The organism is Streptomyces sp. NPDC087310 (assembly GCF_044744405.1).
GTDB lineage: Bacteria > Actinomycetota > Actinomycetes > Streptomycetales > Streptomycetaceae > Streptomyces.
In genome coordinates this window covers 1-57,146 of sequence record NZ_JBIUYF010000009.1, presented here as the reverse complement: position 1 = coordinate 57,146, position 57,146 = coordinate 1, and the positions used below count along the sequence as shown (strand labels likewise).

Here is a 57,146-nt window from a genome sequence, read left to right as displayed (position 1 = left end):
GAACCACCGTCACGGCGCAGGAGGACTGGAACCTTCTGGACCCCGTCGTCCTGGCCGCCACCTTCCGGCACGACGACCAACTCGTGGTTCTCGACCAGCTCGTCGGCGTGAGATCGGCGCTGGAGTCCCAGATGGCCGCCCAGGCGGCGGTCCTGGCGACGGGGGACGATCTGCGGGCCATGGAGGAGCTGCTCGTACGGCTGGACGCGGAGGCCGTGGCCCCGTACCGCTTCATCGAGACCGATCTCCTCTTCCACGGCCGGATCATGGAGGCGTCACGGAACCGGCTCGCGAGCTCCATCGTCCGCAGCGTCCACACCCAGGCCAGGACCACGTCGCTGTACAGCGGCGCACCCGATGTCCGGGCCTGTGAACTGGCCAACGTGGAGCACCGGCACCTGATGGAGCGTCTGCTCGCCCGGGATTCCAAGGGGGCCGCGCAGGCCATGACGTCGCACATCGAGGACGCCTGGCAGCGGCGCCGTTCCCCGGCCGGCCGCCGGTCGACGGGGTAGCCGTCGCCCCGGACGAAGTTACCGCGCGGTATCTCTTGCCGCTATTCATATGACGACTAATGTAACCGCCCGCCGGTTCCATCTCCGTCACCGGAAGGTGCCACGTGCGGTTCATACGTTCATTCCCCTCGTTCCAGGACCGGTTGAGCCGAGCCTGCCTGACGGCGGCCGTGGCCCTCGCGACGGTGACCGCGACCGCGCTGGGCCAGGCGACACCCGCCTTCGCGGCGCGGGCGGCGACCGTCCATGTCGCCCCCGACGGCCGCGGCACCGCCTGCTCGGCGGCCCGCCCCTGCGCGATCGGGCAGGCCAAGGCGAAGGTGCGGACCCTCAACTCGCGTATGAGGGCTGACATCGTCGTCCAGCTCGCCGGCGGTACCTACCGGCTCTCCGCGCCGCTGACCTTCACCGCGGCCGACTCCGGCACCAACGGACACACCATCACCTGGCAGGCCGCGCCGGGCGCCCGGCCGGTCCTGTCGGGGGCGCGGAAGGCCACCGGCTGGAGCAGGCAGGACCCCGCGAAGAACATCTGGCAGGCCGAGGTCGGCACCGGCTTCGACTTCAGGCAGCTCTACGTCGACGGAGTCCAGGCCACCCGCGCCCGTACCGAACTGAGCCGCTCCGACCTGACCGCCGACGCCGACGGGTACACCTTCACCAGTGGCGGACTGGCGTACCTCAACAGCCTCGCCGATCCCGGCCGTACCGAGATCGACGCCCTCGGCTCCTTCACCAACCGCTACTCCCCGGTGGCGGGCATCCACGACGGCGTCATCACCATGGAGCAGCCGGCCTGGAACAACAACACCTTCGGGTACGACACCATCACCGAACCCTTCAGAAAGGGGCCGCTGTACATCGAGAACGCGTACGAGTTCCTCGACACGCCGGGCGAGTGGTACCTGAACACCCGCACCGGGACCCTGTACTACAAGCCCCTCCCCGGCCAGGACATGTCCACCGCCGACGTGGAGATGCCCCGGCTGGAGTCACTCCTCTCCGTCGGCGGCACCTACCGTGCCCCGGCGACCCGTATCGCCTTCTCCGGACTGCGGTTCTCGCACACCAGTTGGCTCCGGCCGTCCACCGGCCAGGGGTACGCCGACCAGCAGACCGGCGCGTTCCTCGACGGCACCTGGGACCGCCCCTCCGACGCGCTGAGCTCCTGCCAGTTCGGCTGCCGGCTCTTCGAGGCGACCCGCCCCCACTGGCGCCAGATGCCCGCCGCCGTCCAGGTGTCGGCCGCCTCCCACATCACCTTCACCGGGAACCGGTTCTCCCAGCTCGGCCAGGTCGCCCTCGGGATCGGCAACGACGCCAACGCCCACACCACGGGGGTCGGGCTCGGTGCCGACACCATCAGTGTGACCCGCAACGTCTTCACCCAGGGGGCGGGCGGCGGTGTCGTCGTCGGCGGTGTCCGGTCCGACGCCCACCACCCCGCGGACCGCCGTATGACCAACCGGTCCATCACCATCGGCGACAACGTGATGCGCGACCTCGCGCTGGACTACCGTGACATGACGGCCGTGCTGGTCACCTACGCCACCGACACCACCGTCGAGCACAACGAGATCCACGACCTCCCCTACACCGGCATCGCGATCGGCTACGGCTGGGGCGCCAACGACCCCGGGGGCAGCGAGGACTACCTCAACCGCGGGCTGTACGACTTCCAGCCCCGCTACACCACCCCCACCACACTGAGGAACGTCCGGGTCACCGGCAACCACCTGCACGACGTGATGCGACGGATGGACGACGGCGCCTGCATCTACACCCTCTCCGACGCGCCGTCCACCCGCATCGACCGGAACTACTGCGCCGACAACAACGGCCACTACGGCCTCTACCACGACGAGGGATCACGCGGCTACGCCGACAGCGGCAACGTCTTCCGCGACACCGGAGACTGGGCCCACGAGAACCACAACCCCACCAACAACACGGGCGCGCTCACCCTGACGGACAACTGGACGAGCGACGGCTCCCTCAGCCTCCGCGACGGGGAGCGCGGCAACACGGTGACCGGAACCGTCGTCGTCGGCGACGGCGACTGGCCCGCCGCCGCCCAGCGGGTCATGGAGAATGCCGGAGTGCGCCCCGAGCGACCCGCCCGGCCCGCCCGACCCGCCGACGAGGGAGCGCGGAGCCCTGACCAGTGACCCTGTAGCGCCGGGGCGCCCCTCGCGGGGCGCCACCCTGGCCGACCTCGCCGAGGTGATCACCGCCCGGCGACTCGCCCTGGCGCAGGCCGCGTTGGCGGCCATGCGGGCGGAGATCCCCGGCTACGCGGCGATCTCCGACGAGACACTGCTGGACGACGTGGTCACCCATGTGCGCAAGGGGAACGACGCGCTCGGCCTCAGCCTGGCGGATGCCCGGCCGGCCGGCGACGAGGACGTGGCGTTCGTCCGCCCGCACGCCGCCCGCCGGGCCCGACTGGGCGTGTCACTGGCCGACTTCATGCACGCGGTGCGCATCACCCACCGCACGATGTGGGAGGCGACCGCCAACTGGGCCGCGGGCAGCCCCGGGAGAGGCGATGTCGCCCTCGAAGCGGCCGGGCTGGTCATGGAGTTCTTCAACCGGGCCAGCACGGTCGCGGCACAGGCATATCTGGACGCGGAACAACTCCTGGCCGTGGAGGGCGACCGTGTACGCCGGGACCTGCTCGAAGACCTGCTGGCGGGCCGCGAACCCGCGCCCGGCCCCCGTCTCAGCGCGGCGACGCGGGCCGGTCTCAGCCCCGACACACCGTGCGCCGTGGTCACCGCGGTCCCGGTGGCCCCGCTGTCCGACGAGTACGGCCTCCGCTCCGCCGCCGCACTCCTGGGACGAGCCGTCGGCGAACCGGCCCGGGTGCTGACCGTTCTGCGGCAGGACGAGATCGTGATCGTACGGGCCCTCCGTGACGTCGCCGGAGAGCTGCCGACGGAGCCGGTGAGATCCGCCCGGCAGACCCTGGCCGACCGGGGGGTACCGCTGGCGATCGGGATCAGCACCCGCCACGCCACCGTCGCCGACCTCGGGACGGCCTACCACGAGGCGGTCACCCTGATGGGCACCCTGCCCGGGAGCGGTGGTGTCGTCTCCCTGTCCGAGCTGCGCGTCCTCGACTATCTGACACTGCGCGCTGACGAGACCGTCGCCCGTATCATCCCCGCCCGGATACGGGACTTCGTGACCGGCGACCTGCGCGCCGGAGGCTCGCTGATCAGGACCGTGGAGTGCTTCGCGGACAACGACCTGAACGTGCGGGCCGCGGCGCAGGAGCTCGGGATCCACATCAACACCGCGCACCACCGGCTGGCCCGCGTCGAGGCGCGCACGGGATGCGCCCTGCGCCGGCTCGCCGACCTCCAGGAGCTGCTGATCGCGATCAGGCTCCTCTCCGGTGGTGGCCCCGCGATGTGATCCGATCACAACGGAACGCGCCCACCGTTGGGTTCCCCACCCGATGACCCGTGGCGCACGGGCTACCTAGTCTTTCCGTCATCGAACCCGCGCACCGAAACGGCGGCGCTGTCGAGGACGAGACGGACGGGGACCGAACGAGATGGCCGATTCCACCGCACCGCCCGCGTCCGTGTGCCAGGCGTTCCAGCGCACGGCGGCCGTCGGTCCGGACGCGATCGCCCTCCGTACCGTAGGCGGCGCCAGCACTGTCACCTGGCGTGAACTCGCCCACGAGGTACGGGTGTTGGCCGCGAGCCTCGCCGGTCTGGGCATCCGGCGGGGGGACACCGTCGCGCTGATGATGTCCAACCGGACGGAGTTCTACCCCGTCGACCTCGCCGTCCAGCACCTGGGGGCCACCCCCTTCTCCGTGTACAACACCCTCGCGCCGGACCAACTCGCCCATGTCCTGCGGAACTCGGGAAGCGGAACGGTGGTGTGCGAGGCGCGGTACCTGGACACCGTACGGAGCTGCGGCGCGCTCGTCGAGCACATCGTCGTGGTGGACGACAACACATCCGGTACGGACGGCACCGGTGCGGACGGCACCGTGCTCACCCTGGAGGCACTGCGCCGACGCGGCCCGGCCGACGACCGGTTCGACTTCGAGGCGACCTGGCGGTCCGTACGGCCCGACGACGTACTGACCCTGATCTACACCTCGGGGACGACCGGCGTCCCGAAGGGCGTCGAGATCACCCACGCCAATCTGCTCGCCCAGGCCGCGGGCGTGACCCAGGTGCTGGACTTCCGGTTCGGCGACCGGATCACCTCCTACCTGCCGTCGGCGCACATCGCCGACCGCTTCACCGGCCTGTACGCGCTGGCGCTCTTCGGTGTGCAGATCACCGTGGTCCCCGACATCGGCCGGATCGCCCAGGCGCTCCTGGACTGCCGGCCGACCATCTGGGTGTCCGTGCCGAGGATCTGGAACAAGCTCAGGCGAGCCGTCGAGGACGGCGTCGAGCGGGACGGCGACGAGACGCGTCGGAGGACCGTCGTGCGGGCGATCGCCACGGGGACCCGCCGTACCCGTCTGATCCAGGCGGGCGAACCGGTCGGGGCGGAGCTCGCCGCCGCGTACGCCGCAGCCGACACCGCGGTACTGTCCGGCCTGCGGGACGGCCTGGGGCTCGAACAGGTGCGGTGGGCCGTCTCCGGGGCGGCGCCCACCCCGCCCGCGACCCTGGAGTTCTTCGCCTCCCTCGGCATCGCCATCTGTGAGGGCTGGGGGATGTCCGAACTGAGCTGTTTCGTCGCCGTCAGCGCGCCCGCGCGGGCCCGGTTCGGCACGGTCGGCGAGTTGTTGCCGGGCCTGGAGGGGCGCCGTGCGGACGACGGCGAGTACCTCGTGCGCGGGCCGTCACTGATGCGGGGATACCGCGACGACCCGGACCGGACCCGCGAGGCGGTGGACCGGGACGGCTGGTTCCACACCGGCGATGTCGTCGTGGCCGACGAGGACGGGTACCTGACGATCGTCGACCGCAAGAAGGACCTCATCATCAACGAGGCTGGGAAGAACATCTCACCCGTGGGCGTGGAGACCGCCATCGCCTCCGCCTCCTCCCTCATCGGTACGGCGGTGGCGATCGGCGACGACCGCCCGTACATCACCGCACTGCTCGTCCTCGACGCCGGGGCCGCCGCCGCCTTCGCCACCACGCACGCCCTCGATCCGGACCCGCGGACGCTCGTCCGCTCGGCCCCGCTGATCGACGCCCTGGCGACGGCGGTGGCCGCGGGCAACCGCCGGTTGTCCCGCGTGGAGCAGGTCAAGCGGTTCACGGTCGTACCCGCGTACTGGGAGGGCGACAGCGACGAGCTCACCGCCACCATGAAACTCAGACGGCGGAGGGTCGCCGAGAAGTACGCCACCGGCATCGCCGCCCTGTACGCCGACCCGCCCGCCGCCGACGTCCACCGGCCGGCCGGCCACTGACCGCACGACGTACCCGTACTCCGCCCCGGAGTCGGGCACAGCACATGCCGTAACGGGGGAGGAGAAACAGGAGGTAAGAGTGACCCGGTGGAAACCCCTGACCGACCCGGACCGGACAGGCCGCGCGCGGTACCGGCGCGGAGCCCGCGGACGGTGGCTCGGTGTTCTGGTGGTGCTGACCCTGGCGTTGGGGCTCGGCACGGCGCCACGCCATGACTCCGTGGCGGCCACGGCCACGGCATCCGACCGGCCGGTCCGTACCTGCGAAAGCCTCACGCGGCTGGCCTTCCCGGACGGCACCAAGGTCACCAGCGCCTCGCGGACCACCACCGCTCCCGTGCTCTGCAACGTCACCCTGGTGATCCCCGAGAGCAACGGCGTGCTGATGGCGTTGCCCGTGGACCACTGGAACGGCCGCTTCCAGGGCAGCGGAGCCGGCGGCTACGGAGGCTGGCTGGCACCGGAGCAGGTGCTGGGCGCCGCGCGGGCCGGCTACGCGAGCGCGGGCACCGACGGCGGCCACTCCGGCTCCCCCCTGGACGGCTCCTGGGCGTGGTCCCCGACCGGGATGAACACGTCGCTGATCGAGGACTTCGCCTACCGGGCGGCCCGCGAGATGACGGTCAAGGGCAAGGCGATCACCGCCGCCTACTACGGACGCGCCCCCGAGTACTCCTACTGGAACAGTTGCTCCGGCGGAGGACGGATGGGGCTCGCGCAGGTCCAGCGCTACCCCGAGGAGTACGACGGGATCCTGGCCGCCGCCCCCGCACTCCACCCCGACCGCTTCGTACCCGCGGCGATGTGGCCGCAGGTCGTGATGCGGGAATCCGGCGACTTCGTGCCGCAGTGCACGTTCGAGGCGTTCACCCGCGCGGCCGTCGAGGCGTGCGACGGCCGGGACGGTGTGAGGGACGGCGTCATGAATCCGCAGACCTGTCGCTTCGACCCGGCCGAACTCGTGGGCCGGCAGACTCCCTGCGGCCCGATCACGGCCGAGGACGTCACCGTGATGAAGCGGATCTGGGACGGGCCACGCCGCCCGGACGGCTCGCGGCTGTGGTACGGAATCCCGCAGGGGGCGCCCCTCAGGTACGCCAACACCTCGGAAACCGACGGGCTGCCGGACCCGCTGCCGGGCGACTGGTTCACGTACTGGCTCGCCAAGGACCCCAACTGGGACTGGCACACCCTGACCACCGCCAACTTCGCCACCTCCTTCGAGCAGTCCCGTCGTGAGTACGGAGACCTCCTCGCCACCGACGACCCCGACCTCGGCGAATTCCGCGACAGCGGCGGGAAGATGATCCTCTGGCACGGCTGGGCGGACGAGGTGGTCATGCCGCAGGGAACCGTCGACTACTACACACGGCTGCTCGGCACCATGGGCGGCAAGGCGAGGACCGAGCGCTTCGCCCAGCTCTTCATGGCACCCGGCGTACAGCACTGCATCGGCGGTCCGGGCGCCTCCCCGGCCGACCCGATGGCGGCCCTCGTGAAATGGGTCGAGCGGGGTCAGGCCCCCGACACCCTCCTCGCGCGGAACGGCGACACGACCCGTCCGCTGTGCCGCTGGCCGGCCGTGGCGCGCCACACCGGACACGGCAGCACCGACGACGCCGCCAACTTCCGCTGCTCCACCGCGTGACACCGTGTCGGGCGGCCCGCCAGGGGTGGGCCGCCCGACAGCCCCTCATTCGGCGCCGACCACGACCTCGCTCATGCCGCCGTCCTCGCGCCAGCGCTTGAGCAGCGCGTGGAAGGCGATGGGCCCTTCGCCGTACGACTCGCGTCGCGGGCTGGGCCTGCCCTCGTTGTTGTAGTAGCCGGGGGTGCACTCGGCCTGGAACGCGTACAGGTCGGGTGCGTTCTCGCGGATCGTGGCCACCCAGTCGGCCTCGGCCCGCTCGGTCGGCTCGACGTAGCGGGCGTCACGCCTGCGGGCCTCCGCGACGACCTCGGCCACGTGGACCGCCTGCTCGTCGAGGATGTGCACATAGTTGACGGCGCTGGCGTTCTGGAGCGGGCCGAGCTGGTAGAAGTTCGGGAAGCCGTGGCTGTAGAAGCCGTGGAGCGTCTTGGGACCGGTCCGCCAGGACTCGGTCAGGGCGACGCCGTTCCGCCCGTACACCGGGAGCTTCCCGGACAGGGCCCCCGAGACGCCGACCTCGAAACCGGTCGCGAAGATGACGCAGTCGACCTCGTACTCGACTCCGCCGACGACGACGGAGTTCTCCGTGATCCGCTCGACGCCGTGGCTGTCGGCCGTGTCGACGAGGGTCACGTTGGGCCGGTTGAACGTCTGGAGGTACGTGTCGCTGAACGTGGGCCGCTTGCACATGTAGCGGTACCAGGGCTTGAGCTTCTCGGCCGTCGCCGGGTCCTCCACCACGGAGTCCACCCGGTCCCGGATCTCGTTCATCTTCTGGAAGTCGGCGATCTCGTAGAGGCGTTCACGCTCCTGCGCCGGCACATCGTCGTAGGCACTGCTGGGGATGAGCTTCTGCTGGAGCCGGGCGCTGCTGGTCCAGCCGTCGGACACCAGGTCCTCGTCCGCCCGGCCCCCGGTGACGAGCGTGAGGAAGTTGTCCCTGCGGCGCCGCTGCCATCCGGGGGTCAGCGACTCGGCCAGCCCCGGCTCCGTCGGGTGGTTGTTCCGTACGTCGACGGAGGACGGCGTGCGCTGGAACACGTAGAGGTGCTGGGCGTCGGCCCCGAGGTGCGACACACACTGGATCGCGGTGGCGCCGGTGCCGATGACCGCCACCCGCTTGTCGGCGAGCTTGTGCAGGTTCCCGTCCGCGTCGCCGCCGGTGTAGGCGTAGTCCCAGCGGCTCGTGTGGAAGGTGTGCCCCTTGAAGTTCTCGATCCCGGGGATGCCGGGGAGCTTCGCCTGACTGAGTGTTCCGCTGGATATCACCACATGGCGGGCGCGTATGCGGTCCCCGCGGTCCGTGCTGACGATCCACTCCGACGCGGCCTCGTCCCAGCGCAGTTCGGTCACCTGGGTCTGGAAACACGCGTCGCGGTAGAGATCGAAGTGGCGCCCGATCGCCCGCGCGTGCTGCCGGATCTCCTCTCCCGGGGCGTACTTCCACTTCGGGAGGTAACCGACCTCCTCCAGCAGCGGCAGATAGATGTACGACTCGATGTCGCAGTGGATGCCCGGATACCGGTTCCAGTACCACGTACCGCCGAAGTCCCCGGCCTTCTCGACGACCCGGATCGACTCCACTCCGGCCTCGCGCAGGCGCGCCGCGGCGAGCAGACCGCCGAAGCCTCCCCCGATGACCAGCGCCTCGACCCGGTCTTCGAGCGGTTCGCGGTCGACCGCCTGATCCGTGTAGGGGTCGTCCGCGTAGTAGCCGAACTCACCGTCGACGGACTGGTACTGGCCGCTGCCCTCGGGACGGATCCTGCGGTCGCGCTCGGCGCGGTAGCGGGCGCGCAGGGCATCCGGGTCGAAGCCCGCGTCCCGCTGGTCCGGGGAGACGGGGCCGGACGAGGAGCCGGACGTGGGGTGGGGGGTGGTCATACGCTGTGCTTCCTCTCGGATCGGAAGAACTTCGGGGATGATCCGCCGCACCGGACCGGTACGGCGGAGCCGTTCACGCTTCGACGGCGGCCTTCCTCGGCCCGGGGGCCGAAGGGGTCTTGTCCGCGCCGCCGGCGATGTCGCGTACGGCCGGGATGACGGCCGCGATCGCGGCGGAGACCAGGGCGACGCCGCAGCCGATCAGCAGGGCCGTGCGGAAGCCGCCCTCGGAGGTGAGGGTGTGGCCGCCCATGCCGGTCGTCATCTGCGAGAGGACCAGGCCGATCACGGCGGCGCCGATCGAGGTGCCGAGCGAGCGCATCAGGGTGTTGAAGCTGTTGGCGGCAGCGGTCTCCGAGAGCGGTACGGAGCTCATGATGAGCGCCGGCATCGAGCCGTACGCGAGGCCCACACCGCTGTTGATCACCATGATGGCCGCCATGATCCCCCACGCCGACCCCATGAGCAGGAGGGAGAGTCCGTAGCCCGCCGCGATGACCAGGACCCCGCTGAGCAGGGTGACCTTCGGGCCGCAGGCGTTGGTCAGCTTGCCGCCGAGCGGGGAGACAACCATCATCACCAGGCCGCCGGGCGCCATCCAGAGGCCGGACGCGAGGATCGACTGCCCCAGACCGTAACCGGTGGCCTCGGGGAACTGCAGCAGTTGCGGCATCACCAGCATGCTGGCGTACATCGCGCAGCCGACGAAGACCGAGGCGATGTTGGTGAGCAGCACCCGCGGACGGGCCGTGGTGCGCAGGTCGACCAGCGGGTCGGTCGTCCGTACCTCCCACCAGCCCCAGGTGAGAAGGAGGACCACGGCGGCGGTGAACAGGCCGAGCGTGGTCCCCGAACCCCAGCCCCAGTCGGCGCCCTTGGAGATCGCGAGCAGCAGACAGACGAGACCGGCGCCGAGGCCGAGCGCGCCGGGCGCGTCGAAACGCTGCCCCTTGGCGGCGGCCGGCACGCTCGGGATCAGGAACCAGATCAGTACGCCGATCACCGTGGCCAGAACGGCGGCGCCCCAGAAGAGCACCCGCCAGTTCGCGTACTGGGCGACCGCCGCTGCGATCGGCAGGCCGAGGCCGCCGCCGATCCCCATGGAGGCGCTCACCAGGGCGATCGACGAGCTGAGCTTCTCCGTCGGAACGACGTCGCGCAGCAGGGCGATCCCCAGCGGCACCATGCCCATGCCCATGCCCTGCAGACCACGCCCGATGATCATCGGGACGACGGAGGAGGCGAGGGCGCACACCACCGAGCCCGCGATCAGCGGCACCGTGCACGCGAGGAGCATGCGGCGCTTGCCGAGCAGGTCGCCCAGGCGGCCGACGACCGGAACGCAGACGGCGGCCACGAGGAGGGTGGTGGTGATCACCCAGGTGGCGTTCGACGGTGTGGTGTGCAGGATCCGCGGCAGCTCCGCGATGAGCGGGGTGACCAGCGTCTGCATGATCGCCGCCGTGGTGCCGGCGAGCGCCAGCGTGGCGACCACGCCGCCCGAGCGGGAGGCGGGCTGTGGGGCGTCCATCAGGGGACTCCTATGACTGTGCAACTGACTGCGCAACTGACTGTGCGACCGGAACAAGCATCTGCATCATACATATGATGTGCATCGAGCACATCATATGTATGATGCATTTTCTGTGGGGCGGTGGAGCACGGTCGTCCGCGGGCGGTGCGACAATGACCCGGCGAGAAAGGCAGGAGGCGACATACGCATGGTCGGGGCCACGCAGGAGATCGAGTACGAGCAGATGCTGCTCAGCCGCCACACGTTCCTGAACCAGAGAGGCGGTCGACGCCAAGGCGCCGTACTGGACCGCAGTGCCTACATCCTGCTCAGCCGTATCCGCATGCAGGGACCGATGTCGATCGGTGAACTCAGCGACGCCTTCGGGCTCGACGCCTCCACCCTGAACCGGCAGACGGCCGCGACCGTCCGGGCCGGGTTCGTGGAGCGCATCCCGGACCCCGACGGCGGCATGGCCCGCAAGTTCCGCATCACACCGGACGGCGCGCGCGTGCTCGACGAGGAGAGGGAAGGCATCGTCAGCTCCCTGACCCAGGTCATGGCCGACTGGCCGGAAGAGGACATCGCCGCGTTCGCCGCCTACCTGAAGCGCTTCAACACCGACATCGAACGCCTCGCCGGCAGGCCCTGGCCCCGCCCGTAGAGCCGGCCGCGCGACCGGCGGTGCGACCGGCCGTGCGACCTGCCGCGGGACAGGGGGACCACGGCCGGGGCACTAGAATCGCCGGATGCCGAAGGACCTCTCTCCCGACCTCGTCGTGGCCGACGCGGACCCCGTCTGGACCAGCCGGGGCGCGGCGCTCACCGACGGACTGCACGAACTGCTCGCACCGCTCGCGCTGCACGTCGAACACATCGGCAGTACCGCGGTGCCCGGCATGGCGGCCAAGCCCGTGTTCGACATCCAGATCAGCGTCCGTGACCTCCAGGAGGCGCAGGACGCGTTCGCCGGACCGCTGGCCGACCACGGCTTCGACCTCGCGCCGTACCGTCAGGACCATGTCCCGGCCGGCAGCGACGACGACCCGGCGCACTGGACGAAGCGGCTGTGGATCCGGCGCGGCCACCCGGAACCCGACGTCAACCTCCATGTCCGGGCGGCCGGTTCGCCCAACGAACGGCTGGCCCTCCTCTTCCGCGACTGGCTGCGGGCCCACCCCGAGGCCGTTCCGGCCTACGCGCGCTTCAAGCGGGTGCTCGCCGGCGCCGTCCCGGACCTCGCCACCTACGCCGATGTCAAGGATCCCGTCGTCGATCTCGTCGTCGCCGTCGCCGAACCCTGGGCACGCGCCACGGGCTGGCGGCCGTCCGCCACGATGACGGTCAGGCCCGCCTCCCGCCGGGCCTGAGCTCCGGGACTCAGCGCTCCGACCCGGCCCAGGCCACCCACTGCGCCACCGCGTTGGTGGCGTAGCAGCCGGAGGGCAGGAAGAGGGTGAGCTCGCAGGCGTGCCGGCCCGGTGTGTCGGTGTCCTCGCCCGTACGGTCCACCCGTACCCGGGTCTGCACGACCGTCGGACGCAGGCCCTGGGTGCGGCGCATCTCCCCGCCGTCCCAGCGATGGCGCTCGTAGGGCAGCGCCGTGGCCTCCTGGAGCAGGGCCAGCACATCGTCCCGATGGGTGGCGAAGGTGTAGGGGATGCCCTCGCGGACGGTCTCGTCGAGCGGATGGCGGCCGACCTTCCGCAGGAGCGCCGCCAGTTGGGCGTTCCAGACGTACGAGGCGTGCGCGCACAGGTAGAAGGCCCGCACCCGGGGGTCGATCCGGTCGAAGAACGCGGCGGCGGAACCGGTGAAGAGCCGGGCGCGCTCCGCCTCCGGGGACTTCGACTCCCGGACGAGACCGAGCGCGGTCCCGTGGTCCTCCTCCAGAAGGGCACGGCCGATCTGATGGGTCGTCCGGGGACCGCCCGCCACCCCGAAGCGCTGGGTGTCGTAGTAGTTGACGAAGAACAGGTCGCCGGCGCGCTCGCCGAGCGCCTCGACGGTCCGCACGAACCCGGCGCTCAGCCCGCGCACGACGATCCGGAAGCCGTTGCCCTCCAGACGCCCGGCGCGCAGCCCCTGGTGACCGTAACCGTGGAGACTGAGACGCATGGTGCGCTCGCCCGAGCCATGGCGGGTGTTGAACTCGGCTATGCCGTCCGGGGAGAGCCCGCCCCGGCACGCGAGATGCTGCTCGGTGACGGCGTCCTCGTCCTTCAGCCCCGCCGTCGACAGGTCGGAGGCGGGGACGCCGCAGACCGCGGCGATCCGCTCGACCGCCTCGAATGTGGTGTACCCGCGCTTGCGCAGCCGCAGGTACTGGAACGGGGCGTCCTGATCGTCCTGGACGGGCAGAACCATGCTTTCCTGGACCACGAAGTCGGTGTCGTGAGCCTTGAGGATGGGGTACTCCACGGTCACTCCGTTCCTTTCGTCCTGCCGGAACTTCCCAGGGCGGTGCGGGGAGGTGCGGGGAGGTGCGGGGCGGATGGTGCGGTGGTGCGGTCCGGTGGCGGTACGGGCCGCTGCGCGCCGCCGCGCAGCAGCGAGGACGCGGTGGCCGCCAGACACAGGCAGAGCAGAACCAGCAGCGCCGTACGGTGCTGCCCGACGAGCGCGTCCGGGCCGCCCGGCGCCGCGAGAACCGACGACCGGACGTCGCCGCCCGCCGGCCCGCCGGACGGGACGTGACCGGCCACCAGGGCCAGGGCCAGGACCGAACTGATCAGATAACCGGCGTTCTGGAGCATGGACCGTACGCCGTTCGCGATGCCACGCCGGTGCGCCGGTACCAGCGACATCAGTTCGCCGGTGTTCGGCACTCCGAACAGGCCGGCGCCGACCCCGGTCAGGAAGAGCCCCAGCCCGACGAGGCCGGTCGGCGCCGGCGGGCCGAGCGACAGCGCCAGCACCAGCAGCGCGATCCCCAGCGCGGACGTCGCCGTGCCCGCGCTGGACAGCAGCCGCGCCGGACGGCGGGTGGCCAGACGTCCCGCCACCGGGGAGGCGAGCATGGCTCCGACGGCCATGAGCATGACCTGGAAACCGGCGGTCAGGGCGTCCAGACGCTCGACCGTCTGGAGATACAGGGACATCACCAGGACGACGGAGAAGTACGACATCGCCGTCAGGAAGGCGGCCAGCAGCGCCATCGCGCGGCGCCGGTCACGGAAGAGCCACGGGTCCACCAGAGGATGCCGCTGCCGCCGCTGGACCAGCGGGAAGACGAGGAGCGCGGAGACCGACACGGCCGCGCTCAGCAGGACGGGTCCGCTCGTCCACCCCCGTGAGCCGCTCTCGGTCAGCGCCAGCGCCCCGCCTCCCAGGAACAGGACCGACAGCAGGGCGCCCGCCACGTCGAACTTCTCGGAGGAGCCCGAACCGCGGTCCGGGCGCAGGACATGGACCGCCCAGCCGCAGGCGACCAGCCCGGCCGCTCCGCTGGTCCAGAAGATCCCGGACCAGCCCTGGAGTTTCGTCAGCACCCCGCCCAGCAGGGGGCCGGCGGCCTGGGTGGCGGAGATGAGCGTGGCGTTGACGCCGAGGGCACGCGGCAGCCGCTCGGGAGGGAAGGCGTCGGCGAGCAGCGCGGTGGTGTTGGCGATGACGGCCGACGCCCCCACACCCTGGAGGATCCGGCCGAGGACCAGCCACCAGGCGTCCGGGGCGAGGGCGCAGCCGACGCTGGCCAGGGTGAACACGGCGACACCCGCCACATAGAGCCGGCAGCGCCCGAACAGGTCCGCGAGACGGCCCCAGACCAGCAGCAGGACGGTACCCGCCAGCAGATAGCCGAGAATCATCCAACTGGCCTGCGCGGCCGAGGCGTCGAAGTGCCGGACGATCCCGGGCAGGGCCACGTCGAGGCCGCTGGTGTTGAGTCCGGTGAGCAGTGCGGTCAGCGAGGTCACGGAGAGCACCCGGCGGCCGTGGCGGACCGACGCCGCGCCATCGGCCTGGGCCTTGGGGGCGGTGTTGTGGAGGGTCAACGAAGGGGGCCCCGATCGGTCGCGGGGCCGCCCGTTCGCCCGTGAGCCGGAACATGTCGGTGTGTCGGATGCGTGATGACCCGGAACCTCCCTGGTCGGGCGGCCCGGATTGCTGTCCGTCCGTGTCGGGTCGTCCCACGTCCGCGCCGGGCCACTGTACGTCCGCGCCGTACGGTCATACGTCCCCGACCCGCGCCCCGGGCGGGGGATCGCCGGCGGCGGTGCCGGCCGTGGGATCGACGAAGTGCACCAGGAGGGTGCGCCGGTCCTGGGCGGCGGCCGGGGAGACGGGGGTGACGGAGTGCCAGGAATCGGCCGACCTGACCAGCAGCACCGAGGAGCCCTGCCGGGGCGCGATCTCGGCCCGTACGTCGTCCGCCGCGGGCGAGCCGAGGATGCGCAGGGTGCCCTGCCACCGCGCCGGCCACTCGGAGTTGAAGTACCAGAGCTGGGTGACCACCTTGTCGGCCCGGTCGGTGTGCGGCGCGATCCAGTAGCCGGGCCCGTAGCGGACCGCGCGCGCCTCGATCAGGCAGCGGTCGAGCGGACGGCCGGTCGCCTCGGCCACCGCGGCGCGGTAGTCGGGCGAGGCCAGTTCGCCGACGAGCCGCCGCCACAGGGGGGACAGCGAGGGGAGGCTGTCGGCGACGGGACGCCCCTGCTCGATCAGTGGCAGGTTGCGGGTCCGGTAGGTCTTCTCCGAGTCCGCGCCGGTCCGTTCGGTCAGCCGGAAGCCCTGGGTCGGGAACTCCTCCTCCAGCTTGCGCGCGGTCTCGCCCGGTGCGCCGCGCAGCGTGCCGGGCAGTTCCGCCCAGCGGTAGGGGCGCTCGGTCAGTTCCGCCCGCCGCAGCGCGGGCAGGTCGAGCACCGCGCGGGAGCTGTCGGGGCCGTCAGACATCGTGGAACGCCTCCTTGTCCTGGGTGCCCGCCACGTCCGTGGCGCCGGGGACGTCCGGGGCCCTGGTCGTACCGGGGGTGATCCGCCCGCCGAGGGCGCGGAGCTTGGCGGGGAGCCGCGCGTACCCCCGGGCCAGGTGCTCCACGCCGTACAGCCGGTGCGGGGTGCCGACGGCCAGCGCCGCGAGCAGCAGCGCGGCGGCGGCGCGCAGATCGGTCCCGCGCAGCGGTCCGGGCGCCGGGCGCAACGGGCCGGGGTGGATCCGCAGTTCCTGCCCGTCCACGGCCAGCCGGGCGCCCATCGAGCGCAGGCCGTCGACATAGCCGAACCTCCCCGACCAGACGGTCTCCACCAGCGTCGAGGGCGCCGAGGCGGCCAGCAGGAGCAGGGCGAACAGGGGCTGGGCGTCGCTGTAGACGAGATGGGACGCGGCGACGACCCGATCCGCCGTCAGGGGACCCACGGCCGGCCGGATGTGCAGCATGTCGCCGTCCCAGCGGAGCGGGACCCCGATCCGCCGCAGATGGCGCAACTCCGGGGCGAGTCCCTCCCGTACCACGTCCGGGCGGGTCAGCCGCAGGGTCAGCTCCTGGTCGAGCAGCACGCTCGCCGTGACGAAGGTGACGACCTCCAGGAGATCGGACGGCAGGGTGACGGAGGCGGCGCCGATGGGCCCGTCCGCGCCCTGGATCTCGATGGCGTCCGGTGTCACGTCCACCGCCACCCCGGCCAGCGCCAGGACCCGGGCGAGTTCCTGGGCGTCGGGTTTGGGATAGGGGTGCCGCAGCACCGTGGTGCCCCGGGCGGACGCCGCGGCCAGCAGCGCGGTCTTCGTGGCGCCCGAGTAGTGCGGGCCGGTGGGCAGCCCGCTGTGCGGGTCGGGGGTGGAGAACTCGGCCAGGTCGATCACCGCGCCGCGCAGGCCCCGCGGGGCCGTCGCGGTCAGCCCGCCGTCGTCCGTGGCACAGGTGGCCCCGAAGCGCTCCAGGACGCGGGCGATGTGTTCCACCGGCCGCCCGCCCCGGTGCCCGCCGCCGATCCGGCAGCCGCCGTGCGCCCCGGACTCCACCTGGCCGTGCCGGGCCAGCAGGACGGGCAGCAGATACGCGCCGCCGTGCACCTGGGCCGACCAGTCGGCGGGTACGCGGTGGCCGGTCAGCGGGGCCGCGTCGATCCGTACCCGCTCCGCGGCGGCGTCGACGCCGACGTGCGCGCCGAGCGCCCCCAGCATGCCCGCCAGCGCCTGACGATCCGTCAGTTCCGGTGCGTTGTGCAGGTCCCAGGGTTCCTCCGACAGGCAGGCCGCGGCCATGCAGCCCACCATGAGGTGCTTGAAGCCGGACATCCGCACCTCGTCGGTGAGGGGTGACCCGGACTCGATGTCCCAGTACGGCTCGTGGCCTGCCGGGTACGACGGGGGAGGGGCGGCGCCCGGGGTGGGGTCGCCGGTGAGCAGCGCGGGGGTCAGCCGAGGTTCCACATCTCCACCTGGCAGGTCAGCCGGAACTGCGGGGCATGGGCGGCCACCGGGGCGACCGCGTGCCAGGAGTGGTCCGAGCGGGCGAAGAGCACCGAGCGTCCGCCGCCCGGCACCACGGTGGCGTACGGGCTGACGGACAGATCGGGGCCGGTCCTGACCTCGAACTGCCCGCCGTGGTCGTCCGCCCAGTCGTCGTTGAGATAGATGACATGGGTGGCGCGCTTGCCCGGCTTGTCGGTGTGCGCGGAGATGCGGTCCCCGCCCTGGAAGACGAAGAGGCCGATGTCCAGTGCGGTGTCGCTGACGTCGATCCCGATGGTCCTGGCCACCCAGGCGCGGTAGGCGTCCGCCTGGAGGTGTTCGACGAGCCCGTGCCAGGTCTCGCCCATCTGCGCCATGCCGGGCTCGGGTTCGCCGTGGCGGATCAGCGGGAGGACCGCCATCCGGTACGTCTTGTCGCCGTTGCCGGTGCGCTCGGCCGGATGCAGCGCCTGCGGCGCGGGCATCTGCTCCCGCAGGCTCCGGGCGGCCGGCGCCGGGATCACGGACTGGGCCACGGCCCATCGGTACGGTTCGTCGTGCCGTTCCACCGGCGCGTTCAGGTCCAGCAAGAGCTCGTCCTTTCCGTCAGTGGTGCTGGATGGGCAGGGGAGCCGCCGTACCCCCGGCCGCGGCGGGCTCCTCGGGGGTCTGCGGCACGCGCGCCCCGTAGGACACCTCGGGGGTGCCCTCGGAACCGGGCTCGCGGCTGCGCAGGATCTGCACCTCGGTGAACGCCCGCCGCTGGGTCGCCGCGATGTTCCAGACGATCTCGGCCACCTCGCCGGGGTCCATCATGGCGCCGAAGTCCAGGGCGAGACCGGTGTGGAAGTCGGGTACGGCCAGCCCGCCGGGGTTGACCAGGGTGATCCGGTTCTCCGGGTGCGCGGCGAGCAGTTCGGGCACCAGGTTGCGTACGAAGGTGGCCTGCGCCGCCTTCAGCCCGCAGTACAGCGACTCCCGCTCACGGCGCTTCCAGGAGGACGAGGACGCGATCGTGATCAGGTGGACGGGGCCCTCGGTCTCGGCCAGCAGTCTCCGCAGGAAGAGCACCGGGCCGGAGAACAGCAGCCGGGTCAACTGCTCCACCTCGTCCTCGGTGGTCTCCACCAGGGCCTTCTTCAGGAACGCCCCGGCGACCCAGAGCACGTAACAGGGCCCTGGCACATCGACGGAGGCGGTCCGTACGCTCTGCGGATCGCACAGGTCCAGGGAGCGGGGCAGCAGACCGTCGGCGTCGGGGCGGGGGCCGTCGGCGCCGGAGAGCAGGTCGTCGGCGTCGGGCAGGGGCGTGGCGGAGCGTCCGTACACCACGGTCCGCAGTCCGCGGTCCCGCGCGCCGAGGGCGAGGGCACGGCCCAGACCGTGGGTGCCGCCGATCACCGCCGCACCTCGGAAGGGGCCGGGCAGTGGCTGTGCCGGGGGAGACGATGGGCTCATGTGGGCTCCTGTCGCCGGGAGTTCGGGCAGGTACGGGCGGGGGCCGGGGGCCGGAGGTTTTCTCCGCCCCGGGGGAGGAGGCAAGGAGCTGGCCGCTGCGGCAGGGGCCGGCCGGGAGTTCCGGTGAGCGGCTTTCTGGGTGTCCCACGGCTGACCTTCTCCTCGCCTCCACCGCCGGGCAGAGGAACCGCCGGGGCGGCGCGCTGCGTGAGCGGTGGGGAAAGACGTACGGTGCGCCCGCGTGGTGGGGCGGTCAGTGCCGGTCGCCGGGGTGTGTCCGGGAGGTGAGCGCCGCCGTGAGGGCGGTGAGGTCGGCGGGGCGGGCCCCTGCCGTGATCAGCGCGGCCCGCACACTGCGGTGCTGCCGCCGCACCTCGGCGAGCCAGGTGCGCATCACCACGGCCGGTGTGGCGAGGTGGACCAGATAGTCCTGGCGCGTCCAGCCGTGCGCCCGCCACTTGTGCGCGTAACGGTCGACCAGTGGGAAGAGCGCCGCGCCACTGGCCGCGTAGTCCGCGGCGATCAGCTCGTCGGGCACACCGGCCAGGGCGAGGAGGGCGGCGACCACCACCGCCGTACGGTCCTTGCCGAGATGGCAGCAGACCAGGAACGGCTCGTCGGCGGCGTCGGCCAGGGCGGCGAACAGCGCGGGGACGCTGCCGGTCGTGCTCTCCATGAGGATGGCGTGGTAGTAGCGGACGTAGTGGTCGGGTGTCGGCCGGGGGACGTGCACGAGGTCACGCGGGTATCCGGTGAGCGGGCTACGGGACCAGCGCACCCCGCGCCCGAGGAGTTCGTCCGGGGCGCCGGAGCGGTCCGTCTCGTTCTGCGACCGGAGGTCGACCACGGTCCGCAGCCCATGGCGGCCCGTCAGTTCGGCGGCGGCGCCCGCGTCCATGACCGCCCCCGCGCCCGCGCGCCAGATACGGCCGGGCACCACACCCGGAGGCGCCACCACACGGAGGTTGACCGCGTCGGACACGGGCCGGGGCGGGTACGGGGCTGACGGCGGGGGCGTACTCACCCGGAGAACGGCGCGTAGAGCGGGGGCGGGGGAAACGGAGTGCGGGGGCTGTCCATCAGGGGTGCCTTTCCGAGGCGTCAGGGATATCCGAGGCGTCAGGGGTAGAGGAAATCGCGGTTCGCGGACCGGAAGACACGCCGGCGGGCGAAGGCGGGACCGGTGGGCGGTGCGACGGGCGCGGTGGTGGGGCGTCTGAGCAGCCGCTCGGCCACCACATGCGCCGCCAGCTTGTGCGCCCAGGTCTCGTGACCGTCCTCGGCGGGATGCCGGCCCTTCCAGCCGGTGCCGGACGCCCGCAGCACATCGGCCATGGACCCGTCGGCGTCGCCGAACCGGTAGAAGTGTGTGCGGTCCACCATCTCCACGCCGCCGCTCTCGGCCAGACCGGCCCGGCCGAGGGTGTCGAAGGAACTCTCGATGGAGTCGAAGAACAGATACGGGATCCGGTGCAGCCGCAGGAACGACTGGAGGGACAGGATCTGCGTGATCAGCCGGGCCCCGGACTCCTGGTCGTGCCACGCCACCTCGCGGTAGACGTCGGTGAGTCTCTGGAGGTCGGGGTGCTGATGCTGCTGATACGGAATGACCTGCCGGAACTCACCGTCCACGTAGAACTCGCGGCGCATCGCGCCCGACCAGCCGATGACGACCAGCAGATGGCCTTTCTCCACGGTCTCGCGATGTCCGGCCAGCCAGTCGACGGTGGTCCGCAGGATCCGGTCGTTGGAACCCGAGATCACGGCGTCGTTCACCACGTCTTCGGCGTCCAGGAAGTCACCCAGCCGGGCCGGCCAGGAATGTTCCTCTCTATAGCGCCGCAGCACGGCATCGGGGCTGAGATCGTCCACCAACTCGGCGCCGTATGTCATGGAACAGCCATTGGCATACACAAGCACGACTTACCCCCAGACAGCACATGGAAGTAACGCGACGAAATGCGAGGTGCTGGTGTGAATGAAACATGCCATGGCGCGGGCGGGCAACCGTGCCGGAGGCTCGTCCTCAGTGTGTCCCGTCGATTCCGGCCATATGGAAGAAGATACGGGCCGGTTCCGTCGGCTCCGCCTTCCGCCTGACCTCGAAATATCCGCCGACGTCACAACGGTCGAAGGAACAGAACCGGTCAAGAACGGCCGGGGTTCCCCCGTATCGGTGAATAGGAAGGGCGTCGAAAGGGGTAGAACGCACCACATGCTGCCGGCGGAACAAGGGCGCACCATGCCCGTTCTCCGGCAGGCCGCGTGGTCATGGCCGACGCGCCCCGCACACACGCGGACGTGTCGGGGCCGTCGTCCGAACCCCCCCTTTTCTTCCCGCCGGGCGGCACCGGCCCACCGCCATGCCGCCGAACGGCGGCCCTCGCCGTTCCGACCCATCGACGCAAGGGAGCGCACATGACGGACGTGCTGCTGATCTGGCCGCCCCACGTGCCGAGTTACTTCAACGCAGGCCACCACAGCCCGCTGTACATGGTGGCCGGACATCTGCGCCGCCGGCCGGGCGCGGGGCGGGTGGACACCTGCGAGGCCGGCACCCTGAGCATGAACTGGAAGGGCGTCGGTGATCTGCTCTACCAAGGCCGCTACGACGTCATCGCGGTGATGAACGACTTCGACGCGGTGGACGGTCTGGCGCGATTCACCGAGTACGCGCGGGTGCTTTCCCCGCACAGCCGGCTGATCACCTTCGGCCGGCTCTCCAGCCTCAACCCCGGTTATTTCCGCCAGTTCGATCTGGACGCCGTCGTGCAGTCCGGGGACTACGAGTGCGGAGTTGCGCACTACGTCAACGGGCTCGCGGAATCCGGTCCCGAAACCGCCCCTGTGGCCGGATTACCCGGTGTCGCGGTACGGCACGGCAAGAACTGGATCGAACCCGGCGGCCCCGGCGACCGGCTCGCTCCCGAGGAGTGGTCCCTGCCCGATGTCGACGAAATCCCCTACCAGGACTACGACCGCTTCTACGCCAAGGACGAGCACAAATTCTGCGGGATCCCCTTCCGGCGTGAACTCGTCGTACCGGCGGCCCGCGGATGCCCGGTCGGCTGCGAGTTCTGCGAAGTTCCGGAGATCTTCGGACTCCGTGAGCGGCGTATGACGGTGGACGCTGTCATCGATTACATCCGGGACAGTTATGCCCGACACCCGTTCGAATACGTCGCCTTCTACGCCCCCACTTTCACACTCGACCGGCGCTGGGTCCGGGAGTTGTGCGAGCGGTTCATCGAGGGCCCGGTCTCACCGCAGTGGAAATGTGCGACCACCATCCATCACCTCGGGGAGGAACTGGTGGCCCTGATGGGCCGGGCCGGCTGCGTCCGTATCTCCGTGGGACTCGAAACCCTGGAGGCGGAGGGCCAGGGCGGGCTGCCCCGGAACAAACGCATCGAGGAGGAGAGGTTCCGGACGCTGGCCCAGTGGTGCGACGCGGCCGGCATCGAGCTGAACGCGTTCGTCATCGTCGGGCTGCCGGGCACCTCCGTCGAGGGCACGGCGCGCACCGTCGAGTTCGCCCGCTCGCTCGGCGCCCGTATCCGCCCGACCATGTACACCCCGTTCCACGAGATGACAGGGGACATGACCACCCATCAAGTGGCGCGCTTCAACCGGCAGTTGATCAGCGGAGAACCGGTCCTCGGCGAAGCCGGCGACAACGGATCCGGCGACGACGGGACCGACGGCGACGGGACCGCGCGGCGGCCCGAGGCCGACGCCCGCTACGCCTTCCTCTTCGGCCGGGAAGACCGGCTCACCAGCGTCCACGAACGCATTCCGCAGCAGGACCCCCGTTGACCGGCCCGGTACGCGGCGCCCCCGGACCGACCCGCATTGTGGACCTCGACGGCTTCCGCTTCCCGCTCGGTACGGAGACCCTCGGCCTGAGCTGGCAGCCCCGCGAGCGCCGCACCGGCACACTCAACCTCAAGAGCTGCGAACTCCAGCACCCGTGGAGCGACCGGCTGGTGCGGAGCGAACTGGCCGCGCTTCCCCTGGCCGAGACCATCGCCTACCCCTTCCAGGACCGCGCCCTGGACGCGCTCGGCGTCTACCACGGGCTCGACAGCGGCCACGTCCTGCTCACCGCGGGGTCGGACAACGGCATCGGCCTCGTCGTCGACGCCCTCGTCCGTCCGGTCGGCCGGCTGCTGCTCCAGGAACCCGCCTTCGAGGCATGGCGCCACTACGCCGAACTGCGCGGGGTCCGGGTGACCGGCGTCCCCGGCCTCACCGGCGCACCGCCCACCGCCGACCCCGCCCCCCTGCTGGACGCGCTGCGGGACGCGCCGGAGCCGACCGTGGCCGCCGTCACCAACCCGGGCAGCCCCAGCGGCCTGCTGTACCCCCCGTCCACCATGCGCCGGTTCGCCGGGACGGCGCGGGACCTGGGCCATCTGCTCGTGATCGACGAGGCATACGGCGACTTCGTCCACACCTCCCACGCGCCGCTCGTCGCCGAGTTCCCCAACGTCGTCGTCGTGCACTCCTACTCCAAGGCGTTCGCCCTGGCCGGACTGCGCATCGCCGCGCTGCTCGCCCATCCGGCGCTCCGGGAACACCTCGGCCGCTTCCGCCCCGAGAACGCGGTCGGCGCCCCCGGCGTCGCCCTGCTGGAACGTCTGGCCCCGCGGCGCGAACGCTGGCAGGAGATCTGGCGGGACGTCCGCGCCGTACGGCAGGAGTTCACCGACCGGGTGCTGTCCACCCACCCCGGGTGGCGCGCGCTCCAGCCGGGAGCCAACTTCGTCACCTTCTGGTCGCCCGACCCCGCCACCGCCGACGCGGCCCGCGACCATCTCGCCGCGCACCGCGTCCGTATCCGCTCCCTGTCCGACCTCCCCGGGCTGCGCGGCTGTTTCCGGGTGTCCCTGGCGGACCGTCCGACGATGGAGCGGGTGGCGCGGCTGCTGGACGCGGTGGCCGACCGTAGCCGCCCTCGCGTCGATGTCCCGGCCGACAGCGCGCCGGCCGCCCCGAGACAGGCCGCACGCCACGGGGAACGGCCGTATTGACACCGCCCCCTGTCCCTCCCCGGCCTCCGCCCGGGACGCCGGCCCCAGCCCGCACGGCTCCCGCGACCCCGACTTCGCGCACCACTGGAGGTGCCGCACCATGGCGCACATCCTCGGCCTGTCCTGCCGCAGCCACGACGCGGCGGTCGCCGCCGTCCGCGACGACGAACTCGTCTTCGCCTCGCACTGCGAGCGGTACAGCAGACGCAAGAACGACGCCGCGCTCTCCCCGCAGGCGCTGTCCGCGGCCCTCGCCCACCTGGACCGCGTCGACGACGTCGTGTACTACGAACGGCCCCTCCTCAAACGCACCCGGCAGCTCCGCTCCGGACAGTTCGGGCTCGCGACCGAACCGGTCGGCCTGCGCGCGTACCTGCGGCGCTTCCCGCAACTGCGCGGAGCGCGCGTGCACATCGTCGACCACCACCGCTCGCACGCGGCCGGTGGCTACTACACCTCCGGACTGCCGGAGGCCGCCGTGGTCGTCGTGGACGGCATCGGCGAGTGGAACACGGTGTCGCTGTGGCACGGCCGCGGCGACCGGCTCGACCGGGTCGCCACGGTGAACTACCCCCACAGCATCGGCCTGTTGTACTCCGCCTTCACCCAGCGTGCGGGCTTCAAGCCCAACGAGGAGGAGTACATCATGATGGGCCTGGCGGCCTACGGCACGCCGGACCTCGCCGATGTGATGTGGGAGGACTTCGTCGAGCGGGCCGACTGGCCGGACTTCCGGCTCACCCGCTCGGTGCACCGCGGCATCGCCGACTGGCGACCCGAACTGAACGACCCGGCCACACTCGCCGCCAGCGCCCAGGAGGTGACCGAGCGGCTGCTCGACGGGCTGTTCGCCTGGGCGGCCAGGGAGACCGGCTCCCGCAATCTGGTTTTCTCCGGCGGAGTCGCGCTCAACTGCGCCTACAACGCCCGCCTCGCCCGCTCCGGCCTCTTCGACACCATCTGGATCATGCCGAGCCCCGGAGACGCTGGCAGCTCGGTCGGCTCGGCCCTCGCCCATCTCGGCCGGCCCATCCACTGGCCGGGCCCGTACCTCGGCCACGACATCGCCAGGGAACCCGATCCGGACGACGCCCTCAAACGGCTCATCCGGGGCGAGGTCCTGGCCGTGGCCCACGGCAGGGCCGAGTTCGGACCGCGCGCACTGGGCAACCGGAGCCTGCTCGCCGACCCCCGCCCGCCGACCGCCAAGCGCCGGGTGAACGAGATCAAACGCCGCGAACCCTTCCGGCCGTTCGCCCCCATCGTCCTGGAGGAACACGCCCACGCCTACTTCGACCTGCCCGTACCGACCAGCCCGTACATGCAGTTCGTGGCGAACGCCCGCACGCCCGAGGCCCACCTGGCGGTCTGTCATGTCGACGGCACCAGCCGGGTCCAGACCGTCAACGCGCGGCAGAACCCGTTCCTCCACAGCCTGCTGCGGCGCTTCCACGAGGAGACCGGCTGTCCGATGCTCCTCAACACCAGCCTCAACATCAAGGGCGAGCCCCTGGTGAACACCGCCGAGGACGCCGACCGGTTCGGGAAGCTCCATGGCATCCCCGTCCTGTGACGCGCCGCGCGGGCGACCGCTCCGGCGGATCGTCGTCCTCGGCAGCCCCGGCAGCGGCAAGACGGCCTTCTGCCATCAACTCGCCGGGACCACGGCCCTGCCGCTGTACCACCTGGACGACCTGTACTGGTCCCCGGGCTGGTCCCGCCCGGGGGAGGAGGAGTGGGACCACCGTGTCCGCGCCCTGTGCGCCCTCCCGCGGTGGATCGCCGACGGCAACTACGCCGACAGCGCCGAACCGCGCGCCCGCGCCGCGGATCTCGTCGTCCTCCTCGACCGCCACCCGCTGCTGTGCGCGGTGGCGCTGGTACGGCGCAGCCTGCGCCTGCGGCGCTCGCCCCGCGGCCCGGGGACGGCGGGGGCGCCGCCGCCCGGCGGAAGCGGACGGCGACGGCCGGTCACGGCGCGCGGACCGGAGTACGTGCCGCGCCGGCTCCGGGACTCCGGCGACCCCCCGGTGCTCAGCCTGACCGCCCTGCTCCGCAAGGCGCTGCTCTTCCGGCGGCGGGACCTGGTCGTCATCCACGACGTCCTGCGGCGCACCGGCGCCCCCGTCCGCCGCTGCCGCACCCGGCGCCAGGCCGCCGCCCTGCTCGCCGAACTCGGCCTGCCGGACCCGTGCCCGCCGTCGGCACCGGCGCAGGACCGCGCCGCCGGGCACCTGGACGGTGGTCCTGCGGGCGGTCCGCAGCCGGGCGGCCCGTTGCCGCACGAACCGGGCGGGCGGTCCACGCGGACCACCGTCACCCCCTGCACCTGCCCGGCCTCCGCCACCGCGACGTCCCTATGGAGGAGCACATGACCACCGCATCCGACCCGGCCCCGGTCCGGCCCGACGCCCCGGAGCCGTCCCGCGGCCTCACCGAGATCGCCGACATCGTCACCCCGTTCGCCGTACGGGCGGCGGCCACCCTCCGCCTCGCCGACCACATCGCCGCCGGACACACCCGGCTGCCCGACCTGGCCGAGGCGGTCGGCGCCGACCCCCAGGCCCTCGCCCGGCTCCTGCGCTTCCTCACCTGCCGGGACATCTTCGCCGAGCCGGAACCCGGCACGTACGCGCTCACCGAGCTGGCCGGGGAGCTGCTCTCCGGCCACCCGGCCAACCTGCGGCAGTGGCTGGACGCCGACGAGGTGGCCGGCCGGCTCGACACCACCTTCCCGTACCTGGTGGACGCGGTCCGCTCCGGAACCCCCGTCCACGAGAAGGTCCACGGCGCCCCGTTCTGGGCGGACCTGGGCGCGTCGCCCGCCAGGACCGAGTCGTTCGACCGGCTGATGGCCCAGGTCTCCCAGTCCACCCGGGGCATCGGCACCGTGTACGACTGGGCGGGCGTCCGGCATGTCGTCGACGTCGGCGGAGGCACCGGAGCCCTGCTCAGGGAGATCCTCCAGGCCCATCCGCACCTGCGCGGCACGGTGGCCGACCAGGCGGGATCCGTGGCCGAGGCGCGCCGCTACCTCGCCGCGCACGGCCTCGGTGACCGGGCGGACGCGGCGGTCCACGACATGTTCGACCACCTCCCGGCGGCGGACGCGTGTCTCCTCTCCCGTGTGCTGGCCGACTGGGACGACGAGAGCGCCGAACGGATCCTGCGGACCTGCGCCGCCGCCGTCCCCGAGGGCGGGCGGGTGCTGATCGCCGAACGGGTACTCCCCGGCGAGCCCGCGCCCGGCACGCCGGACACCGCCGAGTACCTGGCCGAGACCCGCCGGCTGACCTCGCACGATCTGCGCATGCTGGTCCTGCTGGGCGGCCGGAAGCGATCGGTGGCGGACTACGCCCGGCTCGCCGGACGGGCCGGGCTCACCCTGCACACGTCCCACCGTCTGCCGGGGGGTGCCACCGTGATGGAGTTCCGCTCCGGCAGCACCCCGTGAGGGCCGCTCACGCGAGGGGACGGTCCGGCCCGGGGACGGCCGACCTGATGTGACGCGTCTCAGGACACCGCTACGGGAGGCGGCGGCAGCAGGTCACGGTCCTGGCGGAGCATCCGTGTGTGCAGGGACCGCAGGGGCGGTCCCGGGTCCGCGCCCAGCGCCTCGGCGAGCCGCTGCCGTGCCGCCTCGTAGGCGGACAGCGCGTCCGAGGAGCGGCCCGTCCGGTACAGGGCGAGCATCAGCAACTCGACGAGGCGTTCCCGTAGCGGGTGCGCGGCGACGAGCCGGACGAGTTCGTGGACGTACTCGAAGGACTGCCCGAGTTCGATCGCGCCGGCCAGCCGCGCCTCCAGCACGGTGAGCCGTTTCTCGGCCCAGCGCACCCGCTCCGTCGCCAAGTACGGTGCTTGCAGGCCCTCAGCGAAGTCGCCGCGCCACAACACCTCGGCACGCTCGATCAGTTCGCCCGCGCGCCACAGCTCACCCGCCCGGCGCGCGGCGAGCGCCTCGTCCACCAACCGCCGCCGCTCCCGCAGGTCGTCGATGTCCGCCCCGGTGAGCCGGTAGCCGCTGCCGGTCCACGAGAGCTCCGCGGCGTCCCCCAGGGCCCGGCGCAGCCCGGAGACGTACTTCTGTACGAGGTTGCGTACGTGCAGGGGCGGGGCGCCGCCCCACACGGCCTCGACCAGACCGTCGTACGAGATCGAACGCCCCTCCTGGAGAAGGAGTACGGCGAGTACGGCGCGCTGCTTCGGCGGGCCCAGCGGCACCTCGGCCCCGTCGCGCAACGCCCTGAGCGGGCCGAGCAGTTCGAAGCGCAGGCCGTTCCGTGTCCCCTCATCCATGGGTCGAGGGTATCCCGGCCTCCGCGTTCCAGTGGATCTTCCAGCGGACGGTCAGTGGCGGCCACGACCGTGGCGGACACGGATCGGATCCCCTGAGAAAGGCCCACCACATGCTCACCCGGCTAGGCCGCCTGGCGGTGCGGCGCAGCCGCGCCGTGCTGATCGGCGCACTTCTCATCTTCCTCGGTCTCGCCGCGTACGGCGCGGGCGCCCAGGACGACCTGGACCTCGCGCGCTGGAGCGCGCCCGGCACGGAGTCGGTGCGCGCCGGTGACGTACTGCGCGAGGAGTTCGGCACCGGCAACCCCAACCTGGCGCTGCTCGTCACGGCGCGCGACGGTGACGTGGACAGCGCCCGCACGCGGGGCGCGGCCCGCGCGCTCGCCCAGGAGGTGGCGAAGGCGCCTCTGGTCACGGACGTCACCTCGTACTGGGACGCGCGGAGCCCCGCCCTGCGCGCCACCGACGGGCGCCGTGCGCTGGTCCTGGTCCGCCTCGAAGGCGGCGCCACCGAAGCGCGCGAGCAACTCGCCACACTCTCGCCCCGGTTGGCCCGCACGACCCCGGAGCTGACCGTTCAGGTGGGCGGTCAGGAGGAGATCTCGCGGCAGGTCGGTGAACAGGCCCGCACGGACTTCCTGCGCGCGGAGCTCTTCGCGCTGCCCGCCGTCGTCCTCCTGCTGATCCTGGTGTACCGGCGCACCACGGCCGCCCTGCTGACCGCCGGGGTGGGCCTGTTGTCCGCGCTGGGGACGCTCGCCGGGCTGCGGGCGATCGCGCAGTTCACCGAGGTGTCGACGTTCGCGGCGAACCTCGCGCTCGTCCTGGGCCTCGGACTCGGCGTCGACTACAGCCTGTTCATGATCAGCCGCTACCGGGAGGAACGCGCGGCCGGGCACGCCCAGCCCGACGCCGTGGTGCGGGCGACCAGGGTCGCCGGGCGGACGGTGATGTTCAGCGGAGTGACGGTGGCGGTGTCGCTGTGCGCGCTGCTGGTGTTCCCCTTCTTCTTCCTCAGCTCGTTCGCGTACGCGGGGGTGCTCGTCGTCCTGACCGCGGTGACCGGAGCGGTGGTCTTCCTCCCGGCTGCCCTGGCCCGCTGGGGTCACCGGGTCGAGCGGCCCACCGCGCCCGCCTCCGGTTTCTGGCACCGTACGGCGATCGCGGCGATGCGTCGCCCGCTGCTCGCCGGCGCCGGAGTGCTCACCGTCCTGCTCCTGGCCGCCTCACCCCTCCTGGGCCTGCGCTTCGGCCTCCCCGACGAGCGCACGCTCCCCGAAGGGACCTCCTCGCGCACCACCTCCGAGATCGTGCACGAGGAGTTCCCCGCCGAACCCACCGACATGATCCAGGTCGTCCTCACGAAACCGCTCACGAACCCCGCCGACACGCGTGCGTACGCCGCCGAACTCTCCCGGATCCCGGGCGTGTTCCAGGTCGACGCGCCCTCCGGTGCCTACCGTGACGGGAAGCGGGCAGGGGAGCCGGGGCAGGACCGGCTGACGGCGCCCGACGGCCGCGTACGCCTGGCCCTCGTTCCGACCCAGGGGGCGATGTACGGCGATGTCCCCGCGCTCGTCGACCGCGTCCGCGACACCCCCGCACCCGCCGATGTGCTGGTCGGCGGCTACCCGGGCGAGACCACCGACTTCCGCTCCACACTCCTCGACCGGCTGCCGCTCGCGGCCGCTCTGGTCCTCGGGGCGACGTATCTGATCCTCTTCCTGATGACGGGCAGTGTGCTGCTGTCGGTCAAGGCGACCGTGCTGAACCTGCTGAGCCTGTCGGTGATGTTCGGCTGCCTGGTGTGGGTCTTCCAGGACGGGAACCTCTCCGGAGTGCTCGGCTTCACCCCGACCGGTTCGATCGAGCCGAGCATTCCGGTGCTGATGTTCTGTGTGGCGTACGGACTGTCGATGGACTACGAGGTCTTCCTGCTGTCACGCGTCAAGGAGGAGTACGACCGGACGGGCGACACCGAACGCGCGGTCGGCGAGGGCATCCGGCGCAGCGCACCGCTGATCACCGCGGCGGCCGGCATCCTCGCGGTGTCCTTCCTGTCGTACGCCACGGGCGGCGTCGTCTTCCTCAAGGAACTCGGCATCGGTACGGCCCTGACGATCCTCGTCGACGCGACCCTCATCCGGGTGGTGCTGCTGCCCGTGACGATGCGGCTCGCGGGACGCGCGAACTGGTGGGCACCGAAGGCGCTGCGCCGCTTCCGGATCAGGGAGGCGGCGGAACTGGGGCCGGAGCCGGAGCCGGAGCTTCGCCGGGAGTACGTGTGATCACCGCGCCAGGGGTTATCCGGTGTCACTCCCGCCACCAGCTCCGCAGCACCTGCTCGGCGGGTTTCCCGTGCGGGGTGTAGGCCAGGCGTCGCTCCGTCTCGCCGCTGTCCGGCCAGTCGTCCCACATCCACCAGCACACCCCGGCCCACCACGGCTCGTCGTCGAAGGCCGTCAGCAGCGCCTCGTAGGCCGCCGCCTGTTCGTCGGCCCCGGCGCGCTCGCTGACGGTCCAGGAGTACGGCTCGGCCGCGGTTCCGTGCTGACTGACGTAGCCGGCCTCGGTGAACAGGATCTTCCGGTCCTGCCGCTCGGCGAACGCGGAGAGTTCGGTGACGATCGGCCGCCAGCCCTTGGCCAGCCGGGCCGGATCGGTCGTGGCGGAATCCGCCAGCGGCCAGTAGGCGTCGATACCGATCAGGTCGAGGGATGTCCAGAAACGGATGGCCGCGTACTCGTCGTAGTTGGCGGCGTAGGTCAGTGTGCCGTCGTAGGTGTCGCGCACCGCGGCGATCACGGCCCGCCAGCGCCGGCGGTCGCCGGAGGTGCCCGCCAGCTCCGTACCGACCGCGAACTGCTCCACGTCCAACTCCCCGGCCAGCCGGGCGTAGTGGGTGATGAAGCGCTGGTACGCGGTGAACCAGGCGTCCTTGTCGGCGGGCCGGATCCCGGCCCGGTCGTCGCCGTTCACCAGGTCCACATGAGGTTTGAGCATCACCTTCAGCCCGGCCGCGTGGGCCAGGCCGACGATCCGGCGCACTCCGGCGTCGTCAGCCGTCTCCTCGGTGGGGTGCATCGTGGACCGGCGGGTCCCGTCCTGGTACCAGGTGGGGGTGAACACCACCCACCGGGCACCGGTGCCGGCGATCTGCCGCAGATAGCTCCGGGCCTCGCTCCGGTCGTAGTCGCCGGTGCTCCAGGCGGGCAGTGTGATGCCCCGTACCCGCTGCTCGGGAGAGCCGTCCCCGTCCCCGCCCGCCGAACAGCCTGTCAGTACGGCGACGGCGGCGGTCGCCGTCGCCGCCAGGGCCGCGGTCGTCCGCCTCAGCGCTCTCATCGGACCAGGGCCTTCCTCGGGCAGCGCGCCCGGACGACCGTGCTGTTCCCGGCCCGCTCGGCGCGGGCCGGGAACAGCACGGGGTGGTGACGAACAGGGGTACGTGGTGCGGGAGTCGGCCGGATCAGATCAGAGCAGGCTCTCCGGGCTGACGAAGGTGTAGCCGAGCGCCTCGATGCCCTCGACCGTCTCCTGCAGCGGCTCCACCGGCTGGTAGGGGTGGTAGTAGAAGCTGGCGAAGCCGTCCCGCACGGCCAGGTTGGCCTTGGCGTTCTTGACCAGGTCCGCCGCCAGCCTGGGCGGGTTGTTGTTGTGGGCCTCCGGCTCGTAGCTGCCCAGGTTCTCCGGGAGCACCTTCGTACCGTAGACATCGGTGACGGGGTACGGGAAGAACTGCCCGAGGTAGCGGCTGGAATCGGACGGTTCGCCGGTCAGCGTTCCCGCGAAGTACAGGGGACGCTCCATCCTGGCCTCGAAGTTCTGTGCGAACACCCGGTAGTCCGTGGCCGAGGCCGCGTAGTGCGGGGTGACCCACAGCCGGGGCTTGGGGAGACCGACCCGCGCGAACTCGGCGAGCGCGGCGGTGACCCGGCCCTGTGCCCACTCGGCGGAGTCCTCCGTCGCGGGACCGTCGTAGATCACCGTGTCGGTGGCGTCCACATGGGCCCGGAAGAACTCGAAGTCGTCGGCGCTCAGCCCGTTGTACGGGTTGTCCGCGTTCCCGTACTGATGGGTGTAACCGTGATCCATCAGCACCGCGCCGTTGGCCAGCATGTACTTGAGGGTGTTCACCAGCGCCGGTCGCTGGGAGAGCCGTACGGTGCGCGCCACCCCGTTGTTCTGGACGCCCTTGGGGTCGCTGTACACCGGAATGACATTGATGCCGTACGGGATGTTCTTCGACTTCAGATAGTCGGCGATCGCCCGCATGCTGGTGGCGTCGGAGAGCGGAGTGATGTCCTCCAGACGCACCATGGCCCGGTGCTGCTCGGCCGTCTGGGGAGCCAGCGCGTCGAACAGCATGTCCTGGAAGGCGAGAATCCGGTCGGTCTCCGAGACATAGGTGAAGGGGATCTCACCGATGTAGGTCAGGTTGCCCGAACGGAGCGCCCACGGGGAGGTCTTCGTCGTGCCCCCGGCCGTGTCCACCGCCTGGGCCACCTCGGTCACCTGCGGACCGCCCGCCCCGGCCGTGATGTGGGGATGCAGCACCCCGGCGTCCTGGCCCACCGGGATCTTCCGTGTGAGCTGCTGGCCCTTGTAGTCGACCCGGCTGATCTCGCCGACGCTGCCGTCCGTCTCGTAGAAGGAGGACGTCGGGTCCCAGCCGTACCGGTACTGGAACTCCTGGAGGCTGATGGAGTTCGCCATGTTCCAGATGTTCTCGCCGATCCAGATCACCGGCCGCTCGGACAGCAGTGTGTCGAGGTAGAAGTCCTCCGGCACGGCGTCGGGGATCTCCTCGCTGTAGTACGTGGAGCCGATGTACACGGTGGCGTCGTACGACTCCATCAGCTCCGGCGTGTACTCCTGGACCGGCTTGGTGGTCACGGTGCCGAAGTGGCCGCCGAGGTTCGCCACGCCCATCGCGTACAACTCACCGAGGTGCCCGAACGGGCCCGCGGTGTCGTACAGCACCAGGGTCTTCGCCTCGCCGGGCTCGGCGGCGCGCGGTGCGGTGCGGGCCTTCCGGCCGGTGGCCGACGCCCGCTCCTCCGACAACTTCCCCGGCTTCGATGTCCGGTTCCCGGCGGTGGGCCGGGCGCTCTTCGCGGCCCGCCGCTCCGCGTCGGCGGACCGTTGCGCCGCCGCCCAGCCCTTCAGGTCGTCGGCGCGCACGCCGGTGGAGGAACCGTGCGCGGCCGGCCGGTCGGCGTCCCCACGGCCGTCCCGGTCGGCGGCGGTCGCCGGTGCCAACAGGCCACCGCCGACCAAGGCGGCGATCGCGAGAGCGATCACGGCCAGCCAGGCGGACCGTGCTCTTCTCCAGGGCTCACTCATACGTTGTACCCCCCTCGATTCAGGCCCCGCATTGCGTGGAACAAGGAGCTGAGGCGTCGGCGGATCATGGCCGATATTCGATGCGATGATCCTTTCCGGCCCGTCGTGCAATTCCACAAGCGGGATTAATGAGCTCGACAGGCCGGTGATTCTTCTGACCATTCGCGCCGACTGTCAATGGGGCCTCTGGGGAGAAAATCCAGACAGGGGTTTCCGGCGGAAGTGCCCTCCCCCCGGGGGTGCTGCGGGGGTGATGTGTCTGGTACTTTCCGTAAGCGCGCAGAGGCCGGTCCGTTGGGGAGCGCCCGCCACTCCTGCGCCGAGTTGAATGTGGGGGACCGATGTATGGTAGGTCTGTTTTGGGCTCAGCCCTGCCCTTGGTGGGCCTGGCGGCGGCACCCGAGGCTTTTCCCGGGATTCCGCTGGCCAGGGCTTTGCAGGCGGCTGCCGGGGCGGGTTTCCTGTTGTACTGCCTGATTGTTTTCGGCCTGTTGGTGGCTCGATTGCGATTACGCGCAGGACTCCCCGCGGCTGAACGTGGTGTTCCGGTGGCACGCGACCGGCCAGCGGCGGACCGGTCGTGATCGGGGAGGTCCTGATATGGGCCAGCATCGCCCTCATCGCGATGGCGGGAACGTACAACTTCGCGCTCTTCCTGCTTTCCCGCCGTCAGGTGCCGTACCGCCCCGACTCCGGTGAGCAGCGCTTCTACGTCTTTCTGCTCGCCTGTCTCAACGAGGAGATGGTGCTGGCCGAAAGCCTCGCGCGAATAACCGCCCTGCCCGCCGGGAACTGCGTCGCCCTGGTCATCGACGACGGGTCCGACGACCGGACACCCGAGATAGCGCGGTCCGCGGACCCCGAACGGGTCTGGCTCCACCAGCGCCGGCTGCCCAACGCCCGGCACGGCAAGGGCGCGGCGCTCAACGACGGCGTACGCCTGCTCCGCGCGTCGGGCCTCCTCGGCGACCGGGACCCGAGCGATGTGATCGTCTGTGTGGTGGACGCGGACGGACGGCTGGACCAGCATGTCATCGACGCCGTCGACCCGTTCTTCAACGATCCGATGACCGGGGCCACCCAGATCGGCGTCCGGATGTACAACCGGCGGGAGGGCCTGCTGGCCCGGCTGCAGGACATGGAGTTCGTCGTCTACGGCGACATATTCCAGAGCGCCCGCCGCTTCATCGGCAGTGTCGGGATGGGCGGCAACGGACAGTTCATGCGGCTGTCCGCGCTCGACACCCTGGGCGAGGACCCGTGGAGCGACAGCCTCACCGAGGACCTGGACCTCGGGGTACGGCTGATCGCACGCGGCTGGACCAACCAGCACTGCACCACGGCGGCCGTCTCCCAGCAGGCCGTGCTGAACCTGCGGCGGCTGATCCGCCAGCGCTCCCGCTGGTTCCAGGGACACCTCCAGTCGGCCAACCTGGTGCCGCTGATACTGCGTGACGTTCCCGGCCGGGCGGCGATGGACCTGATCTACCACCTGTCCAGCCCGGTGCTGATCCTGCTCACCTCGCTGCTGCCGCTGTCCTTCCTCGTCGCCGTGTTCGGCACACTCGCCGGATCGCTCATGACCGGCCACGCGCAGGTCTCCACGATGTGGTTCCTCGGCCCGTACCTGCTGTCGTTCACCGCGGCCTGGATCTACGGCTTCGTGTACCGGCGGCGCGAGCGGTCGCTCGGCGCGCTCCACGCCGCGCTGCTCGGACACGTCTTCGTGATCTACGGCTACATCTGGTTCGCGTCCGGCTGGTGGGGGCTGTGGCGGACCGTCACCGGCAAACGGACCTGGCTCAAGACCGCCCGCAGTTGACCCACGCACCACACCTTCCGTGACATCCGCACTTCCGTGACATCCGTACCTCCCGTGTCATCCGTACCGCTTGTGCTCCTTCCGCTCGCCCAGCCAAGGGAGACCCATGTCCAGATCAGGCAGACCCCTGTCCTCCGCCCCGGCCGCGACGGCCGTTCCGGCCGCCGAGGCCGTCCGGGACGACAGACCCGGCACGCCCGGGACCGTACGCACCATGCTCGTGCTCGGCACCCGGCCCGAGGCGATCAAACTGGCCCCGGTGATCCGGGCGATGGCCGCCTCCACACTGTTCCAGCCGATGGTGGTGACCACCGGTCAGCACCGCGAAATGCTCCAGCAGATGCTCGGCATGCTCGGAGTGGGGGTGAAGACCGACCTGGCGGTGATGCGCGACCGGCAGCGGCTCTCGGAGCTGACGGCCCGGCTGGTGGACGGGCTCGCCACGGTGATCAGGACCGAACGCCCCGAGCTGGTGGTGGTCCAGGGCGACACCACCACGGCGCTGTGCGGCGCGCTGGCCGCCTTCTACGAGCACACTCCCGTGGCCCACGTCGAGGCGGGCCTGCGCACCGGTGTGCTGGACAACCCGTTCCCCGAGGAGCTGAACCGCCGGCTGATCGGCCGGATGGCCCGCTGGCACTTCGCCCCCACCACCCGGTCCGCCGGCCACCTGCGCGCCGAGGGCGTCCCCGACGAGCAGGTGATGACCACGGGCAACACCGTGGTCGACAACCTGCTCTGGGTACTGGCGGAAGGCGCCGGGCACAGCGCGTTCCGCACCGACGACCGGCGGGTACTCCTGACCCTGCACCGCCGGGAGAATCAGGGGGACCGTATGCGTTCGATGGGCGCCGCGCTGCGCCGTCTGGCCGACCGGGGCGACGTGGAGATCGTACTGCCGCTGCACCGCAGCCCCGCGGTGCGTGAGGCCCTCTTGCCCGAGCTCGACGGTCACCCGGCGGTACGGGTGGTCGATCCGCTCGACTATCTGGACTTCGCCGCCACCCTGGCCGCCTGTGACCTGGTCCTGACCGATTCCGGAGGGTTGCAGGAGGAGGCCCCGAGCCTGGGCAAGCCCACGCTGGTGCTGCGGACCACCACCGAACGCCCGGAGGCGGTGGAGGTGGGCGCCGCCCGGCTGGTGGGCACGGAGCCGGACGCGATCCTGGCCGCGGCCGGGCAACTCCTGGACGACCCCGACGAGTACCGGCGGATGGCGGGCGCGGGCAACCCGTTCGGTGACGGCCGGGCCGCCGACCGTATCGTCGCCAGGCTGACCGAGGACTTCGGCGGCGAACCCGCGCCGGGGCGCGGCGGTCTGGCCGGCTCGTACGATCCGGCGGCATGAGGGCCGTGCGGTGGAGCGACCGGAGCCGGGGCAACTGCCGTCGGCGTGACTGGCGTTGGGCCGGGGGCCTCGTGCTGGCGTTCGCCGTCCTGGCGACCGGCGGGCTGATGCTGGCGGGCCTGTGGGACGAGGAGCGGCGCACCGAGTCCGTCGAGTCCTGGCGGGACGGTACGGTGCACGGCCCCTGGCGCTCGGTGTTCCACGGTTACGGTGGCAACACCGGCGGGACGGACGAACTCGACCTCACCCCGCGCGCGGCCCGCGAACGCGACCGTACCCACGCCTGTCTGGTGGTCTCCACCGCACGGTACGAGCGACTGGACCTGCGGGCGCGGATGCGTACCGTCGAGCAACTGCGCACACCGGAACCCAACCCGTGGGAAGTGGCGTGGCTCGTCTGGGCGTACACCGACCCGGAGCACTTCTACTATCTGGCGCTCAAGCCCAACGGCTGGGAGCTGGGCAAACGGGACCCCGAATACCGGGGCGGACAGCGCTTCCTGGCCACCGGTACGCCGCGGTTCCCCGTCGGTGACTGGTCGGAGATCCGGGTGCGGCAGAGCGGACCGCGGATGACGGTGGTGGTGGACGGCCGCGAGGTGGTCGCCTTCACCGACACCGAACGGCCGTACACGGCGGGCAGCGTGGGCGGCTACACCGAGGACGCGCGGGTGGAATTCCGGGACATCAGGATCGCGGGGCCGGAGTGAGGGGGCGGTATGTGAGCGCACAGGTTCTTTGTCGTCACCTGAACGTGTGGCAGTGCGGCCTTCCGGCCGGTTGGCGGTCATGGGCATGTTGGGCTGGTCGCTGTGAGCGAGCGCAAGTCCTACAAGACCGACGTGAGCGATGAGCAGTGGGCGCTGGTCGAGCCGGTGATCATCGCGTGGAAGGGTGCGCACCCCTCGGTCAGCGGCCATCAGGGCCGGTACGAGATGCGGGAGATCGTCAACGCGCTGCTCTACCAGGGCCGGACGTTCGGGAGAACCTACACGTCACAGGCCATGGATCAGGTTTCGGCACCCACACCGCTACGACCCGAACTCGCGTAAGTTCTACGACCGCAAACGCGTCGAGGGTAAGAAGCACGTCCAGGCCGTCCTCGCCCTCGCCCGCCGATGCGTCAACGTCATCTGGGCACTGATCCGCATGAGCCCTGTCCCGTCGGAGACGGAAGGATGAAGACCGGGTTTCGTACCTCGGCCCGGTCTTCTCCTCTCGTCCCCGGCCAAGGACAGGAAACAGAGGCGGACAGGCGGCGCGGGGAGATGCCCGACTCAACCCGGACCAACGAGTCCCGACGTGGGAATGGTGCCCGCCATGCCGTCGGTCCGCGTCATCACCGCACCTGTGCGCGCTCTGCGCGGGGCGCCGGGGCGTCCGGAGACCGCCAGGAAGGAAGACATGACTGACGACGTATCTCGGGGTGCTCTGCGCATTCCTGACAGAACGGCCCCCGGCCCCAGGGCGGTGGAAGAACAGGGCTCGCCGCTGGGCGCGGTCGGCAGGTGCGCCGGGCAGCGGGTACTTCCTCGCCGTTTCGCCGGTAGACCTCTTCGTAGCGGCGCACGAAGCCGCGCTGCCCGCCGCACACGAGCCGTCCGAAGACGACGAGCGGCAGCAGCAAGTCCACGACAACGCGACGGCTGTTGTCCTGGCGACGCAGGCCGTACTCGCTGCCAGAGGGTTTCGTCACCGTGCTGGCGGCCCCAGCATCGGCGAAGCCGTCGGCTCTCTGGCAGCTCTGCCCATGGGCTCGCTGGAGGTCACTCTCAGGTGCCTCATGCAAGGTCGGCCGGAGGGCTTCAAGCGGCTCCTCTTCCACTGCGAGACCGTGACGGAGTGCGTGGAGCTGTGCACGGCTGCCGTTCTGGCGTACAGCACACCGCACGTGTTGAGACCAACTGCCCCGTGGACCAATCCCACCGGCCACGGCCCTGAACAGACCCGCTACGAACCCCTGGGTACCTGTAACGGAATCCGTAGTACCAGCTCCCACCTGCGGAAACGTGGTTTGGGAGGAGGCATCCCAGCACGAGTGCTCCATCCCGGCACCATGCAGCTGAGGTACGGGGACCAATCGACTACGCCGGCGCAGCGGAGCTGCCCCTGCGACCGCCGACCAGTGCGGCGAAGCCGTCGAGATGGCGTTCCAGTCCGTACTCGAACAGGACGTCCAAGTCGGGTGCCGTGTCGTCCGAGATGGTTGCCAGGAGGGGGAATCTTCCGCTGGCGAGGAGCTCCCGGCGGTGGGACCGCTGAGTTTCGGACCAGCGATTCAATGTCATGCCGGTGTTCCTCTCGGCCTGGGCCTCGTCGGCCCTGGACAGTCCGATGGTCACGACGAGCGCATGCAGGGTGAGCGTTTCTTGAAGTCGGACGTCCATGGGGAGATCGAGTCCGTCGAGGGCCCGCAGGGTCCATTCGGTGTGGGCCATCATGTTGGGGACCAGGACGGGTCGAGTGAACGAGACGACGTGAGGCAGCCACAGATGCCGTCGACACAGCCGCCATTGCTGACGGGCGACGAGTTCGAGTTTGGCGCGCCACCCCTGCGGACCCTCTTCAGGCAGACTGAGATCACCGAACACGAGGTCGGCCATCTGCATCAGCAGTTCCTCCTTGCCTGTGACATGGCGATACAGGGACATCGGCCCGAGGTCGAGCCTGGCCGCGAGCCGGCGCATCGTCAGCGCCTGAAGCCCGTCGGCATCGGCAAGTTCGATGGCGGTCCTGAGGATGCGCAGCCGTAGCAACTCCTGATCGGGCGTCTCGGCTCCCCGTGCGGTCGGAGCGGCGCCGTGAGTCGTGGGTGCCCGTTGACGGCCGGCCTGTGGGCTGACCACCGTGCCGGAACCGACGTTCGCCTCGACGAGCCCCTCGTCGCGCAGGGCGGCTGTCACCTTGGTCGCGGTCGCGATCGCGACGCCCCACCGCTGCGCGATGGCCCGGATGGACGGCACTCGGTCACCGGGACGGAGATCACCGCTGACGATCCGGGAGCGAATCTCCGCGGCGATCACGCGGTAGGGCGGTTCGGTGTACTGCGCTGACGGCACGTGATCCTCCGGTGACTTGGGCCCGCATCCAGGATGTCAGAGCATATTGAACTAGTTCACTTCGGTCGATGCACTAGTTCACTGTGTACCTGATGACCCCTATTTTTCTTGAGGTTGGGTCAATACGGTGTACGCATAGTGACGCGTGAAACAGCGTATAGAAGGACGGAGGAGATGGACGTATGGAGAATCGCGACATCCTCGTGTCAGGGGGTGGCATCGCCGGGACGGCCCTGGCGTACTGGCTGGCCCAGTACGGGTTCCGGCCGGCCGTGGTGGAACGTGCCCCTGCCCCTCGCACGGGTGGCCACGCAGTCGACATCCGCGGCACCGCGCGACAGGTGATCGAACGCATGGGTCTCGTCGCGCAGGTCCGACGCGCTCGAATCGGTGCCCGCGGCATGGCCTTCATCAATGAGAAGGGCAAGCCGGTGGCGAGGCTGGGCACCGACGTATTCGGGCCGTCCGGCGGACCTGTTGCCGAGTGGGCGCTCCTCCGCACCGACTTGGCCCGGATCCTCTACGGCACGATCCGCGATGACGTCGAGTATGCCTTCGGCAATGCGATCACCAACGTGCAGCAGGACGAGGACGGCGTCACTGTCGCGTTCGAGAAGGGCCAGTCCAGACGGTTCGATCTCCTCGTGGGAGCGGATGGCGTGCATTCCGCCGTGCGTCGGTTGTCGTTCGGCCCTGAGGACCGCTACATACGTGACCTCGACTCCTTCATCGCTCTCTTCTCCCTCGCGACAGATGTCGATCTTGACGGCTGGCAGTTGATGTACACCATGCCCGGTGGCGCCGACCGGCCCGGCAGAACAGCGGGTCTGCGCCCGTTGGCCGAACCGGGCACGGCGCTCGCGGGGTTCTTCTTCCGCGCCCCTGGCCTCGAGTTCGACCGGCGTGACGTTGCCGCGCAGAAGCGAATCGTCGCTCGCCATTTCGAGGACGCCGGGTGGGAAGTTCCGGGTTTCTTGTCGAAGATCTGGGACGCGCCCGACTTCTACTTCGACCGGGTTGAGCAAGTGCACGTCGACACCTGGTCGATCGACCGCACCGTGCTGGTCGGGGACTCCGCTTTCTGCGCTTCTCCCATGTCCGGGATCGGCACCAGCCTCGCCCTGGTCGGCGCCTACATCCTTGCCGGCGAACTCTTCAAGGCCGGGGGCGATCACCGTGTGGCCCACGCCGCGTACGAATCGGGGATGCGCGAGTTCGTCGACCGTGCCCAGGAATTCGCCCGCGCATCCGGCGACGGCGGCCTGATGCCTGACTCGCACGCGCAGATGTGGCTGCGGAACCAGTCGGTGCGGGCCCTGCCGTACCTGCCCAGACGCATCGTCGGCCGGGGTCTGGAGAAGGTGGCCGACACCGTCGTGCTCGACAGCTACACCGACCTCGCACATCACCGAACAATCAAGCCGTAGGAGAAAACACCATGCACGTCAGCACCTTTCTGTGGCTCGACGGCCAGGCTGAAGCAGTCGCGACCTACTACACGACGCTGTTCGCCGATTCCCAGATCGGTGACATCCGGCGGGACCCGGACGGTCGCGTCACCACCGTCGACTTCACTCTGGGCGGACAGCGATACGTCGCCTTCAACGGCGGACCGCAATATCCCTTCACCCGCGCCATCTCCATGTATGCGGAGTGCGACACCCAGCCGGCGCTGGACGCCCTCTGGGCGAGCCTCACCGATGGCGGCGAGGAAGGGCTGGGCGGCTCGCTGATCGATCGTTTCGGAGTGACCTGGCAGGTCTTGCCCACGAACCTGCGGGAACTCCTCCGCAGCGCCGACCCAGCGACCGCTGAACGCGTCCTCACGGCCCTGCACGCCATGACCAAGATCGACATCCAAGGCTTGATCGACACCCATGACCAGGCATGAAACCGTACGGAAAGCGCAGACAATGAATCCCAGCCCCCCGGCCTGGCCTGTCCAACCAGGGCCCTCCCAGCCCAAAAACGGCCGACTGCGCGCCGCGTGGACCCTGGCACTGCTGACGACGTTGTGCGCGGAACTGACATACACCGCCGTCGCCGTCACGATCACGTGGCTGCTTCCACTGTTGCTGGTGATGTACGGCGCCGGCGTACTCGTCATCCGCGAGGCGGTTGTCCGTGTCGGCGCCGGATGACCCAGCCTGGTGGTGCTCGGTGTGGCCTATCAGGTGGCAGAGGACGGACTCGGCCTGCAGGCACTGAGAGGGCGCTATGAGACTTGATGCCCGATTCTTCGTTTCGTCCGGAGTGAGCGGACAGGCCGTGGCTGCGCCGGACGGCTATGGCCGGGGCTGGGTGAACAAGCCCTGCTCGGTCTCGGCCAGGATCCAGCGGTCAGTCAGCCGCTTGAGCTTCAGGCGGATGTTGTCGATGTTGTTGGGCGCGACCGTCAGGTCCATCGCCTCGCAGACCTGCCGCGCCCGCAGCGGATGGTCGGCCGCGGTGAACACGGCCATGATCTGCTGGTAGGCCGGATGGTCCGGCAGTCTCGGTGCCGGTGCCGGTGCCGCGGACAATTGAGGGTCGGGCAGTTTCAGCAGTGTCTTACGCATGATCCGGACTTCCTCGGCGGCCCGGTCGAGTTCGTTGAACTGTGCGGTCAGCTTCGCGATCTGCTCCTTCGCCGCCTCGGCCTGCGCGGCGATCTCTCCTTCCCGCTCCTCCAGCCGGGCCAGCACCGCCCCGAGCGTCAGCTCCCCGCCGGTCATGCGGTGCGCCAGGCCGGCGTGGTCGCCCCGGTCAACCGGCGCAGAATCACCGGGGTCACCGCCCGGTACACCCGCGACTCCGAACTGCGGGGCCGGTGTTCGTAGTCGCGCACCAGCCTGCGGGACAACATCAAGATCCCATAGGCGCGCTCCACGACCCACCGCTTGGCCTGGGGAACGAACCCGCTCTGCGCGGGATTGCGCTCCACGACCTCCACCGCGATGCCCACCTTCTCCCCGTGCACGACGACGGCGTTCTTGAAGCCTTGGTCGACCAGAGCCTTCTCCACGGCATCCGTGTCGGCGGCGACCTTGTCCAGCAGCGCGATCCCGACGGCGTTGTAGTGCGCCGACGCGGCCGCCACGACCACCGCGATCACCAGCCCCAGAACGTCAACGGCCAGGCCGCGCTTGCGGCCCGCTACTTTTTTGCCACATCACGCCCCGTCGACCCAGCGGGCACACCCGCCGCAGCGTGCACGCTCTGCGTATCGAGCACCACCGGACTCGGGTCCGCCTTCCGGCCCGTCTTCTCCCGCACCTGCCAGCGCAGCAGGTCGTGAATGGTCTGGTCGGTCTCCCGCATCTCGTACCGGCCCTGATGGCCGCTGACCGAGGGGTGCGCACCCTTCCACGCGATGATCACCGGCTCGACCAGCGCCCGCTGCTCATCGCTCACGTCGGTCTTGTAGGACTTGCGCTCGCTCACAGCGACCAGCCCAACATGCCCATGACCGCCAACCGGCCGGAAGGCCGCACTGCCACACGTTCAGGTGACGACAAAGAACCTGTGCGCTCACATACCGCCCTCTGACGGTCGCGGAGCAACCAGGAACCCGCGGCCGACGCCGTCGCCGCGGGCGAATCACTCCTGCGAGATCCAAACGAGAGGCCCTAGGCTTCCGTCGTGAACGACACCGCACATGGCATACGGATCAGACCGGGCGGCCTCGCCGACGCGACGGCCGTTCTGGACATGCTCGACTCCGCAGTGGTCTGGATGAACGGGCGTGGCAACACCGAGCAGTGGGGCACGACACCGTATTCGCGCAAGCCCGGCGGGGTGGCGCGGGTGGAGCGGTACCTGACGGAGAACGCCCCGTACCTCGCGGAGTTGGACGGGACACCGGTCGGAGCACTGGTCCTGGACTCCGGCCCCAGCCCGCAGACGCCGATCGCACCGGCCGGTGAACCGGAGCGGTACGTGCGGCTGCTGGTCTCCGATCGACGGTACGCGGGCCGGGGCATCGGGGCGGCACTGCTGGCCCACGCCGCCGAGGAGACCCGGCGGGCCGGTGTGGAGCTGCTGCGGGTCGACTGCTGGGCGGGCGGCGGGGGCGAACTGGTCGCGTTCTACGAGCGCAACGGCTTCGCCCCCACCGACCGCTTCCTGTCCGGTACCTGGCCGGGACAGGTGCTGGCCAGGCGGGTCGGCTGACGGCGAGGGCGGAGCGGATCGACCGCGCGGGCGGCGACCGCCTCTGGGCCGGGGTGTCCGCGCTCGGCCTGGTCGCTCACGACGGCTCTTCGACCGGTGTGCCGGACGGGACGCCGAGGCTGAGGACGGCGGTGTCGTCGTCCAATCCGTCGCCGAAGCCGTGAAGGAGTTCGGTGACAGCGGTGATCGCGGCGATGGGGGTGGCGGGCGCCAGGTGAGTGGCGAAGGCGTGGAGCGCGTCGTCGCCGTAGCGCCCTCCGTCGTCGCCGGTGCGGGCCTCGGTGAGGCCGTCGGTGTAGAGGAGCAGCGTGTCGCCCGGTTCCAGGGCGGTGGTGACGGCGGTGAAGCGGGCGTCGGGCAGGGCCCCGACGAGGCACCCTCCCGGTGTGGGCAGGTAGCCGACGGTGCCGTCGGCACGCATCACCAGGACCGGTGGGTGGCCGCCGCTGGCCAGGCTGACGTCGAACCCGTCGCTCCGGGGCGTGAGGATGCCGAAGACGACGGTGCAGTAGCGCGCGTCGCCGCCGGTGTACTTCTCGTGCAGAGTGGTGTTCAGAATGCCGAGTACGGCGACGGGATCGGCGTTGTGCAGGGCGGCGGCCCGCAGGGTGTAGCGGGTCAGTGAGGTGACGGCCGCGGCCTCGGGGCCCTTGCCGCAGACATCGCCGAGGAAGAATCCCCACCGTCCGTCCCCCAGGGTGAACAGGTCGTAGAAGTCTCCGCCCAGATGGTCGGGGGAGGCCGTGTGGTAGTGGGCGGCGGCGTCCAGACCCGGTACCGCGGGCAGGGACGGGGGAAGGAGGCTCTGCTGGAGTGTCGCGAGGACGCTCTGGAGCCGTGTGCGGTCGCGTTCGGCCTGTTCGCGAGCGGCTTCGGCTTCCTGGCGGGCCCGCAGGAGTTCCCGCTCGTACGCGCGCCGGTCCCGGGCGTCGACGAGGGTGGTGCGGATCAGTAGCGGCTCACCGTCGGTCCCGGTCTTCATGGTGGAGGTCACCAGCACCGGCAGGCGGGTGCCGTCGGCGGCCTTCAGCTCCAGGGCGATGCCGTTGATTTCGCCCTGCATACGCAGCAGCGGGGCGAAGTGTGTCTCGTGGTAGAGCCTGCCGCCCACCGTCAGCAGATCGGTGAACCGCATACGGCCCACCATCTCCTCCCGGCGATGGCCGAGCCAGGTCAGCAGGGTGGTGTTGGCCTTGGCGATCTTCCCGTCCAGCAGGGTGGAGACGTACCCGCACGGGGCGTTCTCGTACAAATCATCCACGTCGTCCTCCAGCAGGGCGCTGAACGACGCCTCGAACGACATCTCGTCCCCCGGCCCGGTGCCGGGGTCGTTCGGGCCCTGGCCGGTCGTGCACATCAACGGGAGTCGCCGAGGAAGGACAGGATCGCGCGCGAGGTGGCGTCCGGTGCGCTGAGCTGCGGGCAGTGCCCGGTGGCGTCGAGGGTGACCAGTCGGCTGCCGGGGATGGATGCCTGCACAAAGGCCCCCACCCCCCGCGGGGCGATGACGTCCTGGGAGCACTCCAGGACCAGTGTCGGCGTCCGGACCTTCACCAGGTCGGCCCGGCTGTCGGAGAGGAACGTGGTGCGGGCGAAGACCCGTGCGATGTCCGGGTCGGTGGCGCAGAAACTGTTCGTGAGCTCCTGACCCAGCTCCGGTCGCTCCGGATTGCCCATGATGACCGGCGCCATCGCCGCCGACCAGCCCAGATAATTGGAGTCCAGCGACTCCAGCAGCTCCTCGATGTCCGCGCCGCTGAACCCGCCCCGGTAGTCACCGTCGTCGGTGTAACGGGGCGAAGGGCCGATCATGACCAGTTTCGCGAACCGCTCCGGCTCCGTCACACCGGCCAGCGCCCCGACCATCGCACTGACCGAGTGGCCCACGAACGCCACCTCGCGGAGATCCAGCTCACGGCAGATCTCCAGCACATCCCGCGCGTAGCCCTCCAGCGACGAATAACGCTCCCGGCTCCACGCCGACAGGTCGGAGCGCCCCGAGCCCACGTAGTCGAACAGGACCACGCGGTGGTCCTCCGCCAGAGCGGGCACCACCAGCCGCCACATGTTCTGGTCACAGCCGAACCCGTGCGCCAGCATGACCACCGGTCCGTCCGGCCGGCCGGTCACCACGACGTTGTTCCTGCTCTGCATGTCCATTCGAACATCCTCCCACCCCGGTCCGCCCTCCCCTCCCGATCCGCAGGCCGCCCCGGGCCGACCAGCACGACGGGGAGGGCGCGGGCGGGGGCCGTGAGGGGCATCTCCGGGTCGCGAGGGGGGTGCGGCGAGCGCACTATGAGAGGACGTAGCGGCGATTGGAGCACACGGTGATCCTCATCGGCATCATTCTGCTTGTGATCGGATTCGTGACCAGCATCTCCGTCCTGTGGACCATCGGGATCGTCCTGGTCGCGATCGGCGCGATCCTGTGGGTGCTGGGCGCGCTCGGGCACGCGGTGGGAGGCAGGCGCCACTACTGGTGACGAGCGGAGCCGCAACGGGGGACGAGCGGATACGGACCTCAGCCCGCCCGTGTCCTTGAGCAGCCGCGTCTACGGGGCCGTCGCACCGGCACCACGGGTTCCGTCCCGGCGCAGAGCTTGGCGGACGGCCCAGAGCACGGAGACCAGCGGCACCGCCACCACGGCTCCGATCACACCGGCGGCGATCGCGCCCCCGATCACCGAGAGCGCCACCACGACCGGATGCAGGCGGACGGCCCAGCTCATCACGAGCGGCTGGAGCAGATGGCCCTCGATCTGGCCGATGATCACGATCAGCGCGATCACGACAGCCGCCACGACCGGGCCCTTCAACGCCAGCGCGACCACCGCAGCGATGGCCAGGGCGATCGGCGAACCGACCAGGGGAACGAAGGTGGCGAAGAACTCCAGCAACGCCAGGGGAAGCACCAGCGGCACTCCGAGGACGAACAGGGCCAGTCCGACGAGGACACCGTTGGTCGCGGCCACCAGGACGATGCCGTGGGTGTATCCGATGAACGTTCCCCATGCCGTACGCCCCGCGATCTCCACCCGTCGGCGCGCCGCGGCCGGCAGTTGATCACAGAACCAACGCCACTGACGTTCGCCCGAGTAGATGAAGAAGACCGAGCAGAAGACCGCCAGGGCGAACACGGTCAGCACCTCGATCAAGCGGCCCACACCACTGAGCGCGGTGCTGATCAGGGCGGACCGATGACTGGACAGGAACTGCCCCGTCCGGGCCCGGACATCGGTCAGCGCCTTGGGGGCCAGCCGGAACGGTGGCCTTTCGAGCCAGCTCTCGATCCTGGAGAGGCCGTCGCCGAACTGCTGCTCCAGACCGGCCATCTCCCCGGCCACCACCTCGCCGACCAGGGACAGCACGCCGAGGAACAGGACGATGCTGCCGAGGAGCGCCACGGCGACGGCGAGTGACCGCGGCATCGCGCGTGCCAGGAAGTCCGCCACCGGGCGCAGCATCGCGGCGCCGACCAGCCCTAGGAAGACCGCCACGACCAGGTCGTGGAACCGTCCCAGGACGACGAGTGCGCCGTACACGAGGGCTGCCACCAGGAGGATCCGCCAGGCGTAGGCGGCGCTCTTCTGCAGCGCCGGGGCCACGCGCGGCTCCCTCGCCGACCCGGCCGCCGTGCGCCGCGCCCCGGGCCGACGGGCCGCGGGGCCGCGGGGGCGGCGCGGTGCCCGGCGGGGGACCGCACGGAACCGGCGCCGCCGCCCGTCGCTCGGGAGGCCGGGATCCGGGATGTCGGGCTGCTGGTGCGATCGCCTGGGCATTCCTTGCTGGTATCAGACGACGGCACGTCCTCCCGGTTCCCGCGACCGCGTGCGCGAGAAGTCACCCCCACAGGCGGACGGCCTCCAGGGAACGGACCAACACGGGAACCGGACCAACACGGGAACCGGACCGACACCTCGGCCTGAACCGGGCACAACCATCCGTGCCGCTCGCGGGTCACATCAAGTGGGAGCAACCCGCTCCCAGGGACACAAGGGGGAAATATGAGAATCACCCGTAATGTCGCGACCGCCGGAGCGCTCACCGCGCTGGCGGTGGGTGCCGCGACCGTGTTCAGTCCGACCGCTTCCGCCGCACCCAATGTCACACCGCAGGGCGTCTGCGGCAGCGCCTACAAGACGGTGAACTCGGCGCCCGTCGGCTCTCTGGGCACCGTCTACCTGACGTACAACTCCTCCAACGGCAAGAACTGCGTCGCGACCATCCGGGCCAACCCGGGCAAGGCCACGCACGTCTCCACGTACGTCTACGTTCTCGCCACGGACGAGTGGGCCGAGGACTCCGGGATCTACACCTCGTACGCGGGTCCGGGCTACGTCTACGGCAAGGGCTACTGCGTGAGCTGGGGCGGCAACATCGACAACGTGTACGTGTCGGTGGAGAACTCCAACTGCGCCGCGCTGAAGGAGCATCGGGTCACCGAAGTCCGCTGATCCGGTTCGTCGCCCGGCTCCGAGTTCCCGCGCCGCCGCCCGCGGCCCGGGATCTTGGGGCGGGGCACAGGTCTGTTTACGCTCCGCCACCCTTGGACCCCGCGTCGCCCTCCTGGTGGCGGGCGCGGTAGTTGGCGACGTTCAGGCGATTGCCGCACAGGCTGGGCATGCAGTAGCGCCGACGGCCGGCCTTGCTGGTGTCGATGAACAGGCCGGAGCACACCGGTGAGGCGCAGGGCCGGAAGCGGTCGTGACCGAGGGCGCGCACCACGCCGAGCAGCCCCGTTCCCACGAAGGCGCCGAGTTCGTCCGCCACGGAGGCCCCGGGGCCGGTGGTGACGTGCCACTGCCAGGACCCGTCGGTGTCCCGCAGCAGCCTCAGCCCGGCGGACGCCCGTGCGATGAGCCTGTTCGCCCCCTCGACGACCGTGTCCTCCTCTTCGGCTTCCAGCAGGGCGCGCGTCTCCTGGCGGAGTGCGTGTACCTGGGCGAGGTCGTCGGCGGCCGGCAGGTCGCCCCGGTACAAGGCGTCGAGCCGTACCTCGTGCTCGTCGAGAAAATGCGCCAACGCAGCCGGATCCATGAGGACTTCACCAATGCTGGTCCGGACGAGGGCCGCGGTGTTGACGAGGTCGGTGGCTACTCCGGCCCCCTGGGCGTAACTGGAAAAAAGTATCTTCACGCCTTACTCCATGGTACGGTAATGAGAGAAAGTCGATTATACCCGTTAGCCCGGTACGGGGTGTGGCGTCGAGGCACGGCTCGCGCGCTCCACCCCTGGATACGACCCGTAAGGGGAACATCATGGATACCGCAGCTCTCCTCGCCTACCTCGACGGCCGGCAGATACGGTGGCGGCTCACCCTCGACGCGTGCCTGGAGGCGGCGGACCAGGGCCCCCGTGCACAGTTGCTCGCGGTCTTCGACGCCCTCCACGAGTGGGCCCATGCGTCGTCCGACGGATTCCGCAGCAACGCGTTCGTCCATGCCCAGTTCGCACTGGCGGGGCCCGGCAGTACGGTCCGGGCCGTCGTCGCCCGGCACAAGTGTGTGCTGCGCGGCCGGATGCTGGCGCTCGCCGAAGCCACCGGTGCGCCCGACCCCGACCTCCTGGTTGACCAGCTCCTGCTGGTCTTCGAAGGGGCGGCGGCCACGCACTCGCTGGGCAACGTCAGCGAGGTCGCGGACAAGGCGCACCGGACGGCTCGGCAACTCATCGCCGCTGCCACACCACAACCCCTGGACGCCTTCTGGCTCGGCAGGGCCGGGAGCGGCGGGGGCGGCGGGTTCTGAGCGGGCCGACCTCCTGGGAAGGGACGTCAGCTCACGGTGAGCGTGTGGAGCAGGTTGTTGTAGCCGGTGGACGCCTCCCACGTGCCCTGGTTGGCGAGCCTGATGGAGTACTCGGGCCGCTGCGAGAGCTGCGGGTCGGGGAGGTTGAGCAGCATGCTGTAGCTGCCCGCGGGCAGGTTCGCGGGCAGGGTCACGGTCCGGTCGACCGTGGTGGTGGCACCGGCCGCCCAACTCCGCGGATCACCGGTCAGCGGGAGCCGGTACACCTGGGACGTGGCGGTGTTGCGCAGGACCAGTTCGAGACCGCGCGGATTGAACGGCGCCGCGAACCCGTCGTTCTTGACGGTGAATTGCACCGGCAGGGAGCCGCCCTTCGTCGCCGTGCTCGGGTAGGTCCCGTTCTGCAGGGCGAACCGGTAGCCCAGACTACGGGTGATCTCGGGCAGGCAGCCGCCGCTCCGCCAGCCGCTGATGACGTTCGGCTCGTAGTCGGTGTTGAGGTACGACCAGTGGAACATCTTCAGTTCGGAGAGGGTGGTCGGACAGCTCGTCCGCGGCGTGTTGACTCCGCAGGTCTCGCCGCCCATCGCGAGATAGGACGTCTCGGCCGCCAGATAGGGGTATTCGACGGCGGGGTTCTCGTAGGTGCCGTAGTCGTCGGCGCTGGCGAGGAAGCAGTCGTTGTGGTGACCGAGCCGGGCGAGCGACGAGCCGTTGTATGCCTGTCCGGCCGGCAGCGCGGTGGTGCCGTACATCGTCCGCTTGTACTTGGGGGTGCGCAGTTGCACCATGCGGTTCGAGGGCAGCGAGCTGAGCGTCTTGTCGACGACGGCCTTGCGGTTGGCCCAGTCGGCCGTGGTCACATTGCCCGCGTCGCCGAAGTTCTTGGTGTAGTACCCCTCGCCCCAGGCGCCGACGAAACCGGCCTGCACGACGTAGATCACATCGCTGTTCGCGCTGAGGTACGGCGCCAACTGGTCCAGATGGGCGAGGACCCGGTCCTTCGGGGCGTCGGCGCCGTCCGCGGAGTCGGTGTAGGCGAACCGGACGATCATCTTGACGCCGGCGCTCCGGGCGGCGGCGAACTGCCGCTGGAGGCGGTCCAGCGCGCTCTGGCTGATGGCGCTGTTCTTGAACTCGGCCAGGTAGAAGACGCACATCACCAGCGAGATGCCCTCGTTGGTGCGGTAACTCTGCAGGGTGGCCGAGCTGAAGTCGTTCTTGTCGCAACTGTCCGTGTGGTGGTAGAAGCCGCGCTCGGGGTTGGCGAAGGTGTCGGTGGTCTGGGGGTACGTCACCGACGCGGCGCTCACGCCGGTCTCCCCGTCCACCCCGGCGACCTGGGCGGAGACGGGGGAGGCGCCGACGAGCAGCGCGCTCAGCAGCCCCATCGCGGTGAGGCTCTGGGTGAGCGAAGGCCGGAGGTGGGGTCTCTTCATCGCGGAGATTCCTGTCCTGGAGTCCTGTGGAGGGGCCCGGCCGTACGACGGCCGGGAGTTCGGGGGAGGGGGAGGGGCGGGGGAAGAGAAGGGGGCGGGGAGCAGCAGGTCAGCCCTTCACGCCGGTATGTGCGATCCCCTGGATGAACTGGCGCTGGAGCAGCACGAAGACGGCGATCATGGGCAGCGAGGCCAGCAGGGAGCCGGCCATCAGCACGGGGTAGTCGGTCTGGAACTGCCCCTGAAGCGTGGTCAGTCCCGCTGAGAGTGTCATCTTCTCCGGATCGGTGTTGACCACCAGTGGCCAGAACAGATCGTTCCACGACCAGAGCAGCGCGAGTACGGACAGGGCGATCACCCCGGGACGGGCCAGGGGCAGCATGACGGACCAGTAGATCCGCAGCGGCCCGGCGCCGTCGAGGCGTGCCGCCTCCTCCAGTTCCCGGGGCAGACCGAGGAAGAACTGCCGCAGGAGGAAGACGCCGAACGCGCTGAACATCCCCGGCACGACGATGGCCTGGAGGGTGTTGAGCCAGCCGAGGGACGCCATGATCTCGTACTGCGGGAGGATGAAGAGCTGCGGCGGCACCATCAGTACGGACAGGAAGAGCCCGAAGAGCACCCCGCGTCCGGGGAAGCGGAGCCGGGCGAACGCGTAGGCGGCCAGCGGGCAGAGCAGGATCTGCCCGGCCGTACGGCCCGCCGTCATCAGCACGGTGTTGAGGAACTGGTCACCGAACGGCAGCAGGTCGAACATCCGGCCGTAATTCTCCCAGCGGCCCTCGGGCAGGAGCGACGGCGGGACCCGGGTGGCGCTGGAGAGGGACTTCAGCGAGGTGACGATCTGCCAGAGGAAGGGGGCGACCATCACCAGGGAGGCGGGGATCAGCACGGCGTGCGTCCCGAAGTGGGACCGGGGGGACCGGGAGGACCGGGGCCGGGACGGAGACCGGTCCCGCGACCGGGACCCGTGCGACCCGTACCGGGACGGGGCGGCTTGCGGACGGGCCTCAGCCATAGTGCACCCATCTCTTCTGGAGCCGGAACTGAAGGGCGGTCAGGGCGATGATGAGGAACAGCAGCGCGATCACGATCGCGGCGGCGTAGCCGCGGTCGTTGGTGATGAAGGCCCGGTCGTAGAAGAGCTGGACGACCGTCTCCAGCCGGGGGAACGCCGGGTTCGCCCGCCCCGTCTGTCCCGAGCCCACCAGCACGTAGACCAGGTCGAAGAGTTGCAGGGAGCCGATCACCGAGATGACCGAGACGAAGAACGCGGTGGGCGAGATCAGCGGGAGGGTGATCCTGAAGAACTGCCGGACCGGGCCGGCGCCGTCGATGGCGGCGGCGTCGTAGTACTCCTTGGGGATCGCCTGCATCCCCGCCAGGAAAATGATCAAGTTGTAGCCGAGGCTGCTCCAGACCCCCACCACGACCAGCGCGAACAGCGCGGTGTCGGGGTCGGAGATCCAGTGGGGACCGTCGATCCCGACCAGGGACAGCGCATGGTTGATCAGCCCGTAATCGCCGTTGTACAGCCACCGCCAGAGCATGGCGATGGCCACCGGCATGGTGACGACGGGCAGGAAGAACAGGGTGCGGTAGATCCCCGTACCGCGCAGCCCCTCCCGGTTGAGGAGCGCGGCGAAGACGACGGCGAGGGGGATCCCGACGAGCCCCAGCACGGTGTACAGCACCGTGTTGACCAGCGACTGTCCGAACTCCGGGTCGCCCAGGAGACGGTGGTAGTTGTCGAGGCCGCTCCAGGTGTGCCCGCCGAACGCCCCCCACTTGGTGAACGAGAAGTAGCCGGTCTGCACGACGGGCCACAGATAGAAGACGGCGAGCCCCAGACCGGCGGGCGCGATGAACGCGTACCCCCACAGGGCCTCGACCACCCGGTCCCGGCGGGCGGGACGGCTGCCGGGGGACTTCCGCCGGGGCGCCGGGGAGGGTCTCTCGCTCCGGGCCCCCGGTCTGCTGATGATCGTCATCTCACTCCTCGGCGAGCAGGTCGTCCATCGCCGCAGCGAGCGCGGCGGATGCCTCGCCGACCGTCTGCTCGCCGGCCCACGCCTGGGTGAGATAGGTGAGTTCGGCCTGGTTCCAGGCGGCGGTGTTCTTCGACACGGGGAAGGGCACCGCGTACTCGACGGCGTCCAGGAAGGTCGTGAGCGTGAACTGCGGATGGGCCTTCACCCACGCGTCCTGAGTGCCGTCGCGCGCCGGGAGCGGACCGCTGCGGCCGAGGGCGAGGGCCGCCTCCTCGGAGCCGAGGAATTCGACGAACTCCGTCGCCTCCCGGGGATGGGCGGTTCCGGCCGAGACGACATTGGCCACCCCGTGGATGATGCCGGCGCGTCTCTCGCCCCTGGGCAGCGGCGCCGCGTCGACCTTGTCCTTGGTGTACTCGTTCGCGGAGAACTCGCCCGCGTTCCAGGAACCGCCCCAGTACATGGCGATCTTGCCCGCCTCGAACAACTGGATGGGGGACGTGTCGGTCATGGTCTGCAGATCGGGCGAGTGTTTCCTCTCGATCAGATCGGTCCAGAAGGTGAGCCCTTCGACGGTCCTCGGATCGTCGTAGCCGGACTTCCCGCCGTCGGGGGAGACGACGTAACCACCCGCCTGGGCAATGGTGTTGTACTGGTACTCCTGGAAGCTGGTCAGCGCGGCGGCGGTGCCGTACACGCCCTTCTCCGGGTCGGTCAGCCTGGCCGCCGCGCTGTTGAAGTCGCTCCAGGTCCAGTCGTCCGCGGGATGCTCGACACCCTTGGCGTCGAAGAGCGCCTTGTTGTACCAGACCCCGACCGTGTCCATGTCCTTGGGAAGCCCGTAGAGCTTCCCCTCGTAGGTGTACAGATCCCTCAGGGCCTTGGGGTAGGCGGCGAGGTCGATCCCGTCCTCGGTGAACTCCTCGCCCAGCGGCCGGATCACCCCGTTGGACGCGTAGAGCTGGAACTGGGGGCCGTTCATCCAGAAGACGTCGGGCGCCGAACCGCCGGTGACAGCCGTCTTGAGCTTGTTCCAGTAGTCGGGCCACGGGGTGAGCTGCACCTGGACCGTCACCTTCGGGTGCGTCCTGGTGAACTCCCGCCCCAACTCCTCCAGCACCTTCTTCTGGTTGATGTCCCAGACCGCGTACGACAGTCGGGCCTTCCCGTTGTCGTCGGCGTCCCCGGAGCCGCTTCCGCTCGAACAGCCGGAGGCCGCCAGAACCACCCCCAGCAGAGCCGCACAGAGACGCGCCGACCTCTTCCCCATCCCCGGACCTCCTCGAAGTTGTACTAATCATGGAGACCAGGGAAAGTAAGTCAAGACCTCGGTTGCGTTACCGGGCACGGCTCCCGGCGCGACCCGTACGCGCATCACGTACATCACGCGCATCACGCACATCACGCCCCGCCGTGCGGTCAGCGGCGGCCCGACAGGAAACTCTCGGGCGGGGCGATCTCCCCCGACGCGCGCAGGCCCCGGTCGACATGGTTCAGCGCGAGCCGCAGCGCCCCCAGGGCGACGCCCTCGTCGCCGAAACCGGAGACCCTGACCTCGGGGGTACGGATGCACCAGCGGTCCAGTTCGCGCCGCAGCGGTTCGACGATGAGGTCGGCCGAACGGGAGAACCCGCCCCCGACCACCACCAGTTCGGGATCGAGCGTGAGCACGAGGGCGGAGGCGCCGACGGCGATGTCGCGGACATAGCGGCGTACGGCCGCCAGGGCCTTGCGGTCGCCGTCGCGGGCCGCCCTGAAGACATCCTCCGGGGCCGCGTGCGGACCGCCGTCCCCGTCGCCGCCGGGCGAACCGCCCGACCAGGACCGCAGATGCCCCGGGGCCCGCGTCCAGCCGGCCGCGGGCAGCGCCCCGATCTCGCCCGCCGCGTTCCCGAACCCCCGGTGGAGCTTCCCGTCGATGATCAGGCCGGTGCCCGTGCGCAACCCCGCCAGCAGGAACACCACATCCTTGGCGTGCCGGGCCACACCGCGCCAGGACTCCGCCAGTGCCGCGAGCTTGCTGTCGTTCTCCACCAGGATCGGTCCCGCCACCAACCGCCCGACATGGGCGGCGACATCGAGCCCCGTCCACTCGGGCAGCGCCTCCGACAGCATGACCCGGCCCGTCCCGTCGACCAGCCCCGTCGTGGCCACCCCGGTCACCCACACCCCGGTGGTGGCCGCGCCCGACCCGGCCAGCGCCGCGCCGACCGCCTCGTCCACGGCGGCCAGCCGCTCGGTGCGCCCCATCGACGGGGTGACGGCCACCCGGGCGCTGTGCTGGACCTCGCCGTCCAGATCCGCCACCAGGGCCAGCACCTTGTGGCCGCCGATGTCGACGCCGAGCACCCGGCCCGCGTCCGCGCGGAAGCGGTAGCGGCGTGCGGGGCGCCCCACCGTGCCCGCCGCCGGCGCGATCTCCTCCACCCAGCCGCGCTCCAGCAACTCCCGGACCACGTCCTCGGTGGACGCCCGCGACAGGCCCGTACGCCCGGCGATCTCGGTGAGGGTGAGGGCCGGTTCGCCGCGCAGGGCTCCGATCGCGGCGAGCGCGTTGAGCCTGCGGAGCTGGGAGAGATCTCCCCCGCCCGGATTTTCGGTCATGACACACCCTTGAGCTCGACCTCGAAACGGCCAATAATAAGGGACTCCTGCGTAACTCCTGAAGGGATCCCATGTCTGCGGTGACTCTAGCCCTCGTCGGTTCCGGCCTGCGGGGGCAGTCCTACGCCCGTCACGCGGTGGCGTCCGGCATGGGGCGCGTGACCGCCGTGGCCGAACCGGACCCGTACCGCAGGGCAGCCGCCGCGGCCGAATTCGGGGTGCCGGCCGAGCGGGTGTACACGGACTGGGCCGAGTTGGCGCGGCACCCCCGGGTGGCCGACGCGGCGGTCGTCGCCACCCAGGACCAACTGCACATCGGTCCGGCGGTGCGACTGGCCGACCTCGGCTACCACATCCTGCTCGAAAAGCCGATGGCCACCAGCGAACAGGACGCCGTCGCGATCGCCGAGGCCGCCGAGCGCAACAAGATCCTGCTGGCCGTCTGCCATGTGCTGCGCTACACCCCGTACACCCGGACACTGCGGCAACTGCTGGAGTCCGGCGCCATCGGCCGTCTCGTCAGCGTCCAGCACCTGGAGCCGGTCGGCTGGTGGCACCACGCCCACTCCTTCGTACGCGGGAACTGGCGGCGCCAGGACACCTCGGCTCCCATGCTGCTGACCAAGTCCTGCCACGACATCGACTGGCTGATCCATCTCTTCGGCGAACTGCCCGACCGCGTCACCTCCTTCGGCGGACTGACCCACTTCCGCGCGGAGGAACGGCCGGAGGGGGCGGCGGACCGGTGCCTGGACTGCCCGTTGGAGCCGAGCTGCCCGTACTCGGCGAAGCGGCTCTACCTCGGCTGCCTCGGCAACCCGGACGACGAGTTCTGGCCGCTGTCGGCGGTCACCGAGGAACACACCGAGCGGGCGGTGCTCGACGCCCTCCGCACAGGTCCGTACGGCCGGTGTGTGTACGCCTGCGACAACGACGTGGTCGACCACCAGGTCGTCAACATGGAGTTTTCCTCCGGCGCCACCTGCTCGTTCACCATGAGCGCCTTCACCCCCATGGAGCACCGCCGTACCCGGCTGCTGGGGACGCACGGCTTCGTCGACGGGGACGGGCACACCCTGCGGGTGGTCGACTTCCGTACCGGAGAGGAGCGGTCCGTCGACGCCGGCACGGACACGGGCGCCTCGGCGGGGCCGTCCGCCGAGGACGGACACGGCGGGGGCGACGAGGCCCTGACCGAAGCCTTCCTGACCGCCGTCTCCACCGGCGACGCCTCGGCGCTGCGCTCCGACGCCGCCGAAAGCCTGGCCACCCACCGGGTGGTGTGGGCCGCGGAACGCGCCAGGGTCACGGGCACGGTCGTCCGGTTGGACGACGTCGCACATCTGACGAGCGCCTGACGGGACCACACCCGGCCGACCACACCCGAGCGGCGGCGGGGGGGGGGGGGGGGGGGGGGGGGGGGGCCGGCGGGGGGGGGGGGGGGGGGGGCGCGGGCGCGGGGGGGGCGCGGCGGCGGGGCGCGC

The 57,146-nt window shown here is 70.6% G+C and carries 48 protein-coding genes and 2 pseudogenes (1 of these 50 running past the window's edge); 25 read left to right on the top strand and 25 right to left on the bottom strand.

Translation table 11 applies throughout. The annotated features are described in order from the left end of the window. The 5 genes from ACIO3P_RS31185 to ACIO3P_RS31165 all read left to right on the top strand — a co-directional run. Positions 1–515 carry the 3' portion of a FadR/GntR family transcriptional regulator gene (locus ACIO3P_RS31185; protein ID WP_401849919.1) on the top strand. It extends 253 nt beyond the left edge of the window, so only the last 515 of its 768 coding nucleotides appear in the window; its start codon lies beyond the left edge, outside the window; it ends in the stop codon at positions 513–515. Positions 516–658: 143 nt separating this feature from the next. Beyond that, positions 659–2,683 (top strand): right-handed parallel beta-helix repeat-containing protein, encoded by a 2,025-nt coding sequence (locus tag ACIO3P_RS31180; RefSeq protein ID WP_401849917.1) that lies wholly within the window; start codon positions 659–661, stop codon positions 2,681–2,683. Next, positions 2,607–3,935, top strand: coding sequence for a PucR family transcriptional regulator (locus tag ACIO3P_RS31175; protein ID WP_401849915.1), 1,329 nt, complete (start codon positions 2,607–2,609; stop codon positions 3,933–3,935). Before ACIO3P_RS31180 ends, ACIO3P_RS31175 begins: the two co-directional genes overlap by 77 nt. Positions 3,936–4,077: 142 nt before the next feature. Continuing rightward, positions 4,078–5,919, top strand: a complete 1,842-nt coding sequence (locus ACIO3P_RS31170; RefSeq protein ID WP_401849914.1) for an AMP-binding protein — start codon at positions 4,078–4,080, stop codon at positions 5,917–5,919. Positions 5,920–5,998: 79 nt separating this feature from the next. Continuing rightward, positions 5,999–7,567 carry a tannase/feruloyl esterase family alpha/beta hydrolase gene (locus tag ACIO3P_RS31165; RefSeq protein ID WP_401849912.1) on the top strand — a complete coding sequence of 523 codons (1,569 nt, stop codon included), beginning with the start codon at positions 5,999–6,001 and terminating at the stop codon, positions 7,565–7,567. Between the two features lie 45 nt (positions 7,568–7,612). On the opposite strand, the gene ACIO3P_RS31160 is transcribed toward ACIO3P_RS31165, so the two are convergent. Both ACIO3P_RS31160 and ACIO3P_RS31155 read right to left on the bottom strand, forming a co-directional pair. Next, complete coding sequence (locus tag ACIO3P_RS31160) at positions 7,613–9,454, bottom strand: NAD(P)/FAD-dependent oxidoreductase (protein WP_329826662.1); 1,842 nt, start codon at positions 9,452–9,454, stop codon at positions 7,613–7,615. Positions 9,455–9,527: 73 nt separating this feature from the next. After that, on the bottom strand, positions 9,528–10,985 hold the full coding sequence (locus ACIO3P_RS31155; RefSeq protein ID WP_329826663.1) for an MFS transporter: 1,458 nt from the start codon (positions 10,983–10,985) through the stop codon (positions 9,528–9,530). A gap of 190 nt (positions 10,986–11,175) precedes the next feature. On the opposite strand from ACIO3P_RS31155, the gene ACIO3P_RS31150 reads away from it, so the two are divergent. Together ACIO3P_RS31150 and ACIO3P_RS31145 are read left to right on the top strand one after the other, a co-directional pair. Beyond that, a complete protein-coding gene (locus ACIO3P_RS31150; protein ID WP_329826664.1) occupies positions 11,176–11,631 on the top strand; it encodes a MarR family transcriptional regulator in 456 nt (151 codons plus the stop codon). An 85-nt stretch (positions 11,632–11,716) separates the two neighbouring features. Then, positions 11,717–12,337 (top strand): GrpB family protein, encoded by a 621-nt coding sequence (locus ACIO3P_RS31145; RefSeq protein ID WP_401849910.1) that lies wholly within the window; start codon positions 11,717–11,719, stop codon positions 12,335–12,337. A 10-nt stretch (positions 12,338–12,347) separates the two neighbouring features. Here the strand turns inward: ACIO3P_RS31145 and truD are convergent, their stop codons facing one another. The 8 genes from truD to ACIO3P_RS31105 all read right to left on the bottom strand — a co-directional run bounded on the left by truD (position 12,348) and on the right by ACIO3P_RS31105 (position 20,712). After that, the gene (truD, locus tag ACIO3P_RS31140) at positions 12,348–13,388 is read right to left on the bottom strand and encodes a tRNA pseudouridine(13) synthase TruD (protein ID WP_401849909.1); all 1,041 of its coding nucleotides are present in this window, start codon (positions 13,386–13,388) and stop codon (positions 12,348–12,350) included. 2 nt (positions 13,389–13,390) lie between these two features. Continuing rightward, a complete protein-coding gene (locus ACIO3P_RS31135) occupies positions 13,391–14,962 on the bottom strand; it encodes an MFS transporter (RefSeq protein ID WP_401849908.1) in 1,572 nt (523 codons plus the stop codon). A 175-nt stretch (positions 14,963–15,137) separates the two neighbouring features. Further along, positions 15,138–15,860: a 2OG-Fe(II) oxygenase gene (locus ACIO3P_RS31130; RefSeq protein ID WP_329826668.1), complete on the bottom strand. Its 723-nt coding sequence runs from the start codon at positions 15,858–15,860 to the stop codon at positions 15,138–15,140. Continuing rightward, entirely contained in the window at positions 15,853–17,340 is a 1,488-nt protein-coding gene (locus tag ACIO3P_RS31125) for a hypothetical protein (protein WP_401849907.1), read from the bottom strand. The genes ACIO3P_RS31130 and ACIO3P_RS31125 overlap by 8 nt, the downstream gene beginning before the upstream one ends. After that, complete coding sequence (locus ACIO3P_RS31120) at positions 17,325–17,951, bottom strand: 2OG-Fe(II) oxygenase (protein ID WP_329826670.1); 627 nt, start codon at positions 17,949–17,951, stop codon at positions 17,325–17,327. Before ACIO3P_RS31120 ends, ACIO3P_RS31125 begins: the two co-directional genes overlap by 16 nt. A gap of 16 nt (positions 17,952–17,967) precedes the next feature. Then, positions 17,968–18,819, bottom strand: coding sequence for an SDR family NAD(P)-dependent oxidoreductase (locus ACIO3P_RS31115; RefSeq protein ID WP_401787077.1), 852 nt, complete (start codon positions 18,817–18,819; stop codon positions 17,968–17,970). Between the two features lie 253 nt (positions 18,820–19,072). Next, the gene (locus tag ACIO3P_RS31110; RefSeq protein WP_329826673.1) at positions 19,073–19,801 is read right to left on the bottom strand and encodes a tyrosine-protein phosphatase; all 729 of its coding nucleotides are present in this window, start codon (positions 19,799–19,801) and stop codon (positions 19,073–19,075) included. A 137-nt stretch (positions 19,802–19,938) separates the two neighbouring features. Then, complete coding sequence (locus ACIO3P_RS31105; protein ID WP_329826674.1) at positions 19,939–20,712, bottom strand: DUF6071 family protein; 774 nt, start codon at positions 20,710–20,712, stop codon at positions 19,939–19,941. Positions 20,713–21,237: 525 nt separating this feature from the next. On the opposite strand from ACIO3P_RS31105, the gene ACIO3P_RS31100 reads away from it, so the two are divergent. The 5 genes from ACIO3P_RS31100 (at position 21,238) to ACIO3P_RS31080 (ending at position 27,306) form a co-directional block, all read left to right on the top strand. Further along, the gene (locus tag ACIO3P_RS31100; RefSeq protein WP_329826675.1) at positions 21,238–22,635 is read left to right on the top strand and encodes a radical SAM protein; all 1,398 of its coding nucleotides are present in this window, start codon (positions 21,238–21,240) and stop codon (positions 22,633–22,635) included. Continuing rightward, complete coding sequence (locus ACIO3P_RS31095; RefSeq protein WP_401849906.1) at positions 22,632–23,852, top strand: pyridoxal phosphate-dependent aminotransferase; 1,221 nt, start codon at positions 22,632–22,634, stop codon at positions 23,850–23,852. Before ACIO3P_RS31100 ends, ACIO3P_RS31095 begins: the two co-directional genes overlap by 4 nt. Before the next feature lie 100 nt (positions 23,853–23,952). Next, on the top strand, positions 23,953–25,425 hold the full coding sequence (locus ACIO3P_RS31090) for a carbamoyltransferase C-terminal domain-containing protein (protein ID WP_329826678.1): 1,473 nt from the start codon (positions 23,953–23,955) through the stop codon (positions 25,423–25,425). Next, complete coding sequence (locus ACIO3P_RS31085) at positions 25,406–26,227, top strand: hypothetical protein (protein WP_401849905.1); 822 nt, start codon at positions 25,406–25,408, stop codon at positions 26,225–26,227. The genes ACIO3P_RS31090 and ACIO3P_RS31085 overlap by 20 nt, the downstream gene beginning before the upstream one ends. Continuing rightward, positions 26,224–27,306 carry a methyltransferase gene (locus tag ACIO3P_RS31080; protein WP_401849903.1) on the top strand — a complete coding sequence of 361 codons (1,083 nt, stop codon included), beginning with the start codon at positions 26,224–26,226 and terminating at the stop codon, positions 27,304–27,306. The genes ACIO3P_RS31085 and ACIO3P_RS31080 overlap by 4 nt, the downstream gene beginning before the upstream one ends. 59 nt (positions 27,307–27,365) lie before the next feature. Here the strand turns inward: ACIO3P_RS31080 and ACIO3P_RS31075 are convergent, their stop codons facing one another. Then, positions 27,366–28,151 (bottom strand): BTAD domain-containing putative transcriptional regulator, encoded by a 786-nt coding sequence (locus ACIO3P_RS31075; RefSeq protein ID WP_329826681.1) that lies wholly within the window; start codon positions 28,149–28,151, stop codon positions 27,366–27,368. Between the two features lie 110 nt (positions 28,152–28,261). Here ACIO3P_RS31075 and ACIO3P_RS31070 point away from each other — a divergent pair, with 110 nt between their 5' ends. Further along, positions 28,262–30,439 carry an MMPL family transporter gene (locus ACIO3P_RS31070; protein ID WP_401849901.1) on the top strand — a complete coding sequence of 726 codons (2,178 nt, stop codon included), beginning with the start codon at positions 28,262–28,264 and terminating at the stop codon, positions 30,437–30,439. A 25-nt stretch (positions 30,440–30,464) separates the two neighbouring features. Here the strand turns inward: ACIO3P_RS31070 and ACIO3P_RS31065 are convergent, their stop codons facing one another. Together ACIO3P_RS31065 and ACIO3P_RS31060 are read right to left on the bottom strand one after the other, a co-directional pair. Next, complete coding sequence (locus ACIO3P_RS31065) at positions 30,465–31,496, bottom strand: glycoside hydrolase family 113 (RefSeq protein WP_329826683.1); 1,032 nt, start codon at positions 31,494–31,496, stop codon at positions 30,465–30,467. 129 nt (positions 31,497–31,625) lie between these two features. Continuing rightward, a complete protein-coding gene (locus ACIO3P_RS31060) occupies positions 31,626–33,497 on the bottom strand; it encodes a polysaccharide deacetylase family protein (RefSeq protein WP_329826684.1) in 1,872 nt (623 codons plus the stop codon). A gap of 580 nt (positions 33,498–34,077) precedes the next feature. Here ACIO3P_RS31060 and ACIO3P_RS31055 point away from each other — a divergent pair. From ACIO3P_RS31055 to ACIO3P_RS31040, 4 genes and pseudogenes are all read left to right on the top strand, one after another. Then, positions 34,078–35,319 (top strand): glycosyltransferase family 2 protein, encoded by a 1,242-nt coding sequence (locus tag ACIO3P_RS31055; RefSeq protein ID WP_401787098.1) that lies wholly within the window; start codon positions 34,078–34,080, stop codon positions 35,317–35,319. Between the two features lie 106 nt (positions 35,320–35,425). Beyond that, complete coding sequence (gene wecB / locus ACIO3P_RS31050) at positions 35,426–36,667, top strand: non-hydrolyzing UDP-N-acetylglucosamine 2-epimerase (protein ID WP_329826686.1); 1,242 nt, start codon at positions 35,426–35,428, stop codon at positions 36,665–36,667. Beyond that, positions 36,664–37,377, top strand: a complete 714-nt coding sequence (locus ACIO3P_RS31045) for a family 16 glycoside hydrolase (RefSeq protein WP_401849899.1) — start codon at positions 36,664–36,666, stop codon at positions 37,375–37,377. Before wecB ends, ACIO3P_RS31045 begins: the two co-directional genes overlap by 4 nt. A 102-nt stretch (positions 37,378–37,479) precedes the next feature. Continuing rightward, positions 37,480–37,644, top strand: a pseudogene (locus ACIO3P_RS31040) (transposase); the annotation flags it as partial. Between the two features lie 1,107 nt (positions 37,645–38,751). On the opposite strand, the gene ACIO3P_RS31035 reads toward ACIO3P_RS31040, so the two are convergent. Beyond that, positions 38,752–39,726 carry a TetR/AcrR family transcriptional regulator C-terminal domain-containing protein gene (locus ACIO3P_RS31035; RefSeq protein ID WP_326611286.1) on the bottom strand — a complete coding sequence of 325 codons (975 nt, stop codon included), beginning with the start codon at positions 39,724–39,726 and terminating at the stop codon, positions 38,752–38,754. Positions 39,727–39,908: 182 nt separating this feature from the next. On the opposite strand from ACIO3P_RS31035, the gene ACIO3P_RS31030 reads away from it, so the two are divergent. From ACIO3P_RS31030 to ACIO3P_RS31020, 3 genes are read left to right on the top strand one after another with little or no spacing between them, the layout of a single operon-like run. Next, the gene (locus ACIO3P_RS31030; protein WP_326611285.1) at positions 39,909–41,153 is read left to right on the top strand and encodes an FAD-dependent monooxygenase; all 1,245 of its coding nucleotides are present in this window, start codon (positions 39,909–39,911) and stop codon (positions 41,151–41,153) included. Positions 41,154–41,164: 11 nt separating this feature from the next. Next, positions 41,165–41,617 carry a VOC family protein gene (locus ACIO3P_RS31025; RefSeq protein ID WP_401849897.1) on the top strand — a complete coding sequence of 151 codons (453 nt, stop codon included), beginning with the start codon at positions 41,165–41,167 and terminating at the stop codon, positions 41,615–41,617. A gap of 22 nt (positions 41,618–41,639) precedes the next feature. Beyond that, positions 41,640–41,867, top strand: coding sequence for a hypothetical protein (locus ACIO3P_RS31020; RefSeq protein ID WP_329821469.1), 228 nt, complete (start codon positions 41,640–41,642; stop codon positions 41,865–41,867). Positions 41,868–42,011: 144 nt separating this feature from the next. On the opposite strand, the gene ACIO3P_RS31015 is transcribed toward ACIO3P_RS31020, so the two are convergent. Both ACIO3P_RS31015 and ACIO3P_RS31010 read right to left on the bottom strand, forming a co-directional pair. Then, positions 42,012–42,440, bottom strand: coding sequence for a hypothetical protein (locus ACIO3P_RS31015; protein WP_401849896.1), 429 nt, complete (start codon positions 42,438–42,440; stop codon positions 42,012–42,014). Then, positions 42,437–43,149 (bottom strand): annotated as a pseudogene (locus tag ACIO3P_RS31010) (transposase). Before ACIO3P_RS31010 ends, ACIO3P_RS31015 begins: the two are co-directional and overlap by 4 nt. A 198-nt stretch (positions 43,150–43,347) precedes the next feature. On the opposite strand from ACIO3P_RS31010, the gene ACIO3P_RS31005 reads away from it, so the two are divergent. Then, entirely contained in the window at positions 43,348–43,878 is a 531-nt protein-coding gene (locus ACIO3P_RS31005; RefSeq protein WP_329822647.1) for a GNAT family N-acetyltransferase, read from the top strand. 76 nt (positions 43,879–43,954) lie between these two features. Here ACIO3P_RS31005 and ACIO3P_RS31000 read toward each other — a convergent pair whose 3' ends face one another. Both ACIO3P_RS31000 and ACIO3P_RS30995 read right to left on the bottom strand, forming a co-directional pair. Further along, positions 43,955–45,235, bottom strand: coding sequence for a SpoIIE family protein phosphatase (locus tag ACIO3P_RS31000; RefSeq protein WP_329822646.1), 1,281 nt, complete (start codon positions 45,233–45,235; stop codon positions 43,955–43,957). Next, positions 45,235–46,038 (bottom strand): alpha/beta hydrolase, encoded by an 804-nt coding sequence (locus tag ACIO3P_RS30995; protein WP_329822645.1) that lies wholly within the window; start codon positions 46,036–46,038, stop codon positions 45,235–45,237. The genes ACIO3P_RS31000 and ACIO3P_RS30995 overlap by 1 nt, the downstream gene beginning before the upstream one ends. A 170-nt stretch (positions 46,039–46,208) precedes the next feature. Here ACIO3P_RS30995 and ACIO3P_RS30990 point away from each other — a divergent pair, with 170 nt between their 5' ends. After that, the gene (locus tag ACIO3P_RS30990) at positions 46,209–46,364 is read left to right on the top strand and encodes a DUF6131 family protein (RefSeq protein WP_329822650.1); all 156 of its coding nucleotides are present in this window, start codon (positions 46,209–46,211) and stop codon (positions 46,362–46,364) included. A gap of 69 nt (positions 46,365–46,433) precedes the next feature. Here the strand turns inward: ACIO3P_RS30990 and ACIO3P_RS30985 are convergent, their stop codons facing one another. Next, a complete protein-coding gene (locus ACIO3P_RS30985; protein WP_401849893.1) occupies positions 46,434–47,486 on the bottom strand; it encodes an AI-2E family transporter in 1,053 nt (350 codons plus the stop codon). Positions 47,487–47,885: 399 nt separating this feature from the next. Here ACIO3P_RS30985 and ACIO3P_RS30980 point away from each other — a divergent pair, with 399 nt between their 5' ends. Further along, complete coding sequence (locus ACIO3P_RS30980; RefSeq protein ID WP_329822643.1) at positions 47,886–48,335, top strand: spore-associated protein; 450 nt, start codon at positions 47,886–47,888, stop codon at positions 48,333–48,335. Positions 48,336–48,411: 76 nt separating this feature from the next. Here ACIO3P_RS30980 and ACIO3P_RS30975 read toward each other — a convergent pair whose 3' ends face one another. Further along, complete coding sequence (locus ACIO3P_RS30975; RefSeq protein ID WP_401849891.1) at positions 48,412–49,017, bottom strand: CGNR zinc finger domain-containing protein; 606 nt, start codon at positions 49,015–49,017, stop codon at positions 48,412–48,414. A gap of 122 nt (positions 49,018–49,139) precedes the next feature. Here ACIO3P_RS30975 and ACIO3P_RS30970 point away from each other — a divergent pair, with 122 nt between their 5' ends. Further along, positions 49,140–49,628: a hypothetical protein gene (locus ACIO3P_RS30970; protein ID WP_329822641.1), complete on the top strand. Its 489-nt coding sequence runs from the start codon at positions 49,140–49,142 to the stop codon at positions 49,626–49,628. 26 nt (positions 49,629–49,654) lie between these two features. Here ACIO3P_RS30970 and ACIO3P_RS30965 read toward each other — a convergent pair whose 3' ends face one another. From ACIO3P_RS30965 to ACIO3P_RS30945, 5 genes are all read right to left on the bottom strand, one after another. Beyond that, positions 49,655–51,067: a DUF4832 domain-containing protein gene (locus ACIO3P_RS30965; protein ID WP_401849890.1), complete on the bottom strand. Its 1,413-nt coding sequence runs from the start codon at positions 51,065–51,067 to the stop codon at positions 49,655–49,657. Positions 51,068–51,176: 109 nt separating this feature from the next. After that, positions 51,177–51,959, bottom strand: coding sequence for a carbohydrate ABC transporter permease (locus tag ACIO3P_RS30960; protein ID WP_329822639.1), 783 nt, complete (start codon positions 51,957–51,959; stop codon positions 51,177–51,179). A gap of 118 nt (positions 51,960–52,077) precedes the next feature. Beyond that, positions 52,078–53,058, bottom strand: coding sequence for a sugar ABC transporter permease (locus tag ACIO3P_RS30955; protein WP_329822638.1), 981 nt, complete (start codon positions 53,056–53,058; stop codon positions 52,078–52,080). Between the two features lies 1 nt (position 53,059). Next, entirely contained in the window at positions 53,060–54,328 is a 1,269-nt protein-coding gene (locus ACIO3P_RS30950; RefSeq protein WP_329822637.1) for a sugar ABC transporter substrate-binding protein, read from the bottom strand. A gap of 149 nt (positions 54,329–54,477) precedes the next feature. After that, entirely contained in the window at positions 54,478–55,662 is a 1,185-nt protein-coding gene (locus ACIO3P_RS30945; RefSeq protein ID WP_401849887.1) for an ROK family protein, read from the bottom strand. A gap of 71 nt (positions 55,663–55,733) precedes the next feature. Here ACIO3P_RS30945 and ACIO3P_RS30940 point away from each other — a divergent pair, with 71 nt between their 5' ends. Next, entirely contained in the window at positions 55,734–57,020 is a 1,287-nt protein-coding gene (locus ACIO3P_RS30940; protein ID WP_401849886.1) for a Gfo/Idh/MocA family protein, read from the top strand. Positions 57,021–57,146 lie beyond the last annotated feature (126 nt).

What these genes read in the sequence shown, in the direction of transcription:
- ACIO3P_RS31175 (WP_401849915.1), top strand. Translation starts at nt 2,607, where the DNA reads ATGCCGGAGTGCGCCCCGAGCGACCCGCCCGGCCCGCCCGACCCGCCG.
- ACIO3P_RS31170 (WP_401849914.1), top strand. Translation starts at nt 4,078, where the DNA reads ATGGCCGATTCCACCGCACCGCCCGCGTCCGTGTGCCAGGCGTTCCAG.
- ACIO3P_RS31160 (WP_329826662.1), bottom strand. Translation starts at nt 9,454, where the DNA reads ATGACCACCCCCCACCCCACGTCCGGCTCCTCGTCCGGCCCCGTCTCC.
- ACIO3P_RS31155 (WP_329826663.1), bottom strand. Translation starts at nt 10,985, where the DNA reads ATGGACGCCCCACAGCCCGCCTCCCGCTCGGGCGGCGTGGTCGCCACG.
- ACIO3P_RS31150 (WP_329826664.1), top strand. Translation starts at nt 11,176, where the DNA reads ATGGTCGGGGCCACGCAGGAGATCGAGTACGAGCAGATGCTGCTCAGC.
- ACIO3P_RS31145 (WP_401849910.1), top strand. Translation starts at nt 11,717, where the DNA reads ATGCCGAAGGACCTCTCTCCCGACCTCGTCGTGGCCGACGCGGACCCC.
- ACIO3P_RS31130 (WP_329826668.1), bottom strand. Translation starts at nt 15,860, where the DNA reads ATGTCTGACGGCCCCGACAGCTCCCGCGCGGTGCTCGACCTGCCCGCG.
- ACIO3P_RS31115 (WP_401787077.1), bottom strand. Translation starts at nt 18,819, where the DNA reads ATGAGCCCATCGTCTCCCCCGGCACAGCCACTGCCCGGCCCCTTCCGA.
- ACIO3P_RS31105 (WP_329826674.1), bottom strand. Translation starts at nt 20,712, where the DNA reads ATGACATACGGCGCCGAGTTGGTGGACGATCTCAGCCCCGATGCCGTG.
- ACIO3P_RS31100 (WP_329826675.1), top strand. Translation starts at nt 21,238, where the DNA reads ATGACGGACGTGCTGCTGATCTGGCCGCCCCACGTGCCGAGTTACTTC.
- ACIO3P_RS31090 (WP_329826678.1), top strand. Translation starts at nt 23,953, where the DNA reads ATGGCGCACATCCTCGGCCTGTCCTGCCGCAGCCACGACGCGGCGGTC.
- ACIO3P_RS31085 (WP_401849905.1), top strand. Translation starts at nt 25,406, where the DNA reads ATGGCATCCCCGTCCTGTGACGCGCCGCGCGGGCGACCGCTCCGGCGG.
- ACIO3P_RS31080 (WP_401849903.1), top strand. Translation starts at nt 26,224, where the DNA reads ATGACCACCGCATCCGACCCGGCCCCGGTCCGGCCCGACGCCCCGGAG.
- ACIO3P_RS31075 (WP_329826681.1), bottom strand. Translation starts at nt 28,151, where the DNA reads ATGGATGAGGGGACACGGAACGGCCTGCGCTTCGAACTGCTCGGCCCG.
- ACIO3P_RS31070 (WP_401849901.1), top strand. Translation starts at nt 28,262, where the DNA reads ATGCTCACCCGGCTAGGCCGCCTGGCGGTGCGGCGCAGCCGCGCCGTG.
- ACIO3P_RS31065 (WP_329826683.1), bottom strand. Translation starts at nt 31,496, where the DNA reads ATGAGAGCGCTGAGGCGGACGACCGCGGCCCTGGCGGCGACGGCGACC.
- ACIO3P_RS31060 (WP_329826684.1), bottom strand. Translation starts at nt 33,497, where the DNA reads ATGAGTGAGCCCTGGAGAAGAGCACGGTCCGCCTGGCTGGCCGTGATC.
- wecB (WP_329826686.1), top strand. Translation starts at nt 35,426, where the DNA reads ATGTCCAGATCAGGCAGACCCCTGTCCTCCGCCCCGGCCGCGACGGCC.
- ACIO3P_RS31045 (WP_401849899.1), top strand. Translation starts at nt 36,664, where the DNA reads ATGAGGGCCGTGCGGTGGAGCGACCGGAGCCGGGGCAACTGCCGTCGG.
- ACIO3P_RS31030 (WP_326611285.1), top strand. Translation starts at nt 39,909, where the DNA reads ATGGAGAATCGCGACATCCTCGTGTCAGGGGGTGGCATCGCCGGGACG.
- ACIO3P_RS31025 (WP_401849897.1), top strand. Translation starts at nt 41,165, where the DNA reads ATGCACGTCAGCACCTTTCTGTGGCTCGACGGCCAGGCTGAAGCAGTC.
- ACIO3P_RS31020 (WP_329821469.1), top strand. Translation starts at nt 41,640, where the DNA reads ATGAATCCCAGCCCCCCGGCCTGGCCTGTCCAACCAGGGCCCTCCCAG.
- ACIO3P_RS31015 (WP_401849896.1), bottom strand. Translation starts at nt 42,440, where the DNA reads ATGACCGGCGGGGAGCTGACGCTCGGGGCGGTGCTGGCCCGGCTGGAG.
- ACIO3P_RS31000 (WP_329822646.1), bottom strand. Translation starts at nt 45,235, where the DNA reads ATGTGCACGACCGGCCAGGGCCCGAACGACCCCGGCACCGGGCCGGGG.
- ACIO3P_RS30995 (WP_329822645.1), bottom strand. Translation starts at nt 46,038, where the DNA reads ATGGACATGCAGAGCAGGAACAACGTCGTGGTGACCGGCCGGCCGGAC.
- ACIO3P_RS30980 (WP_329822643.1), top strand. Translation starts at nt 47,886, where the DNA reads ATGAGAATCACCCGTAATGTCGCGACCGCCGGAGCGCTCACCGCGCTG.
- ACIO3P_RS30970 (WP_329822641.1), top strand. Translation starts at nt 49,140, where the DNA reads ATGGATACCGCAGCTCTCCTCGCCTACCTCGACGGCCGGCAGATACGG.
- ACIO3P_RS30965 (WP_401849890.1), bottom strand. Translation starts at nt 51,067, where the DNA reads ATGAAGAGACCCCACCTCCGGCCTTCGCTCACCCAGAGCCTCACCGCG.
- ACIO3P_RS30955 (WP_329822638.1), bottom strand. Translation starts at nt 53,058, where the DNA reads ATGACGATCATCAGCAGACCGGGGGCCCGGAGCGAGAGACCCTCCCCG.
- ACIO3P_RS30950 (WP_329822637.1), bottom strand. Translation starts at nt 54,328, where the DNA reads ATGGGGAAGAGGTCGGCGCGTCTCTGTGCGGCTCTGCTGGGGGTGGTT.
- ACIO3P_RS30945 (WP_401849887.1), bottom strand. Translation starts at nt 55,662, where the DNA reads ATGACCGAAAATCCGGGCGGGGGAGATCTCTCCCAGCTCCGCAGGCTC.
- ACIO3P_RS30940 (WP_401849886.1), top strand. Translation starts at nt 55,734, where the DNA reads ATGTCTGCGGTGACTCTAGCCCTCGTCGGTTCCGGCCTGCGGGGGCAG.